Consider the following 57,671-nt stretch of genomic DNA (forward strand, 5'->3'; position numbering starts at 1 on the left):
TCCGCTACGGTTGTACCGCCATTTGCATCAAAGGCTACTGTATATTCATTTGGTGTCCATTTTGCATATAGCGTTGTATCTACTGTTATTTCTTCATTGTCAAATTTCCACTTTGTCTGGAAATCTTCTTCCTTGTACCAACCCGCAAATATATGCCCTGTTTTTGTTGGCGGTGCTGGCTCTGTTACTTTTTGTTGGTGCACTATAGTTTGATCCGCTACGGTTGTACCGCCATTTGCATCAAAGGCTACTGTATATTCATTTGGTGTCCATTTTGCATATAGCGTTGTATCTGCCGTTACTTCATCATTGTCAAAATCCCATAGGTTATTACTAGTTGTATCCGCTTCTTTATACCAGCCAACAAAGCCATGCCCCGTCTTTGTTGAAGGTTGAGGTACTGTTACCTTACCATTAGGCACAATACTTTGCTGGTCTATCACTGTTCCGCCATTCGTGTCAAATGTAACTCTATAGGAATACTTCGCATAAATCGTCATTTTGTTGGAAACTATATTATCCCAAGGCAAGATGAAATCTTGATCTGTAAACCAGCCAATATAGGGAATAGAGTTCTGTTGCTGATAATTAAATGCATTAAACGCTATAGAGGATAATGTACCTTCAAATTCTACTTTACTTAACTGATTATTAAAAAATGCATTGTTGCCAATTGATGTTACATTGCTAGGAATCGTTACATTGCTTAGCTGATTGTGCTGAAATGCTGAATTGCCAATTGACTTTACACTATTGGGAATTATCACATTTGTTAACTGATTATATTGAAATGCTAATTTTCCAATCGATGTCACACCATTAGGAATCGTTACATTGCTTAATTGATTGTATTGAAATGCTGAATCGCCAATTGATTTCACGCTATCGGGAATCGTTATATCGCTGAGTTCATTCTTCTGAAATGTCTCTTCTTTAATCGCTGTCACACTATCTGGAATTACAACACTTTCTAAGTAGTTATCACGAAATGCTCCTTCACCAATAGAATTCACGCTATTGGCAATATCCACAAGGACTAACTCATTATCAGCAAATGCATAGGGTCCAATTGATGTCACACTGTTAGGAATATCAACGTTCGTTAATTTATTAGCACCAAATGCAATTTGTTCAATTGTTTTCACAGTATTTGGGATTGTCACACTTCTTAAGTTTTTACTTCTAAATGCATTCTCTCCAATCGCAGTCACTGTTTTCCCACCTAATATTTTCGGAACGACAATATCCTCAGGAGCTGTACCAATATAACCAGTAATGGTGACACTCACATAATCGGGATTGTCAGTATAAGTAAATGGTGTCCATTCTGCGTAAATCGCTATCGGCTGAGGGACTGTTCTATCCCAAGGTTCGGTAAAATTCTGATCTGTAAACCAACCAAGGAAGCCAGTAGCACCTTCTTGGCGGTTAAAAGAGCTTGCATCAATGGATGGCACTGCCCCCTCAAATGTCACGTTTGTTAATCTATTCAAAGTAAACACACCTTCTCCAATTGAAGTCACACTATCAGGAATAGTCACACTTGTTAAATAATTGGATTGAAATGCGTACATTTTAATTGATGTTACACTGTTAGGAATATCCACACTTGTTAATTTATTATTAGAAAATGCCGTGTGCCCAATTGTCACCACTCCATATGGAATATCTACACTTGCTAACTCGTTGTCAGCAAATGCTCCTGTTCCGATTAACGTTACGCTATTAGGAATTTCCACATGCGTTAACTGGTTGTTAGAAAATGCATTATTTCCAATTTCCTTCACACCATTTGGGATTGTCACACTTGTTAACCCTTTATTTGAAAAGGCTGCCGTTTCAATAGCAAATGTTTCAACCCCAATCTTCGTCACAGACTTGCCACCTAACGTATCTGGAATATCAACATGCCCTCCTGCACCTGTATAACCTGTAATCGTCACCGTATTATCACCATTATCCTCATAACGAAAATAACCATCCGTTTGAGTCACAGCTAGGGCAGGTAGACTACTAAATGGTGATAAGAGTAAAAAAACTATCATTAGTAATAAACTACTTTTCCTCAAAAAAACACTCCTTTCTTAGAAATAGTTTTTTGGCGATTTTATGCTATTTACTTTCATTTCTCTGTGAAAGCTATTACCATAGTCAAATCATCGCTTCAAAAAAAGGCTACCATATGCCAATGAAAGAAAAATGAAAGAATCTAAAAAAGGCTAGGTACTCAACGTTATAGGAGTACCTAGCTCGAATATTTTCTATAAAGCATCTGCATGGCTGCTGTTGGTTGAAGATTAAACTCTTGCTGCATAATCTGTACATATTGTTGATAGTGATTATGAAGGGCATACAAATCCCCCATTACTCCGTATATATTGAGCAAAAGCTGATTCGCCTCTTCGTCAAATACATCACGTTTCAGTACTCTTTTAACTACTTCCAGAGCTTCTGACTGGCGTTCACAGGTCAATAACCAGTCAGCAAGACGCTTAGCAAAAGAGGCGTACATTAAGGTTATACTCTCCTGTTCTAAGGCTGCCCATGAAAAAGACTGCCCCTCAAATAACTCACCCACAACTTGTTTCTCTAGCTCTAATGCAACAGACTCATTTTCATTATTTATTTGAGTGAGCAGCCCTGCACCTTGCTCAAATTGAATAAAATCCACATCCACATTACTTAGCTCTAGGCGATATTTTTCCTGTCCTGAAATCATATTCTCCTTAAAGCCATGTGTACTTAATGCTTTTCTAAGTTGATAAACTGCCGTATTCAAATAGATTTCAGCATTTTTCAAAGGCATCTCTGGAAATATATCGTCTATTACTTTCATTTTTCCAACACTTCTACCTCTATTTACGAGTAAGTAGACAAAAAGCTCCTTACTTTTTTTGGATCTCCATTTCACTTCTCCCTGCTGAGAACTGCTAACTTCAAGACATCCGAAAGTTTGAACTTTGAGACGATTTAGTACCGGGCTATTGACGTTAGAAGAACTATGGCGTCTGTTAAATGCTCTCGTTATTGTTTGAGCCAATCTACTTTTCGAAATGGGCTTCATCATATAATCCAGCGGATAGACATCATAGGCTTGTATCGCATAATCTGCGTGTGAAGTAGTAAAGACAATATCTAAATCCGTGTTAGCTGATCGCAAGTTTCGAGCTAATTCTATGCCATTCTTATCTGCTATCTCAATATCCAAAAACGCAAGATCCACATCATGCTTACAAAGAAAGGTAAATGCCTCTTCCATTTGCTGAAAACTCCCAACAAGTTCGATACCTTCTATGCTAGATAACATGCGTTTCATTGTTAGCAACATAATAGGCTCATCATCTACAATAAGAACCTTCACCGCTCCCTCCCCCTCTCAAAGTAAAGTAAAATACACTTCCTTGACCTTTTATACTTTCTGCCCACATGCTCTCACCACTTAACTGCACAAATTGCTTACTGACTAGCAACCCAAGACCTGCCCCTTTCTCGCCCGCTGTGCCGATTGACGAATATATCTGATTTTCTTTAAATAGTCGCTCTCTCTGCTCATTATCCATTCCAACGCCGTTATCACGAATAGATACAATCACCATATCCCCAGAGTATTGAGCGTCGACTTGTATATTGCCTCCTACTTGAGTAAACTTGATCGCATTAGACAATAAATTTCGAATAACGAGTAACACCACTTCTCGATCAGCGAATACATAAGTATCCTTTACAATATTATTTGTTATATGTAAGCTCTTCACTCCGCTATGAATGGCTAATAACTGATGGCATTCTTCCACAATCTCTGATAGCTCCAATAATTGTGGGTAAAACACAACATCTTCTCGTTGACTGCGGAACCATTCTAGTAAATTGTTCGACATTCCAAGTGTATGCCGGATTTGCTCTCCAAGTTTTATGATAATTTCCTGATGTTCTGCGCCGAAACTGCCAAGGTCTTCCTCTAGCAGCTCTATTAACTGATATTGCATGGCTAACGGGCTGCGTATATCATGCGATACCACAGTAAAAAGCTGGTCTTTAAGTTTATTAAGATGAGCAATTTTCTCCAGATGTCCCTGTTGCTCCGTGATATCAATGATCAGCGAAACACTACCTTGTCCTTGTTCACCCAGTGTGCGTAATGGATAAACATTCACTCGGTATATTTTCTTTTCATTACTCAGCCAAACATTAATATCTACACTACCTTGCTGTAGTGACTGCGATAAGCTATACCATTCTGGCCATTGTTTTAATAGTTGTGAAATCGGTTTATCGTAAAAAGCGGAATAACCTAATTGTGCAAAAAACTGAACAGCCTTTTGATTTCCCTCAATAATTTTTCCAGAGGCATTCATAATGACAATGCATTCTGGGAAGCTATCAAACACAATATTTTTAGCAATAGGAACGATAGAAAAAAATTTGGTTTTTAAAATAATTAAAATAATAATCATACCTGTCATAGCACAAAAAACCGACAATGTTCCTAACCATGTCGACCATTGGGGTTGAGAAAATCGAATAATCTCAAAAATCAATGGGAGTGAGCACAACAGCAAAACCACTATTCCTGGTCTACGAAAATCATTACGAATCGACCATATATATCTAAATAGCAAATAGATACATACAGCTAGACTACTATAGCAAAAAATGTTAAAAACATTAGCATAAATAGTCCGAATCCTCATTAACCGACCATCGACTAACTCATTCGTATAGTAAACAATATGCAAATACGGATCGAACCATATTAACAATATCCAGATGATAAATATCGAAAAAAGTGGAATTTCCCATTGAATTTTTTTCACTTTCTGATGACTTATTAATCTGTAGACAAACAATATAAAGAACGGTACCATCATACAAAGTGATGTCTGTTGTATATTACGAAAAATAATCATTTCTGTTAATAAATAACTACTTTTTTCCAAAATGACACTACTGGCGAAAATTATTCGGCATACAACCAAGCCTATAAGATAGATAATCCCTCGCACTTTCCTAAATCGATATAGGGTAAACAAAATAATCCCCATCATAATGATCGAAATTATCATTAAAATAAGTTCAATGCTAAAAATCATGAAGGAACCTCTCCTAAACTACTTTACCAAGAATGAATTCTATTAAATCAATTACGCTCCAACGTAATTGGCTCACTCGAAAAGCTTCTATTCAAAATCCGTGACATTAGCCAGGGACTTAATCTTGATTCAGTAGGCATAGATAAAAAACCGCATTCACCACGTCTCTAAAGAGGTGAAAGTATTCTGTACCTTGATGAATCAAAATTAAAGCATTAATTCACGCATTATTACTTTTTTATTCCAAGTTTATCAAATCGATATTACCCTTGCCATCTTTTTCTAAGTTTCTTCCCTTGCCCCATACAGCTTATATAGAAAGAAGAATTCTAGTAACTTCTTCAATTAAACAACAATTCCACTTTACTAACTAAATATGTATCACTTTGTCTCGCTATATTCTTTTCATCTTCTAAGACAATTTCAAGTCTTAAGAACTATTTTTTTATTGGATATATGGTAAATAATTGGACGGAATTTCATTTTATTTAATCACTTGCATGGTATTGCTAATGAAAGTATGCTATGGTATGATTTCCTTAACTTTTAAGAAATGGAGGTATTTCTAACGATGGCACAACGTTCCCATAATTTGAACCGTTAATTAAATACGTTCAAAACTTTGCCTGCTGTGCAGAGTAAATGGGATTGGTCTGCCTTTTAGGAATATCTTTATTTTACGTTTATGTAAAAAAGAGGGCCTTTTTGACCCTCTTTTTTGTTGTCTATAAATAGTGACTTGAACATCTATTGGTATCTGTTCTACATGGATATTGAATGGTCTTAATGTCCTTCAAGACACATGTAGGATTTCTTGCCCCTCAAATTAAGACTGTTCATCATATATTCACACACTTCCCACTTACACTTAGCACAGGCAAAAACCTGTGTTTTTTTATCTTCACTTATTAAAAACACATACTTTGCAAGAAATTTATGAAGAAAGGAACTAATTTTTATGACACATTCAGATGTACAATCAATGGAACATTGGAAAAGGAATATTACCCTATTTTTAAGTAGTCAAACCATTTCACTTTTTGGTTCATCTCTCGTACAGTATGCCATTACTTGGTATATTACATTAACAACACAATCAGGTATGATGATGACGATTTCGATTATTTGTGGCTTCTTACCTACATTCTTCCTCTCACCTATTGCTGGTGTTTGGGCTGACCGTTACAATCGAAAATGGTTAATTATTTTAGCAGATGGCATGATCGCTCTTTCTACTCTTATTTTAGCAATTCTATTTTTAATGGGGCATGATTCACTATGGCTACTCTTTGTTATTTCTGCCATTCGTGCTATTGGTGCAGGAATTCAAACACCAGCTGTAGGCGCCATACTGCCACAAATTGTCCCAGAAGATAAATTGATGAAGATTAATGGAACAAACAGCAGTATTCAAGCTTTTGTGATGATTATCTCTCCTATGGCTAGCGGGGCATTATTAACAAAAGCTTCGATAGAGTCTATTTTCTTTATTGACGTCATCACCGCTGCAATTGCTATTAGTACATTGCTTGTATTTTTACACATCCCAGCGCATGCAAAGGCAGCTCAACAACAAACGACTGGCTATTTTGATGATATGAAAAAAGGCTTTAAATATATTAAAAACCACGACTTCCTAAAAAGCTTATTCATGTTCTTTGCATTTTTCATGATTTTAGCTGCACCTGCAGCATTTTTAACGCCTCTTCAAGTAACACGCAGCTTTGGCAATGATGTCTGGCGTTTAACAGCTATCGAAATTACCTTCGCGGTTGGTATGCTCATTGGTGGCATCTTTATGGCCTCATGGGGTGGTTTTAAAAATAAAGTACACACAATGACATTTGCAACTCTTTTGTTTGGTGTTTGTACGTTTGTTCTCGGTATTATTCCAGAGTTTTGGCTGTATCTAGTCTTTATGGGAATAACAGGAATGGCAATGCCTATCTTTAATACGCCCGCTACTGTTTTACTTCAAGAAAAAGTTGAAGGAGATTTTTTAGGAAGAGTTTTCGGCGTACTTGGAATGATTTCTACCTCCATGATGCCATTAGGAATGCTTATCTTTGGTCCTATTGCTGATATAATCGCGATTGAATGGTTACTTATCGGTACAGGAATATTATTATTTATCCAAGGATTTTTCCTTCTTGCCAGTAAAGTTTTAATAGTAGCCGGCAAACCCACTTCCAAGGATATGGATGTTTAACTATAGAATACTTCAGCCACAGCTAAACGCTATCCATAAAAGGACAGGCTATGCTTCTTGTTTGATGTTAAGGCTATCTCTTTTTAACCAAAAATGAATAAAAAGTGAAAGGCAGAAACGTTGTTAAATCAACATTTCTGCCTTTTCAATTTCATGTAATTTTACTCCAAATGGGACCTATAAGACTGCCTCTTTTTGTCTATAACCATTTCTCGATACAATAAATTTTTTGTGCAGTAGCATCTAATCTTACTTTTTTCCCAATGGCAATTGGATGCATTGGATGTGTATGACAAATATCAACCTCCGCTAGAATAGGGATATACGTTCCAACCAGTTGCTCAAGTAGTATCTCATATGGTTTGCGCATAGTTCCTAAATCATCATAACATTCATGCTTACCTAAAATAATGCCACTTATTTGAACGCGGGAATATGCATTGACAGATGCAGGTGCTGAAGGTGAAAAAATACCGATATTAATAGGGCTGGTGTTATTTACTAAATTCATATCGTCTCTCTTTTTCATTTTATGGTTTAAAGTGCGTACTATTTTCTCTTATTCCCAATTAACAATGTGATTTGTGCCATGGTAAATGGTAATGAGGATTTCTTTCTATACGCTACATACTTTGGTACCCAAAAATCTGCATACTTTAATTTGAAGTTTTTTAATCCTTTAAAATGATAGAAGTGCTGTCCATGTAAAAATATTTGTGCAGCTATTTTCTCACTTAAAAAAGAATATCTGGACTGTCCGACATTTGATAAAGGCGACATTCCCATATTAAAGACACGATAGCCCTCTGCTTTTGCCCATTCAAATAATGATAAAAAAATGAAATCCATTGTCCCAGATGGTGATCCCGGCTTAAAACGCATAAGATCTACTGAAACTCTTTCGCCATTATCATACATTGGCATAATACTAGCAAAGCCAAACGTACCTTCTGCTCCGCGTAAAACCGCAATGTTAGAGGTGCTTAAATAGTGTTCATCAAAAAAACCAAGCGAAAAACCTTTCTCCGCTCTCCCCTGCAACCATTTTGTTGATACCTTTTGCAAATCTTTCATGACTTCCTGAGAGTATGGAGGGCTTAGTATTTCCACTATATAATTTTCTCGTTCAAATTTATTTTTTATCGCTCGACTTCCCTTCATTTCTTTACCTGTGAATGTAAATTCCTCCAAGTCTACAAAGGCTTCCTCACCGAGCTTAAAAAAGCTGTAGCCATACTCATGTAAAGCAGAAAAAATCTTATTGTTAATTTCATAAAAAACTGGTGTATAACCGTGTTTATCAGCCAATTCCAAAAACTCCTGGATAGCAGATAAAAAATCAGATTCATTTCCTACTGGGTCTCCAAGGACTATAATCTTATCCGCATAGATTTGATAGGAGAATAAAACCGTACCTTTTTTATTCCAATGTACAAATTTATCATGCAAAAAAATTAAATGTGAATACTCGGTCCCTTTGTAGGTCATCAAATGATTTCTGATGGCATCCTCTTGCTCTTTAGACAAAAGCCTTATCATTTTCTTAGGTGCTCGGATAAAATAACCTATATAAAAAATAACAATGGCGATAAGAATGCCGATTATAGCACTATAAAAAAGGTCTTGATAATCGGTTATAATATAATCCTGAAGGGCACTAGGAAAATGAATTTTGGCAGAAGGTAAGTTTACATAACCAATCAACACATACATTGCTGTAATGATTGTCACTATTGCAAGATCAAGTATGGCGATTCCCCATGTCAAAACATAGCTTTCTCGATAAAATTGCTTTTTGGACACCATTAATAACGCTGCAACAATCATTAAGAAAATGGCTTCCTCATAATCCAGACCCTTAAAAATAGAAAACAACGCTGAACTACTTAGCACAACGATGGTAAGCTGGTATGCCCTCTTTACTTTATATTTTATCCCCCTACATAATCCTAAAAGTATAAAGCCTGCTGCCACCGTCATTTGATGAGAGACATTCATAATTGGTGAGGATAAAAACTCCTGGGCAATTTTTAGGCGACTTAAAACCCCCGGCATTGCAGCAGATAACAATAAAATAATGCCAGAGATAAACACCAATATTGTTAATAGCATGTGGCTAAGCTTCTGAAAAATTATATTGGGTAAGTCATCCCAAGATTGATTCCAGCGAATCCAATATTCCTTAATAAATAAAAGAGAGGAAACCAAAAATGGTAGCACGAAGTAGCCAACACGGTACAAAATTAATAGAAAGAGCACTTTTTCATCTGCGATTCCAATACTTTGTGTTCCCCATAAAAAAACGAGATCAAATGAACCGACTCCACCAGGTATCATACTGACTATTCCTGCACTAGAGGCAATTAAAAAAATAGGAATTAACGCAGATAATTCTATTGGAATCTTTAAAATAAACGTTAATATCCAAATCACCAAAAATACAGCAAGCCACTCAGCTACTGAAGTTATCATTAACTGAAGTGATATATTTGGCTTTAAAGAACTTTCCTTTTTATAGCGAATAATATGCATGACCAAAAAAGCTGGTACATAAAGGCTAACAAGAATAACTGCAATCGATAACCAACGCTCTTCCTTTAGCAAAGGGAAATCCCAAAAGAATATATACATAATCCAGGTTAGCAGAGAAATCCCTGTTAAATAAAAAAGTGTTGCCGTGGCAATATTTTTTAGCAAGCCTTCCTTATCCTCTTTATATTTGGAATAGAAGTAATTACGTAAAAATATACCGACTAGACCACCAAAGCCAATAAGATTTGAAAATGTATTTACGATAAATGAATGATTGAGCAAATTACGTTTATTGATGTTGATTCCTAATATTTTTGCTAATATAACATCATAAAAAATCATTGGTGTAATCGCAAAAAAGGTGATGAGAAAAATTAATAAAAGCTCCCATAGCTGTAGCTCATTCAGTTCTTTTCGCAGTAAATGAACATCGACACCACTCACTGATTGTTGAATTTCATAAATAGCTATCGCCAAAAGTACTATTGGAAATAAAATCTTCAAAAATTTCAATAGTCCCTCTTTTCGAACATTAAACATATGCCAAACCTACTCCCCATAAGCTTTCTTAAATCTTTAAATTACCTGCACTAGAAATTAGCTCTATTTTTAAAGGTAAATGACTATTTCCCTATTGTAACGTATTCTCTGCTATATGTATCGTCAAAGCTAGGAACTACTATTCACGCTAAATTGAACAATTTTACCATAGTGCTCAACTTATACCTTGGGGATTTCCTACCTTATAGCCAAAAGAAAAAGATCATTTTCATTCATCTATATTATAGAGAAGTAAAAATGACCATATTTAATACGGACAAAAGTTATACAATTTTCCCTAATTCATAAACAGCTTGTTCATGTCCAAATCTTTCTAATACCTGTACCTTGTGCATCCCTACTTTTTCAAGTAAACGACAGGATGCGATGTTAGCTGTTTGTGTTTCTGCTACTAAATGCGGTAAATTCAGAATATTCAATCCGTAATTTATAACATCTGTTAGTACTTCATATGCATATCCTTGCCCCCAATACTGTGGTAAAAATTGATATGAAAGCTCATATGCGTCTTTGTCATGATATTCATCTATGGAGACAAGCCCTATGAATTCATCCGTTGTCCTTAACGAAATATAAAAATATGTATTGGGAAATGGGGCTTCTAGCATTCCTCTAAATGAAGCTTCGATGTAGCTTTCTTTTGGGACTCCTCCCAGATAGACTCTGACATTTACATTTGAATAGAGTGCATTTATCGCATAGTAGTGCTCCAGCTTTAAATGCTCAATTGTACAGTTTTCTGTCAACCTTTTCATTTCATAAACTCCCTTGTTTTTACCAAAGTTTAATACAACCATTAAAGGGAAATCAATTAATATTTAACAAAATATAGGTTGATAAGGTAATTTATTTCTTTTAAATATAATATCGATGAATTGGACGTCCTACGCTTCCATATTGTATATCTACTTTTAATAGATTTTGCTTTTCTAAAAAGTCTAAATAGCGTCTAGCTGTAACACGTGCTGTACCTATATAAGTAGATACCTCCTCCGCAGATACTGCTCCGCCGCTTTCTTGAATATATGCAAGCACCTTATCTAAGGTAGCTCGATTAAACCCTTTTGGCAGTTCTTCTATAATAATTGTATCCATTCCTGTTGAAACTGCAACTTGCTCGGGAAGACGTTGTTGCATTAAATGATCGACATCATGTTGAGTTAAATCCTGCATATCGCTTATTTTCTTTCTGTAGTTTTGATAATTTTTTAAAGTCTGCTCAATTCTCTCAAAGGTAAAAGGCTTCATAATATAATCATAGACACCTAAGTGTAAAATACGCTGCACAGTGGGCATATCGTTCGCAGCGGTGACAGCGATTACATCAACAGGAAGATGCTCCTCTCGAATTTTCCCTAACGTAATAATGCCGTCTTGCTCTGGCATAAAAATATCCATAAAGATAAGCTCTGGGGTTAATTGCCTAATCTTTTGAATTCCCTCAATACCATTGCTAGCATAGCCGATTAATGAAAAACCCTTGATTTGCTCAATAAATTGCCTATTCACTTCTCGTACCATTGGATCATCTTCAATTAGTAAGACATTTATTACATCCATCTATTCTTCTCCCAACTCAAATAAGATTAAGAAACTTGTTCCTTTCATAAATTCACTCACTACTTCAATTTCTCCATTACCTTTTCTTACAATTTCATGGATTAAATGCAAGCCAATGCCTCGATTTTCACTAGCCTTTGTCGAAAATCCATTTTCAAACATACGAGCCTGTACCTCTTTGGCCATACCAATACCATTATCAGAAACTGCTATCGCTAATACACCATCATGCTCATCTACAGAGATAGCGACATATTTATCATCCTTTGAAAGGACATTTAAAGCCTCAAAGGCATTTTCTATTAAATTTCCGAGTAAAACAACAAAATCATGATGATCTAATAGAGGGGGAAAACGTTTAAAATGACTTTTTCGATCAATCTCAACTTCAATTCCTAGTTCTTTGCCATAGCTTACCTTACTCAATAATAAACCTGAAATATTTTCATTATGAAAGCGTTCATTCAAAAACTTTGTTAAAGAAGCTTCATTTTCAGTAGTGGCTGTAACATATTCAAGTGCTTGCTTTGTATGTCCCAATTGCAGAAGTCCTGCAATCGTATGAAGTTTATTTTTATGCTCATGGGTTTGCACACGTAGTGCTTGAACAAAGGCTTTTACACCTGTGACTTCTTCCGCAAGCTTTTTTACGGCTGTTAAATCCTTAAACATGGCAACTGCACCAACTAGCTCATTATTCACAATAATTGGTACACGATTGCTTAAAATACTATGATGATTAATGTAAAGCTCTTGATCATAAACAGGTGTTGCAGTTTCAACAATTTCAGGCAGACGGGTATCAGGCAAAACATCATAAATCTTTTGACCAATACAGTCCTCTATATTCCTAGTCACGCCTAATATGTCAGCCGCTTTTTCATTAAAAATGGTAATATTCATTTCCTTATCAACCGCTATTATTCCCTCATGCATTGCATTAAAGGTTTCTGTTCTTTCCACATACATCTTGGCAATTTCATGAGGTTCAAGTCCAAACATTTGTTTTTTAATATGTCGTCCAAGTGTATATGCACCCAAAATACTGAAAATCAGCGATATAACAATTGTTATAACAATTTCTCGCTCATAACTTTGCAACATTTCTAGCAATGTTGGTAGTGAATAGCCAACTACTACTATGCCTACCTGTTCTTTTTTGTCATTAATAATCGGAACAAAAGCACGTATCATGACACCTGATTCTCCACGTGCTTTCGATACATAATAATGCTCACTAAATGCTGCATTCAGATCCTGCGACTCACTTCGTCGTCCTAATTCCTTACTTACTGGATGGGATAGTTTAATACGCTCCATATTCATCACAACAATATACTCTGCCTTATTAATCACCCTAATACCATCTACAATTTTATTGATATTTTTTGCGGCTTCTTTCATATTGTCATTTTTCAAATGTACACTCAGCTCTGGTACATTTGATACAGTTCGTGCAACAAGCATTGCACGCTGACCAAAATCTTTTTCTTGCTCAGATAATAAGTTACCGAGTACAAAAATACCACCTAGTAAAAAGGAGAGTGCAATGATTAAAAATGTCACTAACAGTATCTTGCCGTTTACAGGCATTTTCATCATTAAAAATTCCTTCCCTTCAAATCTGCATTCTCATAAACAGTAGCACACCATATTGATGATATGTTTTTAAGATTATCTGCAAAAAATTCTTTTGACAACTCCTTTAGTCGACATAAGTAGGAGAAAATATTGAACTTAATGAACAAAATTACAAGTAATTGATATAAAACAAATTTTTTTATCACTTTATATTTTTGTATTATAACAATAATTAATTAACAATAGCGTACCATAACAGTGAAAGATATTGAAAACACTACATTTATATGTGAATGTAAACGAATGTACTTAATGAACGATATGTTTCTTATTTTCTAAACCTCTTTTTTTAAAAAGTATTCGCTATGATATTTCTAGTGAAAACGATATCAAAAAGAAAATTTAGAAAAGAGGTAGCATAAAATGAAATTACTGAAAAATTTGACTGTTCAGGTTATAGTGGCTATCATCCTTGGGATAATTGTTGGAGCAATTTTCCCTGAGTTTGGTGCCAGCTTAAAAATCCTAGCAGATCTATTCATTAAGTTAATTAAGATGTTAATTGCCCCTATTATCTTCTTAACAGTGGTTATTGGAATCGGTAGTATGGGAGATATGAAAAAGGTTGGGAAAATTGGGGGTAAGGCATTACTTTACTTCGAAATAGTATCCACAATTGCCCTAGCAATAGGAATTGCTGTTGCTTTAATCGTTAGTCCTGGTACAGGTTTGGATACATCAGGTGCATCTGAAGCCGATATTTCCAAATATACAACCGCTGCGGCTGAAACTGAGCAAGGCTTGGGTGCATTCATTTCTAGTATTATTCCAGAAAATGTTGTAGGTGCACTAGCAACTGGTCAATTATTACCTGTTCTATTCTCTGCAATTTTATTTGGCTTAGCGGCTGCCTCAATTGGAGCACCTGCAAAACCAGTAATCACCTTCTTTGAGCAGGTGGCAGAGATATTCTTCAAAATCGTAAGTATGGTTATGAAAATATCCCCAATCGGAGCTTTTGGTGCGATGGCCTATACGATTGGAAATTTCGGTTTAAAATCATTAGGTAATCTAGGTCTATTAATGGCCGCAGTGTATATTACAATGTTTTTATTTGTTGTCTTTATTTTAGGTGCCATTGCAAAATTCTTTGGATTTAATATCTTTAAATTTATCGCGTACATCAAAGATGAGATTTTCTTAGTTATCGGTACATCCTCCTCTGAATCAGCTTTACCGTCTATGATGCGAAAGCTTGAAAATTTCGGTTGCTCGAAGCAGGTTGTAGGTTTAGTCGTTCCTACTGGATACTCCTTTAATCTTGATGGGACTTCCATCTACCTATCAATGGCTGCATTGTTTATAGCACAAGCATATGGAATGGACCTCACTTGGATTCAAATCATTACACTACTTGGAATTTTAATGATTACTTCTAAGGGTGCAGCGGGTGTAACAGGTTCAGGTTTTATCACATTAGCAGCGACTTTAGCTGCCTTCCCAATGATTCCAGTGGAAGGAATAGCACTTTTAATCGGTGTTGATCGCTTTATGTCTGAGGCTCGTGCTGTAACAAATTTAATTGGTAATGGTGTAGCCTGTGTGGTAGTGTCAAAATCTGAAAAAGAGTTTGATACAGCTATGCAAGAACGTGCACTTCAAGGAAAGACCACTATTGTATCCTAAGAAAAAAGGGTAGTGATGACAGCCAATGCTGTTTCACTACCCTCTTAATTTCCCATATTGTTCAAGTAAAAGCTGCGTACTTGTGGATTGCTCAAGTGCTTTCTCCTCGTTTGCCCAATATATTAAATATTGCTGATTGCCCACATGAAAAACCATTTGCTGTAGCTCTTCGCTTAGTTCAGAGCTAATGGCTACCTTTAGAATATCTACCTCATATAGCGTTTTATCTTTTATTTTGTAAACAATCCGATAGGCTGGTTTCTCTTCAAAGATGGCTCTTTCTTTTTTGCTCAAATCCCTAACATGACTTAGCGGATATTTTTCACGATTGGTTGTTGCGTCCTCACCTGTTAAGCGAATGATCGATTGCTCTCCTTTAAAAAGCTCGATGCTATCAATTTGTGATGCTTGATCCAAAATCGCTGAGATGGCTGCTTCCTTATTTTTTTCTCGAAACTGCATGGTAAACGCAACAGTTAGTATAATTGCTGCTAAAATGACTAATCTCCATCTACGTTTGTTCATTGGACACTACCCATTCAATGCCTTTTTCACAAAGCGGTTAATGTCTACATCAGCCCCAATGACAAGCATAATATCCCCTAGTAAAATTTTGTCACTAGCTTGTGGTGAGACGATTATATCAGGGCCACGCTTGATGCCAACAATGTTAATACCATATTTAGCACGAATATCCAAATCCATAATGGAGTAGCCTGCAATTGCATCATTTGCCTTTAACTCCATAATTGAGTGTTCATCTGAAAGCTCCAAATAATCAAGAACTGTATTGGATAGCATATTATTGGCAATCCGTATCCCCATATCACGCTCAGGGTGAACAACAAAATCAGCACCAATTTTGCGTAGTACCTTTTCATGATAGTCATTTTGAGCCTTGACTGTAATTTGTTGAACACCAATTTCCTTTAAAATAATAGTTGTTAAAATACTGGCCTGGATATCTTCACCAATTGCAACGATTACATGCTCAAAATTACGAATACCTAATGAATTTAGGACCGACTCATCTGTCGAATCCGCGATAACAGCCTGAGTGGCAATGGAAGCAAATTCATCTACACGCTCCGAAGAATGATCAATTGCCATAACCTGTGCACCCTGACTCATTAACTCGCGAACAATACTTCCCCCAAAACGTCCAAGCCCAATAACAGCAAACTCTTTTTTCATCATAAAAAATCCCTCCGAAAACTACTATATCATTATTGTAACGTATTCTTGGTTATATGTATCGTCAAAGAAAGTTTCAATTCGTCACTAGGGGAGGGGGTTGGTTGAAAGCGTTAAAATATAATTCTTGTTTTAATTAATTTTCGCTCAAGGGTACTGCACTTATTGCTCTGTTGCATGTCTTTTTTGCTCAGGTAGGTGCTCTTTTTGATCAGTATCAGCACTTTTTTGCTCTGGTCTACACTCTTTTTGATCAGCTTCGGCTATTTTTCGCTCAGACCTACACTCTTTTTGATCAGCTCCAGCACTTTTCCGCTCTTGTCTACACTCTTTTTGATCAGCTTCGGCTATTTTTCGCTCTGCCCTACACTCTTTTTGATCAGCTTCGGCTATTTTTCGCTCTGGCCTATACTCTTTTTGATCCGCTCCAGCACTTTTCCGCTCTGGCCTACACTCTTTTTGATCGGCTTCGGCTATTTTTCGCTCTGCCCTACACTCTTTTTGATCAGCTTCCGCTATTTTTCGCTCAGACCTACACTCTTTTTGATCAGCTCCAGCACTTTTCCGCTCTGGTCAACACTCTTTTTGATCCGCTCCAGCTTTTTTCCGCTCTGATCTACACTTTTTTTGATCCGCTCCAGCACTTTTCCGTTCTGCTCAACCCTCTTTTTGATCAGCATTAGCATTTTTTCTCTCTATTCAACCCGCTTTCTGATCTGCCCATCACCTTTCCAATCAGGCCGCTCCTTTTTGCTTAGCTTCAACCCTTTTCCAATCAAATTACAAACTAATTTATGTCCAATAATCCCTTACCACTTATTTTCTTCGCAAAAAATGCAAAAAAAGACGAGAATTTAAATTATTCTCGTCTTTTCATAGTGTTGAAAAACTAAATGGTCAAGGGACTCTTTGTGAACACTCCTAAGTCAAATGAAGGTGATCTCCGTTCCAGGCTACTCGCTTTCCTGTGGGCGAGCGACGAGCCGCTTCCTGCGCTGACGCTCCGTGCAGGGTCTCGTCTGTCTCGCTATCCCACGGGAGTCGAGTAGCCTTGCACTCCAATCATCAATAGTGTAGAACTTTAAATATTTTCTTCCTTCAAAAGAAAAGTAAAAGCATGTTACTCACCATCATTAAATGGATACAATAGTGACACAATTCTATAGTTGTTGTCCTGCATTTTATGGATAAAACCACTTTGACTTTACATAAAGCTACTCATTGCTGTCACTCTGTTTTCGCATAAAAAAATATTATCAAAGCTCCACTATTGGCAAAATAGTATTGGTTAAGACTTCATTTTATCACTACACATTTATGTGAAATGCCAATAGAAAATACGATGAGCAACGGTTGATTGGAGTGTAGACTGAGTGACTCCTCGGGGATTCAGCGTCACAGATGAGACCCTGGAGCGAGCAACGCGAGTGAAGCGGCTCATCGGACGCCCCCAGGAAAGCACTCAGTCGGAACGGAGATCAACCCCTCGTTTTGAAAAAGGGCTATACTTTTTAATTTGTCACCTTGATTTCATTGACATAATAGTATTTCAACAACATGAAAAATTCCTAGTTATTTATTTTCATAAATAGCTAGGAATTTTTTCTTTTCCCCTGTAAATTTTCTTCACTCTAGCTTGTTTCATTTCAATCAAAAAGCTTTCGAGAAAATATTTCCTAATTTTTTTCACAAGATAAAACTTTTTGTAATGGAAATACGTCTAATAATTGGTAACACTAGTTGAACAAAAGGAGATATGTTGATGAGAAAACCACTTAGAAAAACTTGGATGATTGCTTCTGCACTTACATTAGGAATGGCTGTTTTCACACCACTTCAAGCTGGAGCAACATCTCAGGAAACAGCAAAAGATGTGACGATCCAAATCGAACAGCAAATTAAGGGAACTATTAAAAATATTGTAGGAGATGGGATCAATGTAAAAGGCAAAGACGGTAAAAACTACTTTATTGGTTTTCACAAATTTTCTGATGAGCAAATTGAAAAAATGAATTTAGTCGAAGGTCAGGAAATTACCGTAGAAGGAAGTGTATTAAAGGATTATACTGAGTTCTACACATTTGATATTTATAAAAAAGGCTTACCTAAAGAGGTAACAGCTGAAGATTTAAAGAAATTGGAAAACATCTTTACTGAAATCAAAAAGTTAGAAAAAGAAGAGAACTATGATGAAGTTGAAAAGATGTATGCTGCAATGGATAAAATCACAAAGCCTTATATATTAGCAAGTTGGCAGCCAGTATCCTTTGAGCAATATTTAGATGAATATGGATTTAGTGAGAAAAATATTGTTATTAAGGTTAGTGAGAAAAAACAATTAAAAGGCTTTTATGAAGAGTGGGTAAAGCTTGAAAAAGCAGGTAAAGAAGATAAAGCTCAAGAAAAAATGGATGAATTTTATAAAATCTTGCAACCATATTTAGATGAGCTATATCCACCAACTCCTTTTGATGAATATATGGCGAGTATGGAAGTAGACATCTCTGCTGAAGTTATGACAAAACTAAAAGCAATTTATGAAAAGGCTCAAAAGGCAGATAAAGACAACAATTATGAGCAATCTGATCAACTATGGGGAGAATTCTATGAAGTCATTAATCCATATTTTAAGCCAATTCCGTTTGAGGATTTTATCGCTGACTTTGATTTTGAAATCCGTACAGCAGATAAAAAGCAATTAAAACTACTATATGAAGAAGCAACTGCTCTTGATAAAGATGGAAAACAGGAGCAGTCTGAAGCAAAATGGGATGCTTTATACAAAATATTAGATCCCTACTTCCTAGAAAATAAAGAAATTTTAATCTCCGCTTCAAAGCTTACTTTTAAAGGCCAAACATATCTTCCGCAATAGATATATGAAAGGGGGAAATCTCTAATGTCAGATTTCCCCCTTTTGTTTTAAAGTGTAGACTATTACTGTATTAGCCCCATAGCCAGTAACATCGTTGTAAATTTCGCAGAGATTTCATTATATTCACTATCCTGCTCAGAGCTACTGACAATGCCTGCCCCTGCAAATAATGTTATATCCCTTTGATTGATTTCAGCACAGCGAATCGTGATGACCCATTCCCCATCTCCATTCTGATCCATATACCCAACAATTCCAGTATAATAGCCTCTATTAAAGGGCTCCATTTTCTGTATAAATTCTAATGAAGGTTTTTGTGGTGCCCCACAGATAGCTGGTGTGGGATGTAATAGCTGCGCTAAATCCAATACAGTCGTAGTATCATTTCTTATTTTTCCCTTAATAACAGTGGATAAATGCATCATTGTATCTGTATAAAGAATAGCTGGTTTTTCATTGTACTCTATTTCACCTAAATAGGGTTGCAATTTCTCACAAATATAATCCACGACAATTTTATGCTCATGTAAATCTTTTTCAGCATGTAGCAGCTCATTCTCAATAGCTTTATCTTTTACCATATCACAGGTTTTTTTGCGTGAACCAGCTAATGGATTTATCGTTACAATATTCCCTTCCTTTTTCACAAGTAGCTCTGGGCTAGCGCCAATCAGATTTTGAGTGTTGTCCAGGGCAATAGAAAAAATATAGCCTTGTTTATTTTTGTGTAGTAAATTTGTTAACCATGCTGTGATTGGTGGTTCAGCTTGTAAACGATATTTTAATGATCTTGCAAGAACAACCTTGCTAAATTGTTGCTTATGAATGGAATGTAATGCTTCTTGAACCATTCCGTTAAATTGAGATCTGCTAGGTAAATCAATGCTGTCCTCTATTGACAAGAACTGAGGTGTAGCCTGTAAATCATCAATCAAATTTGAGTGATGGTAATTCTCAATGGTATCTGGAATAATAATCGTTGCTTTACTACGTTGATCAAATGGGATAGCTCCAATAATCATCGGTGCTTTATATTGCTTTTGAAGTGCCCTAATTTCTTCTGTAAGCGCTGTAGAATCATTATTGGTTAATTGAAATTTTTTTTGTTTCCCATTGAATACCAATAATCTTTCAGGCGTCTTCAAAAAGGTATCATTGTTGTTAAAATGATAAAGGATGTCAGATAGTTTTATTTTTTCCATAGTCTTCACCTTACTTAGATAAAATGATTATGCTTTAAATTCTTGTATTATCAGATCTTCTGTGATGTGTACAACATTTAAATTCATCTCTTGACTACAAATAAGAGATAGACGATAAAGGTCATCAACTATTATGGAATGCCAAAATACATCCTTTAATGTTGGCTTTATTTGCTGATTATCTATACTTATTTCTGTTAATTTCATATGTAATCCCATACCCATCATTTTGGAATAAGCTTCTTTTAGGGTCCATATTGTATAAAAATAATCTAGCTTTTCTTCCTTTAATCGAATTTCATTAAAATGAGCAATTTCTTTTTTATTCATAAAAAAATCAATACAATCAAAATCTATAGGCTTGATCCTTTCAATATCGATGCCGATAAAACTGCAAGTTGAAACGGCACCAGCTAGATATTGTCCCGAGTGAGATATATTAAAATGGACATCTGGCACATGGACAAATGGCTTGCCATATGGACCATATTGAAATTGAACATCAGTTAATCCTGCTTCTTTTAATAGAAGAAAGCGTTTAAAAAGGTCGGAATTATGTGTGTTAACATGTTCTGTTCTATATAAATAAACTTTTAATTGATTGCAATTGGTCATTTTACTCTTTCACTGCCTTGCATAATAGTATCCTCTAAGCTTTGCAAATAAGAATCCTCTATTTCATAAAGGAAAAAGTGCCCTCCCTGAAATTTTTGAAGCATAAAGTCATGATTCGTCACCTCTTGCCATCTGCCTAGGTCTGTGGCAGAAAGATCTGGGTCCTCCTCACCAAAATGAGCAATAATAGGCGTATTCAATTTCTGTTCCTTGTAGCAAAGAGATTCATGTAAGCAGTAGTCATTTTTGATGGATGGGATGATAAAATTAAGAAACTCTTGATTCTTTAAAAGCAACGATGGTGTTCCACCAAGTCGATGTAACTCGTCTATTAAATTCTGATCAGGCATCGAAGAATGATATTTATCCTTGCCCTGACAATGAGGTGCTTGACGACTCGCAGCGACTAAAAATTGGAGCTGTGTGTTAGTTTTTGTTTCAAGATAGTGCGCCACTTCAAATGCAATTGCGGCGCCCATACTATGACCGAATAATACTACCTTTTTATTAACTGAAATATGTGTAATTGCCTGAGCTATTTTGACACTTACTTCTTCTATGTTTAAAATCGGCTCTTCACTTATTCGTGTTGCCTTCCCGGGTAGTTCGACACTATACATATTTACTTGTGTGCATTTACTTACCCACTCTTTATAGTTTGAGGCTGATCCTCCTGCATGATGAAAACAAAATACATTGACATCACTACGATTATCGCGTAAGAATGGAAACCATATTTTCGAATTCATTTCAGTTTCCTCCTTTCATTTTTTCTAAAACAAATAATCGTTGTCCTAGTGGATATAATTTATGTCCCTTATCAGGTTGTCTTGAAATACACCTGAATCCCACCTCATTAAATATTTCCAGCCATTGAGCTGTCGTTAAAAAAGTAGATGATGTTTCCACTCTTTTATCATTCGCAGGCTCCATCATAAAGACTTGTGAAATTAACATTTGTATGGATTCACCATCTGCTTCTGTTAATATAACTAAGCCATCTTTTTTTAATAGTGATTGGAGCATCAATAATATTTCTTTAGTATTTTTCACATTATTTAACACACCAGCAGCTAAAATCATATCCTGAGAATTATTCTCAACAAAGGATATATCCCCCCTATCTTCTATATCTATTTTCATAAATTCTAGCCATTGAATATGCTGCAATGATTTTTTTGCTTCATTAATAAAATAATTTGAAATATCACTAAATAAATAGCAGCTCATGTTATTTTGTAGCTGATTTTTAACAATGCTATCAATGACCTCTGTAGTAGTTGCACCAGTTCCGGCCCCAATTTCTAAGATATTTACTTTATCCTTTATTGCAATCTGTGCGGTAACTATGCTGGCGACTTCTTTATTCAGAAAATAAGCAATCATTGTATCCTTATATAAGGATCTAGCTACATCCATCTCACCCTCTTGAAAAAGTAGCTGGACAGCAGATTGCTTACCCGTTATTAAATCTCCTAGAAGTTTAGCGTGTCTATAAAAGTAATTTATGACATTGGCAGGCATCAATTGATCTGACCATACTGATTTAAGCTCTTGCCATGCTCTCTCTACCTCTTCAGAAGTCAACACTGGATAATTTAATACAAAGCCTGTATTTAGACAAATAAGATAACCATGATTAGTAAGTGCCCTTAACCATCTTGTAAGAATAAATTGAAATCTATCAGCGATTTGGAGAGCATGAGAAATTTCATCAGCATGATATATTCTGTTCTTTGAAGTGAATATATTGTTTTTCTGGAGCTCAAGTAGAATCGTTTTTAAACAAACCTCATTAAAATTTGTAACAGCCTGTTGAACACCATCCAATGTTAACTGCTTATAGCGTGCTTCCATAGATTCTTCTTTCCGAAGCTGTAGTTTTATATCCTCAATATTTAAAAATGATTGAGGTACTCGCTCACAATCATTTGGATAACCTAAGGCATTCGTTATTCCACTCCATAGCTGTGCAGCTTGAAGCATCTGTTGCCCTTCTTTTCCCATCTCGATTGAATTCATGTCATGGGTAATCCAATTTGCTAATCTCTCAAGATCGTATAAAATGGCGGAAGGCCAGGTCTTTGTCAGAATGTCTTTAAATGTAGCATTATTATTTGATGCAAAATCCTCTATCACCGAGCTAGTGAGTGAGAGGGAGGCTTCCTGTTCCAATTTTCTAGGAACTAGCGAAATATTAGGGATTTGCATTCTAGGTGTCCATATTACGGGACCATTCGTATCAAAAAGAGTCAATTTACCACTATCGAACCCTAATGTAATATGATGCATTAAATGCATATAACTATCTGAGACCACAACATCTACTTGATTTTGTGCTCGTATCGTTGTAGGAATATCTTTTAGCATGGCGGAAAGCAATTGAAACGGCATATTGCCAGTAATCACATCCTTTACTTCCCAGGGCTGAACATTACCAAGTAATTTTGTTAAGATATGAGCTAGTGGAAATGAAACCTGGGTTGCCATATCGATATTCAAATATAAAGGCTTTTCCTTCTGCATTATAGTTTGAGCAGCTTCTATAAATTTATTGACAAAGGGTAAATTGCCATATAAATCTCCTACCATAAACTTTACACGCTGTTGTTTTGCCATGCGGTAACAGTCGATTAAATTTTGATAATGTACTGGCTGTTCTAATAATACATGAATGCCCCTTTTCATGAACGTTATTGCAAGTTCTGTACCCGGACCTCCCATCACGCTTGTAGAAACAACAATGCAAGCAATATCAATGTCATGAGGTATGTCCTCAATATCCGTATATAAATTTGTCTCGTATACACTGGCACATTGTTTTGACCTTTGACTGCCCTGCGCAAGAATCCCTGCTAGTTCAAAAAGTGGTGAAAGCTGGATAGCCTCTAAATAAAATTGGCCAAATCTTGTGCCGCATACAAGTACACGTAACTTTTGAGTCACTACTGTATCACTCTTTCATTTATCTAGTTTTTATTGATCGAATAGTTGACACGGTGGTGCCACTGCAAAAATGACACCACTGTGCATTTTGTTTAGAGTTAATAAATATTCAAATAAGAAATGCCTTCTTCTCTATGCAACATCTTATCTTACAATGTACCTATTACATGTTCTTCTTCCTTATCCTGATCATTCTTCTGTGCAACGAGATTTGCAGCCATTCCCTCAATGGTAGGATGTAAAAATAATTTTTCCAACGTTAAGGAATACTCCAGTTCACTAAGTCGATTAATAAATCTAATTGCTTTAAGCGAGTCACCACCATGTTCAAAGAAGTTATCGACCACACTGCTATACGTTGTTTTCAAAATTTCTTTCCAGACCTGAACAATAGTTTGCTCTTCTGGTGTTACTGCTTGTCTCCCCTGTTTCACAAGCTCAGGCTGATAAGAAATTTTATAGTGTGCCAGCTGCTTGCGGTTAATTTTACCGTTTGCTGTTATTGGGAAGGATTCATGAACGAAATAATCTTCTGGACACATATATTTAGGAAGATTATGCTCTACCTCTTCTTTAAAGCGTTCAAGGGCTAACCTTTGAATTGTTGAGGGTCCCTCAACCATCATGATATGTTCACCACACCATTTAACGTCATCCCGAGGCCACTCTAATAAATAATTAAAGCCTTCATCTTTCCATAATTGTTGCCATGTCTCGCAATCAAGTAAAGGTAATTTCTCTGCTCCCCTAGCATCAGCAAGTTGGTGATAGCCTTCCTCATAAAATGCCACTGTAATTAGCAATAGTGCATTATTCTTTACATTCTCAGTTAATATAATAAGACCATCTGGCTTTAAGAGTCGCTTTAAATAGGTCAGTGTATGATTCAAATGACGGCTTCGATGCAGTGTATTTTCAGCAATGATTAAATCATAGGTATGAAGATCAATATCCTGATTATCAGGTGGGAAATTAACATCATATTGCATAAATTTAACATGGTCGTTAGTTGTCGCTGCCTTTTTACGATGTAAAAAATCAGATGATTCATCAGCATAGGTATATTGACCAGAGCTTCTAAAATGCTGTGCAAATTGATGACTGCCCTGACCTGTTCTTGTGCCAAGCTCCAAGACATTTAGCCCTTGCTTTTCATTGGATTTTGATAATATGCTTATCATATTGTCCACTAAATCTTGTGTATATTGACTCCATAAATTATAGTGACCTAATTGTTCTGGAGTTAAGAATCCCTGTGAATCTACTAAATAAATCTTGGCTTGCTGCTCGCCTTTTAGAATGGCTAGACGTGCCTTTTGAGAAGTGAATAGCTGCTCCTTTAATTGCTGGAATATCGGCATTGTTTCACCAAGATGAAAATCATTTAACTTATTATTCATATACTGTAAAGCGTCATCTTTACTGAAATTGACGATATAGCTAGCATCGTTCCTCTCTATAAAACCATATTCAACCAGATAATCTAGCCAATGCCCTATTAAAGATTCATACGTATTCGCAACAACTCCTATTATTTCCTCCTTCCTCAATATTTGACCCCGCTTTTTAAAGACGTTCAGTGCAGATAAATCTAAAAACATCATGCCGACACTAAGCCATTCAATTGCTACTGTATAATCGGAAAGCTCAGTCATCTGAAGGGTCGGCTTCATATGCTCTAATTCATTTTTTATTGTCTCAAGACTGACAGAAAGCTTTGTATCTGTTGTCAATGTTTCTACTAAATCATGCTGAATGTCTTTATGAAGCTTTAAATGGCCTATTAGCTTATTATCCTGCATGATAACAGCAGCCTGCTGTACAATCGGAAGCTTGCATAAATTGGCTTCAATATCCCCTAATTCTACTCTATGACCATTCATTTTAATTTGCTGATCTTCACGACCTAAAAATTCAATATTACCATCAGGAAGATATCTGGCTAGATCTCCCGTTTTGTAAATCCTAGCTCCTGTTATTGGATGATATATATAGTGGGCATTCGTTCTCTCCTGATCATTACAATACCCTGTCGATAAACCAATACCACCAATATATAAATCACCTTTTACCCAAATAGGGCTATCCTCATAATTGGCATTCAAGACATACAATTGCTGATGTGAAAGTGATTTCCCATAAGGAATGCTTTTCCATGAATCTTCTATCGTTTCTACCATAAAATAGTTGGACCAAATGGAGCATTCTGTGGCTCCTCCTAGACTGATAACTTGTGAATCTTTGAAAATACTTTTTATTTTTTCTGGAAGGGTTAATGCTATCCAATCACCACTTAATAGCACCCATCTTAAAGAATGACCCCGCTCTGCAATTGTAGTAGCTGTTTTATGGTAATTCACAAACATTTCCATAAAGGTTGGTACTGTGTTCCAGATTGTAATATGATGTTTATGCAATACCTCTAGCCAATGCTCAGGGTCCTTCAGCTTCTGCACCTCAGGTATAACTACTGCTCCGCCTACTGCGAGTAAGCCAAATACATCGTATACGGATAAGTCAAAGGTAAAATTCGATAAAGCTATACTACGATCAAAGGATGTTACTTCGAAACGTTTGTTTATATCTAAAATGGTATTTATCACACTACGATGGGTAATTTCAACGCCCTTAGGCTTGCCTGTAGAGCCTGATGTGAAAATAATATAAGCTAAATCATCAGGTGATACTGTGCGAAGTGTTGTCATTTTCTCTGGCTGAGTTTCAATTAGTGACTCAACTGTATAAATGTTTAAGCCTAAATGACTGAATCGACTATATAGAGACTGGGTAGTAATAATTGTGTCGATATGTGCTTGCAGTATAATCTGCTGTAGTCGTTCCAAAGGTGTATCCACATCTACTGGCAAATATGCTGCCCCCGCTCTCATAATTCCTAGCGCTGCAACAATTTGCTGCCATCCTTTTTCCATTAATATAATGATAGTTTGAGATGTCTCTGTTCCAATGGAAGTAGCAATATTTTTTGACATACCGGCTAATTCCTTATAGCTAACTGTCTTCGTTGCATCAATAATCGCTGGGTTTTCAGCAAATGTAAGGCATTGTTTTTCTATTAAACTGATAAGTGTTTCTTCAGATGTTGGGATAATAGCTGCTTGATGAATGACCTCCCGCTGCTTTGCATCTGGTAGAGTAATCAGAGTGGCGGTCTGTTGCCACGACCTCATTCCCTGACTTAGTTGATCTAAAAGCTGAAGATAAGCATCAAACATCTCAGCCAATAAACCTGAAGGGAATAATTCTTCTACACCATCCCAGGATAGGATGAGCTCACCATCTTGCTCGAATACTTGATGATCCAACCAAACTTGAGGTGTTTGCGATGCTCCATAAATGATTTTCCCTAAATAAGAAATATCCTCTAAATGATCCTTATTCACGCCAATTCCACTAGTAAAGACTATTGGCATAACAATTTCGTTAAAATGGCTTCTGTCTTTTCGAAGCATTCGCTCAACTTCCACACCACTCACAAGCGTATGTTCAAGATCCTGCAATAACTGTTTTTGCATATCCCGACAGCGCATAATGAAATTGCTTGTGTGACGATGATCTATTTCAATCAATACTAAAGAAGTAAAATCTCCAATTAATTTATTGACATCCTCATGTAAAGGTAAACGGTTAAAATGCGTTAAATTTAATGTAAAATGCTGATGACGGCTATATCTGCCTAAAACTTCTGCATAGGCTGTCATAATAATCGTTGAAGGCGTTAAATGAAGTTGATGAGCCATTTGTTTCATAGCTTCCCATTTATCCTTCTTTAAAACTGCCTGATAGCGTGTAAATTTTTGTTCTTTGATTTCATTTGGCTGCTTGGCTAGTGGCAGCTCTGGAGCAGAAGGTAGCTTTTGGGCACGTTCTTCCCAATAATTCTTATCATTTTTATACTGAGTAGAATTTTTTAATTCCGCTAATGCAATAGCATAATCTCTAAAGCTTATATTGATGGTAGGTAAATTTATAGTCGGTATATAAGATAATTTATACCACTCATCAAATAGCAGAAAAATGCTATAGCCATCAAATACGGTATTGTCAAAGCTAACATGTAATCGCGTTGTCTGATTTGGACTTAAGCTTGCCTCAATATCAAACAATGGCCATTTGCTAACATCAAACCTACGCTGGGACATTTGATTTCTAGTTGCTTGCACCCCATTAGTAAAAGCTACGTAATCCTGATTCCTGTAATCATTAATGTTAATTTGATAAGCTGGTACATCCTTCATAATTTGCTGGGACAATCCATTATTCAGTACAACCACTCTCATAACATCATGACGCTGAATTAATAGATTCCAAGCTGCATTTACTGCCTCGATATCCAGTTCGTCACATTCAAGCTCAAAATAACAATGAGCTGACACATCGCTTAAGTCATATACACTATTTCTTCCAAGCCAATAGGATTGCTGAATATCTGTTAATGGGAATGGCTCATAAAGATGACTTGTATCACTTTCAATATTCTCAAAAGGTGTAGGCATTATTTCCTCTGTCTCAGCCATTGCTTGCTCTGCTATATAGTGAGTAAAATCACTAAACTTCGGATATTTGAAAATTGCCTCTAAGGAAGTGGGCAAATTTAATTTTTTCTGTAATTGACTATTAAGTTGCGTGGCAATTAATGAATCTCCACCAAGTTGATAAAAATTATCGTCTAGTGAAATATGCGATTTCTCTAATACCTCTTTCCAAACATTTGCGATTTTTTGCTCCAGAATAGTCATTGAACGTGAAGGTTCTGCCTGCTCCTGAGTCCCAATATCAACGCTGGCATGTAATAGCTTACGATTTAGTTTCCCATTATTCGTTAAAGGCATTTTGCGAAGTAACGTAATATGTCTAGGAATCATATAATCTGGCAATTGCTCTCGAGCATAGCCCTCTAGCTTTCTTTGATTAATTTGCTTTTTCACAGGAGATGACTGAGCAATAAAAATATGGTGCGCAAATAGTTGCGGATGATTCACCACATTCACATTTGAAAAACCAGCTTTCTTAAAAACTTCTAGCCATTGAGTATCCGCTAATAATGGCTGGCAAACCTCTTTTCTTCCATCTTCATATTGCGTAAATCCATTTTCTTCAAAGCCTGTTGTAATGAGCTGCAGGCTGCTATTCATCGTGTTTTCAGTAGTAATCATCAAGCCATCGACACTTAAAAGCTGCTCAATAAGGGGCATCATTTCTGGTAAATTCCTCATTCTGTGTAGCGCATTATTTGCAATTATCAGGTCATATTTATGGCATGTATAGCCTTGTAAAACAGGGTCAATTTCCATATCTAATGTAGCAAATTCTATATGGTCTGAAAGAATGTGATCAAATTCACCTTTAAAATATATAGAAGCATCCGTGATTGTATAATGATAATCCACACCTGCCAATTGCTGAATGATGGCTTCAGTAAACGAGCTACTTCTTGCTCCAAGCTCTAAAATGTGTATTGGATTTTTCTTAGCTGTGCTAATTCTATTAATAACGGTAGCTAATAGACGATGACTTTCTATAGCTCCTGGCTCTTCACATATCACCTTCATCGGGGATAATGCATTTTCAGAGAATAATAACGAAGCTGGTGAAATTTTTCCTGTTAGTATTGCTTGCCCATTCTCTATAAAGGACGTACCGAATTTTAAAATATTTGGGTAATGAACTAAATGAGGTAGCTGATAATCCGATAAATTCATCCTATTTGTATAGGTGATATGATCTATAGTCGCTACTACATGTAGCTGATGTAGCAAACTAAACCATTGGAAAATAAGCTCATAATACCTCGCCTCTATCTGCTTTTCTTCTATTAATTGTTTAACATCATAGCTATGTCCTTTGTACATAGGAAAGTCCATTTGCTGTAGAATCGATATTATCCCATAGCAAGTTAATTGATTGATTTCCTGCATAAATTCCTGCATTGCATCTAAATCATCCAAGTTTCCAGCGCTTGCATTTTGAGAAACCGATTCTATCACGCTTCGAACAAGTTTAGGTATGTCAGAGGATGTCGTCTGAATATCAAAAAGCTTACCAAAACCTTCGGCAGTGATAAAAGCATGAAGTTGATTTCCACTTTTTTGTTTAGTGGCAAGAACTACCGCATCTTTAATACATGAATTATTTTTTAGGCTTCTTTCAATATCACCTAACTCAATACGATGTCCATTAACCTTGACCTGTTCATCTTTTCGACCTAAAAATAATAAAACGCCGTCATCTAAATACTTGCCATAATCCCCTGTTCGATACCATTTTTGCCCATCAATAGAGATAAACTGGTTATTTGTTTGCTGGACATTTCCCTTATACCCCTCAGCAATACTATTACCGCCAATCCATAGTTCACCTGCAACTTGGTTTGGACAATCCTCACCTCTTTTATTAACGACACGATACTGCTGATTTGGTAATGGGAATCCATATGGAATACTTGGATATTTATGAACAATATCATTGGTTACTTTAAAATAATTAGACCATATCCCACCTTCAGTAGCTCCACCCATGGCTATTAAAGTACCATGAGGCGTTTTTAGTTGCATCTGCTGTACTAAATCTGGTTTAATCCAATCTCCAGATAAATAAATATGTCTAATTGTTGGAAGGCTTTTCTCCTCGTGCTCTAGCTCTGCACATAACATCTCAAATAATATAGGTACAGAATTCCATAATGTAACACCAAATTCTTCAATATAGTGTACCCATTTATCTGCACGTCGCACTTCCTCTTCACTCAGTAATAGCAGTTTGCCACCAACAGCCAACAAGCCAAACATATCATAAACTGATAAATCAAATTCTGTGGCAGATACAGCTAATACACAATCTTCAATATTGATTTGATTAAGCTGATTGACGGCATAAATGGTATTCCATGCGGCTTCATGTGTCATCTCTACACCTTTAGGCACACCCGTTGAGCCTGAGGTAAAAATAATGTAAGCAGGAGAGGCTGCATCATAGATGATTTCAAAGCATCTCTCACACTGTTCTGCATCTGCAACAGATAAATAAGAAACGCCACTGTCATCATCTAGCTGAGGTTGATCTGTTACAACAAATCGTATATCCGCTGCTTCATAAATTTTATTTCTTCGAGACAACGGCTGCTTGAGACCAATTGGTACATACACCGCTCCTGCGGCTAAAATCCCTAAAATTGTAGCAATCTGAGAAATGCCTCGTTCCATTAATAGTCCAACTGCCTCATCCTTTCGGATACCGTTAAGGTGCAAATATTGAGCGATGCGTTGTGCCTTTTCCTGTAAAGCACCATAAGTGATTGATGTCTGTTGTGCAGGGAAAATCAATGCTTGCTCATTCGGTATTTGTTGAGCTTGAGTGAAAAATGGTGCATGTAGGCAAGTCGGCTCTACGGTCATTTCTGACTGAACATTTTTTCTAATCGCTAATTGCTCTGTTATTGGAATATGAAGTGGCATCGACCAATCATTCCTATTAGCGACACTATCCACTGTTTGCTTGAAGCTTGTAAACATCTCATCAAGGACCTGTGGCTTAAATACATCATCAATACTATCCCAAATTAAAAGCAAGCCGCCATCCTGCTCAAACACTTGGAGATCCAGCCAAACCTGTGGCGTCTGGGAAATCATATAATGGATATCGCCAAATACTGATTTAAACTCTTCATTCAATAAAGGTGAACCGATATTACATGAGAAAACAACAGGGGCAATTTGTTGTTCACTGCTATGCAATCGAACATAGTCTCTTTGTACATCCACACCAGAGTAGGCTGTATATTTCATATCTGTATGAAATTGGTTTTGAATGGTTTGCACATCCTGTAAAAATGTTCTTTGCTCCTGTAAATCAACCTCTACTAAAAGGATTGTTGTAAAATCTGCAACCACTTCTTCAATCGTATGCTTAGTTGTTGATTGTCGATTAAATAATGGGAGATTGATAAGAAAACGATTATTTTCGCTCCATTTATTAAGAATTAGACTATAAATTGTTAGCAGCGTCATAGCAGGGGTGACGCCTGATCTTGCTGAAGTATATTTTAATTTTTCCCATAACTCCGCTCGTAAAAAATAAGAGCGTCGATAAAATGTTGCATTTATTTCGGACTTATTCGAGACTGGTAATTGGGGCTTTGTTGGTAATGTCTCTAGCCTTTTTGTCCAATAGGCTATTGCCTCCTGTCTCTCTTGTTCATTTTCTTTATTCTTTTCCGCCAAATATGTAGCAAAATTCCATTCAAGGGGTGCTTGAGGCTCCACATTGCGATTGTACAATGCAGCTAAATCTCTTAATAGTATTTGATAGCTTTGGACATCAGCTACTAATAGATCTATATCGAAAAACATACGGCCTTTATTATTTGGTAATAAAGTAATTTGTAATTCTGCTACTTGACCTTCATCTATTTTTAGTAGCCTATGAGATGTTTGCGTTCGAATCTCCTCTAAATGATGTTTGATTTGCTGCTCATCCGCCATTCGATAATCATGAACGATTAAGGGCTTCACCTGTGATTGTTTTAAAATAAATTGTTGTCCATCTACTGTAAAACAGGATCTCAGCATTGGATGATGCTCCTGTAGCCTTTTCCAAGAAGCAGCCAATCTTTCTGTATCAATCTGTTCAACATTAATTTCTAAATAGCCATGACAGCCTACATTTCCTAGGTACTGTCCGTTATATCTTCCCACCCAATAGGCATACTGAACTTCTGTTAAAGGAAAAGGCTCATACATATCCACATAATAATTGTCATGCTTATGAGATATTTGTTCCTCAGAAATAGCCTCCTCTAACATTAATTGTTCCCAGTCCTTTAAATAAGGGTTTTTTACCAATTGTTCAAAAGTTAATCGATAGCCTAGCTTTTTACTTACATTTATGAGCTTCATCATTTCAATAGAGGAAAGGCCCATGTGTAGTAGGTTTGCATCGTCCGCTATTTCCCCACCAGGATTCAACATATTGCATACTTCATCTCTAAATGTTTGCCATTTTAATAAAACCTCTGTCTTAGCCATTGAAGTTCCTCCTAAACTAGATATTGTGCAACTAATTTTTTCTTGTCGGATTTCCCTACATTAATATAGGGAATAGACTCTACATACACTAATTGATCAGGAAGTTTAGTATTTGCTACACCGTTCACTATCATAAATTGACAAAGCTCTGTTAAAGAAAGCTCTCTATCTTTTTTTACAACAAATGCACAGATTCGTTCCCCTAATTCCTGATCAGCAATCCCTACAACGGAAGCATCCACAATTTCAGCATGCTCAAGAAGATAGCTTTCAATTTCACTTGGAGTTACGTTTTCTCCAGCTCGATTAATCTGCTCCTTTACTCTTCCAAGTATTTGAATATTACCTTTCTCCGTTATGCGTGCCTTATCTCCTGTTTTAAAAAAGCCATCCGTCGTAAAGCTTAGCTGATTCATTCCTGGTGATTTATAGTAACCTAGGAAGGTGTATGGACCTTTTTGAATCAGCTCCCCTGCTTCTCCCTGCGCAACCTCATCGCCATTCTCATCAACAATTTTAAATTCATCACCTTTAGAAATCGGTGTACCTTGGCATGAAATAATCGTGTCAATATCATCATTAGGTGAAGTGAAGCAAGTAATACCCTCTCCAAGACCATAGCCCTGAATTAGCTGACACTGAAATTGTGTCATCAATTGAAGAGCCAATTGCTTCTCTAGCTTGGCTGCTCCTAATAAAATATAGTCAATGGAAGATATATCTGCATGCTCTTCTAAGGCGAGAGACTCTACCCATAAATTTGCTATAACAGGGACGATAGATGTATAGGTAACACGCTCTTTTTCAATCCATTCTAGTGCTTCATCAAATGTACTCGTTGAACTTAATACAACCTTACCTCCCTTACTTAAAGTACCTAGAACACCTGGTGAACAAAGAGGATAGTCATGTGCGATGGATAGCACAGCAAGATAAGTACTATCTTCTGTCACCTGACATCGCTCTGCTGCTGCTTTTGCATTACATAAGTAAGCAGTATGCAGTTTGGGAATAACCTTTGGCGTCCCTGTAGTCCCACCTGATAGTAAAAATAATGCAATATCTTGATAAGAGGATTGATGCTCCATTAAGTCATCTTTCTGTGTTTGGAACTGGTATTCTAAATCTCGCAGTGAAGTAAATGTATTGTTTGGTTCATCTGTAATGATGCAGGAAATACTTTGCTGATTCCTCGCTACCTTTTCAGCCATAGATTGATAGTCATAGCCATGGAATGTCGATGGTATAATTATTGCTACAGGCTCTGTTAGGTTAGCAACACTTGTTATATCTTTTTCTCGATGTGTGGGCAATAATAATATAGGCCTTGCACCTATTATAAATAACGCAAAACAAGCCTTTACAAAGTAGATATTATTTGGTAGTTGAAGAAGTACATTGTCACCTCTCTTAATGCCCTGTGCTAATAATCCCTGTCCTAAAAAATTGGCTGATCGATACAGCTCCTCATATGTTAATGATCCTATTTGATCAACAAGTGCAACCTTATTCTTGTAAATAGTTGCCCAGTTTTTTAAGGCATCTGCAAGCGACAATGGCTCCAAATAACCTTGTCTCTCATAATGCTCCAAAAATTTCGTAATCTTTTCCTCTGTTTGTAGGCTGCTCATCCTTTTTAACCTCCAGTATAACAATATCTGAATCCGTAAAATGTTTCCTAGCAATATATAAGTTGACCTGTCGGAGCAGTCGCTCAAACTCACTTTCAGTTCTTTCCTGGCCATTACACAATGTCCAAATATGCATATCCCCTAAAAAAGCTGGAAGGGCTTGTCTTGACACCTTTTCAGGAAGTAATTTTTCAATAATCAACAATACATTATCTTCAGCCATTATCGCTGCTATATTGCTGAGTATTACTGTAGCTTGGCGATCATCCCAATCATGGAGAATTCTTGATAAGATATACATATCCGCCTTATGCTCTAGAGGTAAAAAGAAATCCCCTTCGATGAATTGACATCTCTTCTGTAAGCAGGATGTACGAATTGTTTCCTCTGCTTCTACTTTTATATAGTCTTTATCAAGGATGATTCCCTCAGCTAATGGAAATCCTTGTAAAAGCTGTGTCATTACATCACCAGCACCACCTCCTATATCAACAATTCTCTTAATATCAGCCACTTTTCTTGTCTGAAATAATAGCTCTAAATTTAACTGTGAACTTGATTGACGCATCATTGCATTAAATGTACCTAAGCGATTTTGACTTATTTCATTGGTCTCAAAAAATGCCTCTCCCTCCATCAATTCAATGGGCGAAATATTATTCTTTAATCCTTCATAAAAATAACCCCACGCTTTCATGCAAATTCGTCCATTAAATAAAACCATTGCAGCCATTGACTCTTCACTATCATTTGATAATTTTTCACCTAGTGATGTTAGTGAGTATTGACCATTTTCTTGGTAGACGAAATCCATTGCTACAAGAACCTTCATAAATCGCTCTAATAATAAAGGTGAAAGATGAAGCTCTGTGGCCAATTGCTGATTTGTCATGCTTTTTGAAAACAATGCATTAAAAATGCCTAGCTCAACGGCACTGTATACAATATACGAATGGGAATAGCCCTGTATCGTATTAATGATTTTCATTTTTTCTATATCCACACTACTTCTCCTCTATAATTGAAATAAACTTCGTTTTTACGAGTTGATGCATTAACTCTTCCACATCAACTATGGATTGCGCAAAGTAACACCCTTTTTGATTTGTACCATTCATTTCTTGCATTTGCATCGCTACACAAGCAGCTACGACACCAGAGCCATAGTTCCAATTCGTATTACTTTGTAGGTAGCTTGTTTGTGTTTTACCATTTGCTTCTGTTTCAACATAAATAATAAAGCCCTCTTGTTTATCTTGAATATGGTAGGTTGCCATTAAATGTTTAGCTGAAGCGCGCTTTTCCTCCTCAGTTTTATATGGCTGCATAGCCTTTATCATAATAAAATCACTCAGTATTTTAGATGAAGCAAAGGTATTGTAAAAATAGGCATTGGTAGCCCTATATTCTTTTACACAGGCTATAAATTCCTCGCTCATTAGGGGGAGCGTGTATACTTGATGAAATGGAGCAGGTAAAAGCATTTGGCTTCCTATTCCTGAAGTTAATTTCTTTATGTCACCATTACTGTAATAAGACATTCCATAGCCCTCATCTTTTTCCAGGCTGGAGATAATATCATAGGCACCTGTTTCAGAAAAGCTACCTTTACCAGCAAAATAACAGCTAATACGCTCCACCCTTTTTTGGCCTAATAAAAATGCTATAAACATTTCCGTCAAGCCAGGATAGACACCAGCAGATATGGCACATGTTATAGGATTATTGTGTTTTGCGAGAGCATCCTCTATTGCCAATTTCATTGCTTTATCACCAGAAACATCAATATAGTTTGTATTTGTTACTAGACAAGCTTCAGCAACTCGTGCAAGTGTAATGGAAGAGGGACCAGCCGTATTTATAACCAAGTAGCAATGCTCACAAAAGGCTCGAATGCTAGCTTCATCAAAGACATCGACTGTTTGGTATTTCATGGTCTCGGACTCTGCTCCAAATTGTTCAATAAGCTTTGCTTTCTTCCGACCTCCTAGTAATAATGGAGCCGAAAAATTGTTTAATAGAGTTTCAACAGCCCCCACGCCTACCTGACCTGTTGCACCAATAATACCTACGTATTTTTTATTCATATTGACTAATACTCCCCACTTGAATTGATGCTAGCAGAATGTCAGCCACTCGATGTGCATTGTTGTCATCTTCAATACATGTAATGTGATTCCCAGCAATCGTTATTTCCTCAAAATGACCAATGCACAGATCTTTCCAAAACTTCAGCGTATCCTGCCTATTGGTAAAAATAAAATCCATATCTTCCTCCGCCACTAAATAGCGAATATCGCCAAAGTAAGCCATTGGTCGCACATTGGACCCTTTAAAGCTGTGTAAATAAATGTTATAGTACCCCTCTAGCATCTCATCTGGAATGATTTCACCAGTTTTTTGCTCAATGGCAGCTCGATAATCCTGAAAGCGTTGTTTTCTGCTTCGTTGTGATAAATTCTTGATAAAGCAGTACATCTCTTTAAATTCTTCTACATGCTTTAGCTCCTCAAGACTCAATGCGCTTAAACTCTTATTATGTTGATAGAAAATATGCATGATGGCTTCCATTAGTTGTTGATTGGATGCTCCTTTGTAAACATCCTCGACAGTAATATAAAAATTGGTAATAAAGATTAATTCTAGAGCAATGGAGTCCTCGATATCATATAAAACCGGCGCACTATCAATTAACGTAAAATCAATTATTTCCACACCTCTTTCCATCAGCCTTCTAGCCATTTCAAGAGCAATCAATCCACCCATGCAATAGCCGATTAATTGGATTTGATTCACTTGTTTCGCCATAATTTGTTGTACATAGTCATCTGCTAAATAATCAATTAACCTGGCACTATCTAAGGCTAAATATCGATCTATATCTTGAATAGAAATACTAATAACTGTCCCTAGATTTTGTTGTATTAAATGCTTGTTTAAATATTTAAAGGCATTCATTGTGCCTAATCCTGCATGTACAACAATGCGGTATGGTTCACCATAAGAAGAGGATTCCTCCTTTAATAAACCTATTGCTTGGGGATGATTTCGTTCATTTAGTTGTTGATTTTCCTGCGTCTCTGTCACTGTATGTTGCATTATTTTTTGTGCAAGTAATTTAATAACTGGCTCATTTAACAATTGACGAAGAATAAAGTCGAAAGTAATTTTATGATATTGATTTTCATTCTCAATTGACTTTTTTATCTTCCCTGCTAATTGTGATAAGGATAAGGAATCTGCTCCATAGTCATATAAATTTTTATCTACCTGAATATGTTCTATCTGAAGAACGTCTTGTGCAAAATGCTGTAGTGCTCCCTCTAATTGAGTCATTCCTACTTCCTGTTGTAGGTTCTCTTCAGCCTGACCTTCCTGTACTAACTGCTGCACCTGTTCCTTAACCATTTGGCGATCCAATTTATCATTTGCATTGAGTGTAAGCTTCGATAAAATAAATAATTTGGCTGGAACCATATAGGACGGTAATAGATTTTCAAGATAATTAATGAAATCATTACAATGCACATCACTCTTAGCATATTCTTTCAATTGAACAGCGGCATATAAATACTTATTTTCTATTACGACTACACAAGAAGTGTCTACTTGCTCATGTCTATTTAATAATGATTCAATTTCTCCTAGGTTAATAAGATTTCCACGTAGCTTCACTTGATTATCAAGACGTCCAATAAATTCGATTTCTCCATTGTCCATATATCTTCCATAGTCACCTGTTCTATAAAGCCGCTGCTGTTTAATATTTGTAATAAATCGTTCATTTGTCATTTCAGCATTCTGATAGTAGCCCTCCGCAAGACTATCTCCAGCAATATACAGCTCTCCACGAACCCAATTCGGGCAATCCTCATTATGTTCATCTAAAATATAAAAGCGTTGGTTTGCTAACGGGTAGCCGTAAGGTATAGACTCTCGTTCAAAGTCTTCTTCACTGCAAATATGATAATTAGACCAAATACCCGCTTCTGTAGCACCACCTAGCGCAAGAATGCTGCTTTCTGGAAACATAGTTGCACATTGTTTAACCATTTTTGGTGGTACCCAATCTCCTGATAATAGGATCTTTTTCATGGAATCTATTGTGAATTGCTCCGTTTCATCAGCAGCTAGTAGCATTTTCATTAGTGCTGGCACCGTATTCCATAATGTTATCTTTTTAGTTTGCAGACACGATAACCAATAGTTTGCATCATACAAATGACCTTGTTCTGGATAGACAATCGTACCACCAGCAGTGAGCAAACCAAAGATGTCATACACGGATAGATCAAAGTTAAGCTTAGATAGGGCAAGAACACGATCATTACTAGTAATACCAAATCGTCTGTTAATATCTATAATCGTATTCATGGCTGCAGCATGGGACATGGCGACACCCTTGGGTTCCCCGGTTGAGCCAGATGTAAAAATAATATAGGCTAATTCATCGGGATTTTCTTTATAAATGTCATAGGAAATAGTGTCGTTTTGTTCCAGCAAATTAGCTGCAATGCATTGTACCTCTAAGCTTTCATAGATTGGCTGAGGTTTATCCACAAGAATAGCCTTTACTTGACTTTGATCGATTATTTTCTTGATTCGACTAATCGGCTGAGCCTTATCAATTGGCACATAGACTGCTCCTATTGATAGAATAGCCAGCACACTTGTCACTTGATAGATGGGTTTGTCAGAAATGATAGCCACCTTATCCCCTGGTTTTAGCCGATGTTTTTGAAGTAGGTTTCCTAATTTAAACACCATATCTCTTAGTTCAGCGTAAGAATATTCCTGCTCACCTTCGATGACCGCGATTTTTGTAGGCTGCTGAAATGCTTGCTCGAAAAATCCTTGGTGTAATAGACGTTTTGCTTGGTTTAAATAGGTATTATTGACACTGGCTCTTTGTCTTGTTTGTTCATTTGGCAAGTTTACCAAAGCCGCTGATTCCCAGGCTTGATCGTTATGCACTAATTTTAATAAGGCTGTTTCGAAGGTAGAAAACATATCAGCTATTACATTGGCTGGAAATACGCCTTTCCTTACATCCCAATTTACACGCAAGCCATTGTCATCATCCATGACCTGACAATCAATAAATACTTGTGGTGTTTGACTAATACCATACTCATTCATTTTTCCGATTAATCCATTGGAATCGATAAGATTAATGGCACTCGTAAAGACAAAGGGCATAAAAGCATACGCTTGTCCTTTTTGTCTTGTCATCTCTCTCAATACCTCTACTCCTGAGAAGCTGCTATGGTCTAAATCACGAAACATTTGCTGTTGAATCTGACTGACATGATCTATAAATGGCTTCTCAGCTCTTCTACAATCAACCTCTGTTAAATTAATAGATGTGAAATCACCAACAATACGGTGAACATTTGGATGGACAGGTAATCTATTTAAAAGAATTAAATTAATGGTAAAATGCTTGTTTATGCTCCATTTCGCCAGACATTGGCTATATAAGGCGAGCAAAACACTAGTAGCCGTTTTACCTTTATTAGAAATGGAAGATTTAAATTTATCCCAAACGGCTTTATCTAATTGAATGAAATAGCGTTCAAAGGATTTTTCATCCTGTACTAATGACAATTTAGGTAATGTCGGTGAAGGTGGAAGAGATTGAATTCGGTTATGCCAGTAGTCTTTATCCTCTTGATAGTTCTTTTGATACCTCATCTCTTCCTCTATCTTTACATACTCTTTAAAGGTGAAATTATTAGCTGGTAATGTAACATCCTCATGATAATAAAGCTCTTCAAATTCTTTTAATAGAATCCAAATACTAGCCCAATCCACGATTAAAAAATCAAAGGAAATATGCATAGTCGTGCCATGCAATCGTTGACTCAATGCAATATCAAAAAGCGGCCAGCTTTCAGGTGTGTAGGTTTTATGTCCTAATTGTTCCCTAATTGCTTGTAGTCGCTCCTTATCCTCGACACCATTCCTCATTAAATCTTCAACGGCAATTTCAATGTTAGGTATGTCATCCATCACACTTTGATAACCATTTGGATGAATGGTTGTTCGTAGCATTTCATGCCGCTCTATTAACGTCGTCCATACTTGTTTAACCTTCTCACAATCTAGATGGTCATATTCAAGCTCCATGTAAATATGGCTGGAAACACCACCATATTCAAAGCTGTCCATACTACCTAGAAGATAGGCAGATTGGATAGGGGTTAATGGAAATGTATTAGCTTGCGCTTCTTGCTCCAAAACAGTAATTAACGCTTCTTTATTCGTTTTCAGAAATGCCATTACTTCTTCGGTCATTTGAGCCTTACCTGCTTTAAAATGAAGCTTTCCCTGATTCGTCCATAACTCAATTCCCTGTGCCTTTAATTGTTTTATTTCTTTTTGTACATGCATCCGATTTTCACTCCTCACCTTTTTCACTTAATATGTATTCTCTATGCATTAGATTTGCTCCATGTAGTAATTTACTATCTAGTTTGTCTGTTAGTCCTTCAATAGTGATACCATCTATGTTGAATTTTTTAGATTCCATAGTTGTTAGCATTGCCTTATCAACAAGCAAGGTATTTAATTTTTCTACCGTTTCAGATGGACAGCTAATCGTCATAGAATGAATATATTGAGAGCCATTTGTATGCTTAATCTGCTTTGGCCTCTGGGGTGTATTATAGGCTGAAACGACAAAAGGTAAATCACAGGGGGACAGCGAAAAGAAGCCATAGGTAACAATTTCTCCTGTCGGTTTCTTTCGTCGTCCATTTAACACTTTTGATGTGCTAATACCTAAATTATTGATTTCATTTCTCACTAAATTTAAATTCTCTTGCTTTGCAATATTCTCTTCATAGCCTTCTATAGCAAAATCTATAAGCCCTTCACGCTGAATCATCCATTTCACCCAACGCTCTCTCATTGATCTACCATAGAGAATCCCTAATGGAAATTGTATTGGAGACATAAACCGCTTCATTTCAAACAGTTCAATAAATGGTCCCTGATCAAACCAGATAAATGCATTTAGCGAGTTTTTAGGGTTTCTTCCCCATTCAACCTGAAATCCGGCTTTTTCATAATCATGAACTGCCTTTTTAATATCATGCACCCTGCACAGAATATGACTAATTTTTAACAAATAAATTCAACACCTTTTAAGTAATTTTAAATTCATGAAACGAAAGCTGTGAGCTAACCTCATTTAATTGATAATGATTATCATTATCGCTCACTAACATAGATTCTAAAATATTGTAAAAATAAATACAATAGTCTTTAATGGTTATTTTTGAAAAATATTTTACATAAAATAATAATTGACAATGATTCTCATTTTCAAATATACTCGACATGAGTATAACCCTAAATATTCCAAAAAAAAAGGAAATAACCTGCTAAAGATTATTTCTTCATTTCGAAAGGAGCTATTTACATGATAAAAAATCTCGCATTACGCACAGAAGACTTTATGACAGTAGGCATTTATACAAGCATCTATTTTGCCTTATTATTTACCATCTCGTTATTAGGATATATTCCTATTTTCAATGCTATCTTACCTGTTCTAATTGGTATTTTTGGAGGTGTTCCTTTTATTTTATTTTTAGCAAAAACTGAGAAATTTGGCATGATTACGATGAGTGGCATTATTTGTGGATTAATCATGATGTTAATGGGCGGTAACGGCTTTTATCCCCTTCTAACAGGCCTAATTTGTGGATTCATTGCTGACATACTTTTTATAAAGCTAAAATCAAGTACATTTTCCATGTCATTATCCTTTGCTGTATTTAGTTTATGGACAATTGGTCTGTATCTCCCTATTTACCTTCATCGAAATGCTTATTTTTCTAATATTACCGTTCAATATGGTGCTGAATACGCCAATAAATTAAACAGCTATATTCCTGATTGGACACTATTTCTATTTATTGTCATGACATTTGTTGCAAGTCTAATAGGAGGCTTGATTGGTATTAAATTATTAACAAAGCACTTCAAGAAATCGGGGATTGTTTAATGAAACAACGGATACAAATAGATCCACGTACTAAGCTGCTGTTGACAGTAACCATTAATATCATTACTGTAAGTGCTCCACAAAGTGGCTGGTTTCTGTACATATTACCAATTCTATGGGGGATTCCAGCTATTTTGCTATTGCTGTATCAAAAATACAAAATAGCCTCCTATTATTTGATTTTGCTATTGTCCGTGACAACTTTTCAGTATACGATAGCCCCTTATCTACATGGTTTATTGTTCTTTCTGTCATTAGGGATTATCTCCATTTCTCTAAGATTACTTCCTGGTATAGTGATGGGCTATTTTCTTATATCAACAACATCTATCAGTGAACTTGTGGCAGCTTTGGAAAGACTACATATGCCAAGGGGATTCATTATTTCATCTTCAGTTATGTTCCGTTTTTTTCCAACACTAAGCTATGAGTATATTTATATACAGCAGGCTATGGCATTCCGAGGCTTAACAGGATTTTCAATGCTGCTGCATCCTATGAAAGCAATGGAATATCGCCTTATTCCACTTATGGTATCTGCCTCAAAAATTGGCAATGAACTAACAATGGCATCCTTAACTCGCGGTTTATCTGCTCCTAATACTAGAACAAATGTCTGTCAGCTTCAGTTTTTCACCCAGGATTTTCTATTAATCATCACTTGTATTGTCGTTTGGCTTATTTTTATTTGGGAGGTGTTTTTATGATTCAGCTTCAAAATGTTTCATTTCAATATCAATATCAATCAAAAAAAGCGCTAAATGCTATTGATTTAGAGATTTCAGCTGGCGAGGTCATTGTGCTCTGTGGAAAATCGGGCTGTGGAAAAACAACGATTACTCGATTATTAAATGGTCTTATCCCCTATTATATTAGCGGCGAATTACAAGGGACTATTCGACTAGACAATCAGGATATTGAAGCAATGGAAATTCACGAAATATCAAAGCTTACAGGCTCAGTTTTTCAAAATCCTAAGACCCAATTTTACAATATTGATACAGATAGCGAGCTAGTTTTTACTGTAGAAAACTTCGGCTTGCCCTCTGAGGAAATATTAAATAGAAAAGCTCTGATGGTAGAACAGCTCGAACTACAGACACTTTTACAAAGAAATTTATTCCATCTTTCAGGTGGAGAAAAACAACGAATAGCCTGTGCATCTGTTGCCATACACGATCCTCCCATCATTATTCTAGATGAGCCATCCGCAAATTTAGATCAAGATGCAACAGCCCAGCTTGGGGAAATGATTGCTTTTTGGAAAAGTCAGGGGAAGACAATTATTATATCTGAACATCGACTTCATTACTTACAAAATCTCGCAGATCGATTTGTTTTTTTAGAGGACGGGCGAATCCAGCATATTTTTGCCCAAAAAGAGATGCTCACCATGTCAAATGAAGCACTTTATCAATTAGGGCTTCGAGCGATTCATCTTGAGGAATTGATGCCTCAGCATGATCGTTTGTTGGATCAAGGTGCACGTTTTAAATTGGAAAAAATCTCTTATCTCAATCATGATTTTCAGCTAAAAATTGAAGGATTTGACCTTCCATTCCCTGCAATCATGGCTATTACTGGGCACAATGGTGCTGGCAAATCCACATTCGCTAAATCTCTGACTGGACTCAACCGAAAAGCCTCCCCTACCTTTCACATCAATAATGTGAAATTTAGAAAAAAGCAATGCCTTCAAGCTAGTAGTATCGTTATGCAGGATGTACATCACCAGCTTTTTACGGAAAGTGTGCTGGCAGAAATCCTACTTTCTATGCCTGAGCCAAATGAAGAGCTAGCATTAGATTTACTGGCTTTACTGGATGTCTCCGAACTAAAAGACGCTCATCCATTGGCATTATCAGGTGGGGAAAAACAGCGTGTAGCCATTCTTTCTGCAATTGCCGCAGATAAACAACTGATTATTATGGATGAACCAACAAGTGGACTTGATTATCATCATATGAAGCAATTTGCAAATTGCATGAATATTTTGCGTAACCAGAATAAGCTTGTGTTCATTATCACACATGATCCTGAGATGATTGCTCTTTGCTGCGACGGAACGATTGAATTATCTCAGGGCATGATTAAGGACATCACATTATTTAACAAGCAAAGGGTGTGAAATGGTGGAACAGGTTGAAAAAAAAGAACATTGGATAAAGTCTATCCTCCAATTTACAGGGAGCTCTAAAGTATCACTTTCTTTATCCATCCTCTTAGCCATTATGAGTGTTATAGGTGGACTAGTTCCATATGTGGCTGTTTATCAAATACTAATACTTTTAATTGAAGGAACACAAACAATGCAGCGCCTTCTTTTTTGGATTGCTATAGCGGCTGCTGGGTACATTGCTTTAACAGTGTTTCATGCAATTTCTAGTTATTTCTCTCACCGCGCTGCTTATCATATTTTGGAGGAAATTCGCCTGCAAATTGCTGAACGATTAATAAGGGCACCTCTTGGTCATATTTTAAATCAACCAGTTGGTAGGATTAAAAATGTTATCATTGATCGCGTGGAAACTTTAGAATTACCATTAGCACACATTATTCCCGAAGGCATCTCGAACCTCTTACTGCCTATAGGTGTTTTTATCTATATGCTGACAATTGACTATCGGCTTGCCCTTGCCTCTCTTATTACAGTTCCAGTTGCACTTATTGTCTATGCCTTTATGATGAGAAATTTCAACACCCAGTATCAGCACTATATGGATGCAAGCAATCATGTAAATAGTGTCATTGTAGAATATGTGGAGGGCATCGAGGTCATAAAAACCTTTAATCAAACAAATGCTTCCTATGAAAAATTTACGAATGCTATTACAGATTTTAAAAATTATACAATGCAATGGTTTCGTAGCACATGGCCATGGATGACATTAGGCAATGCTATTTTACCATCTACCCTTGTCGGTACTCTTCCCATCGGTTTATGGTTATATTACCAAGGTGCTATTAATCCTGCACAATTAATTATTTGCCTTATTTTATCCATGGGGCTTATTTATCCACTTATGAAATTTACTGTTTTTATCAATGATTTCAAGGCTATTGAATATGCCATTGATGATACAAAAGCATACTTACATTTAGAATCACTTCCTATAAAAGAAGAAGCAACAGTGTTGGAGCATTATGATATTACCTTGAATGATATTTCGTTTAGCTACAATGATGAGCAAAATGTGCTTCACCATCTTTCTTTAACCATCCCTGAAAAAAGCTATACAGCTCTTGTGGGCCCGTCAGGAAGTGGAAAATCAACAATTGCCAAGCTATTAGCACGTTTTTGGGATGTTACTGAAGGTTCCATTGCAATTGGACATACTAAGATTCAAGATATTCATCCTAATGAGTTGGCAAAAAAGATTAGCTATGTAGCACAAGATAACTTTTTATTTAAAACTAGTCTTTTTGAAAACATTCGAATGGGAAATCCACAGGCAAGTGATGAAGAAGTCTATCGTGCTGCACGTTTAGCAAGATGTGATACGTTTATTGCTCGACTAGAGAACGGCTATGACACTGATTCTGGTGAAGCAGGCAACAAGCTATCTGGTGGTGAGAAGCAACGAATCGCCATAGCACGTGCTATCTTAAAAGATGCTCCAATCATAATACTGGATGAAGCAACAGCTTTTACTGATCCAGAAAATGAAGCAGAAATTCAAAAAGCTTTTAACGAGCTAGCGAAGGATAAAACGCTCATTGTCATTGCTCATAGATTGTCCACAATTAAACATGCCAATCAAATTGTAGTGTTAAAGGATGGCAGTATCCATAAAATCGGAACTCATAATGAATTGCTAGCAGCGAATGAGCTTTATCAAACATTATGGATGGCTCATATCGGTTCAAAGGAACATGGACTCCTCTCTGATAAGAAAATCTCAGGAGGTATCATTAAATGATTAAAATAATGACGAGAATTATCCAGTGGATTGGCCCATATAAAAAACGTTTATACCTTGGATTTATGCTGTCGTTTTTGCAATCTATTTGTATTGCCCTGCCGATTGTCATCACAGCTCATGGCTTGCAAATAATGCTTGATGACTATTATGGAAAAAATGCTTTAGAAATAGATGCAATCTGGTTGCTGTTACTGTTTTTAGTACTAGCCATTGGCGGTCGTTTTATCTTTGCCTATTTAAAGGCACGTTATCAAGAGAGCATCGGCTATGAAATAACAGCAGATCATCGGATTAAAATGGGACATACCTTGAAAAGAGTCTCACTTGGATTTTTTCAGCAACATCGGATAGGTGATATTAATAGTACCGTTACAACAGATTTGTCCTTCTTTGAAATGATGGGAATAAAAATGATTGATGTCGTTGTAAATGGTTATATTCTAACATTTACAATAATTCTATTTTTGTCATTCTATCAGCCAATTATGGCTCTCGCAGCAATTGGCGGTATTATTGTGTCATCTATCTTCCTGCGACTACTACAAAGACATAGTCGAAAAAATGCTAACTTCCATCAGCAAAGTCAGCTTCAGCTTGTTAGTGCGACTTTAGAATACTTACGTGGTATGTCTGTTATCAAGAATTTTAATCAGGAAGGTATTGCTTCACGAAATATTCAGGATGCCTTTCGTAATAGTAAGCAAATTAATATAACTATTCAGAAAGGATTCGGTGTTTTCAATGTTGGACATCGACTAGCCTTAAAGTTTGCCTCTATATTACTTGTATTTGTTGCCTGTTATTTAGTGATGAATGGCGAAATGACACTTGCTGATATGTTCCTTATTACGTTATTCTCATTTGTTATGTTTGATAGTATTGAGCCCATTAGCGATGCAACACATGTGTTGGAAACGATTAATCATACGCTCGATAAACTTGAAGCCATTGAAAATACAACATTTATTGACGAAGAGGGTCAAGATACCATGCTTACGCAATATGCGATCCAATTCAATCAGGTTTCCTTTGCGTACGATGAAAGACCTATCATTCAGGATGTATCCTTCACAGTCGAGGAAGGCACAACCACAGCAATTGTTGGACCGTCTGGCTCTGGAAAAACTACTCTTTGTAATTTGATTGCCCGATTCTATGATGTTGACACTGGAGCTATCTGTATTGGCGGTACTAATATTCGCTCAATGCAGTTAAACAATTTATTATCATCGATTAGTATGGTATTTCAAAAAGTTTATTTATTTAACGAAACCATTTATAATAACATTCATTTTGGGAATCCAAATGCTTCAAAGGATGAGGTTATAGAAGCAGCTAAAAAGGCACAATGCCATGACTTTATTATGTCACTGGAAAATGGTTATGATACGGTTCTAAGTGATGGTGGCTCCTCTTTATCTGGCGGGGAAAAGCAGCGTATCTCGATTGCCCGTGCTATTTTGAAAAATGCACCCATTATTATATTAGATGAAGCGACAGCAAGTCTTGATCCAGAGAATGAAACACATATTCAAGCTGCATTAGAAGAATTAATTCAAGGAAAAACAACCATTATTATTGCCCATCGATTAGCAACGATACAGAATGCCAATCAAATAATCGTTTTAGAAGATGGTCAAATAATTCAACAGGGAACACACCACTCATTAATGAAAGAAAAAGGTGTATATCGTCGTTTTATTGATATTCGACAGACCGCAGAAAACTGGAATCTTACCACATAAAATGCCCACAAACATTAGTAGTACAGACCTTGATGAAGTGTTTGTACTACTACTCTCTTATTTCCTAGCAATTTTTATGATTTTATCCATTTATGAGTTTGTAAATATTGTTAACTTTTAACATTTATGTTTTAATTACCAATAAAGTATGCTACTCTATTAATAGGGTAAAACCTACAAAAATTCCTATAAAAGGTTTTTTACAACGAAAGCCTTGAAGGATAATTTCAAAGGAGTGGTTTTCATGTTAGGTTGTAGTAGTTTAGCAATTCACACAACAGATAACAAAAATCTATTTGCTCGAACAATGGATTTCACAATGGAACCAGATAGTAAAGTTATCATTGTGCCACGTAATTATGGAATTCGATTGCTTGAAAAGGAAGATGTAGTTATAAATAATCAATATGCATTCATTGGAATGGGCAGCACGGATATTACATCCCCTGTTCTATACGATGGTGTCAATGAAAAAGGCTTAATGGGAGCTATGCTATACTATGCAACGTTTGCGACTTATGCAGAGGAGCTGGAGGAAGGTAAAAGAGGCATAAATCCAGTTTATGTGGTATCGCAAATTTTAGGTAATTGTGTAACCATTGATGATGTGCTGGCGAGATTAGAGGCATTTACCCTTCTTAATGAAGCCAATGCCATTCTTGGATTCGCTCCTCCTCTGCACTTCACTTTCACTGATGCTTCTGGTGAAACAATTGTGATTGAGCCAGATAAAACAGGAATTACCGTTCACCGTAAGACAATTGGTGTAATGACGAATAGCCCTGGCTATGAATGGCATCAGACGAATCTGAGAGCCTATATTGGTGTTACCCCTTACCCACCAAATGATATTACGATGGGTGATTTAGAGCTTACACCATTTGGACAAGGTGCTGGAGCATTGGGACTTCCAGGTGATTTCACACCATCAGCTCGTTTCCTTCGTGTTGCCTACTGGAAGAAGTATACGGAAGAAGCTAAAAATGAAACCGAGGGCGTAACAAACCTATTCCATATCCTTTCTTCTGTTAACATTCCAAAGGGTGTTGTGCTTACAAAGGATGGAAATACGGATTATACAATTTATACGTCAGCAATGTGCTCACAAAGTAAAAACTATTATTTTAAGCTCTATGATAATAGTAGAATTTCTTCTGTTTCCTTAATGGATGAGGATTTAGATAGTCAAACATTAATTACCTTTGAATGGGATCGTGCACAGGATATAAAGAAACTCAACAAAGTTAACGTTAAAAGCTAACACTTGAAGCACTTGCTTGTATAAATTATTTAAAGGACCAGGCCTCTAACTAAGTAGAGTGCCTGGTCCTTTTGATAGGATTAGTTGCTTTTCTTCTTATTTATAGAATCTGCGTAAACTAGAATTCCAACTATTATAAAGCTTAGGCTCACAAGACGGAAGATCATCTCTAAGCTAATCCATTCTGCTAAAATCCCTAATACAAATGCGCTAATGCCAACACCAACATCAAAACTAGAAAGAAAAGTTGCATTGGCTGCCCCACTTTTTGCTTCATCTACTTTTTGAACAGTCCATGTTTGTAAGCATGGCATAATTGTTCCATAACCTGCCCCGAATAAAATTGCTGCAATTATTAGAGAAAAATTATTTGTAGTATAGGATAACACGACAAGTGAGAAAAATCCTAATGTTGCTGACACAATGATAATAGACCATGGTCCATTTCTATCAAACCATTTTCCTGTAAATGGTCGTATTAAAGTGGAAACAATCGCATTGATAAGAAAGAATAAGAAAATATGTTTTATTCCCTTTTGTTCCCCAAAAAGAACTAAGAAGGTTATAATCGCTCCAAAGCCAAGTGTCGTAATAACGGTCAATAATGCTTGGAACCTTACTTCTTTTTCAAAAATCGCTTCTACAAATCGAAACGGTTGCTTCTCATATTTAGCAGGTGTAGATGAGTAGACAAATTGAAGCGCTACTATTGCTAATAGGCTGAGTATTACAGATGAATAAATTAAGATTTGAAAGGAAAAGGCATTATAGATAAGGATACCTATACTTGGTGCAATAATTGCGCCAACTGTTGTTGAAATAGAGAAATACCCCATTCCTTCTCCTAATCTAGCTTTAGGAATTAAATCGACAACCATTGTACTATTGGCTGTCGTCGATACTCCCCATGCTGCTCCATGGAAAAATCGTAACAATAGGAAAAGCCAAATAATGTTAAGAAAAGGATACAGCATAGTAATGATCAATAAAGTCAAACATGCACCAATCGCAAGATGTTTTCCCTTATTATTAATCAGATAGTAACCCACGAAAGGTCTTATTAAAATTGCACCAATCGTAAATATGGTTGTTACCAAGCCTACTTGAATAGAAGAGGCATTTATGCTTAATAAATAAGCTGGTAAAATTGGTAATAACATTTCAAAGCCTATAAAGATTAAAAAATTACTTATAAATAAAAAAAGAAATGATGTAGTAAAAATTTTTTGCTTTTTCATAGTTTATGTCCTCGCTTCTAATTATTTTTTAAATTAGAAGCGAATAGCACACTGAAACATTCCTAAATTGTCTAAGTTTTTTAAACAACAAGTCTCACCCTTTCTAACACTGTTATATGGAGGGATTACAATAATCTTTGTGACAAACATCTCATCATTGTGTCCATCCCAATCCTTCTTCTGTAGAACACAAAAAGACGCCATCAAATCCGGCGTCTAATCATGGCTTTGTATAATGCGCAAACATTAAAAGTTCTAATTTTTATAATACAAAGGCAAAAAGCTTCCGGCTATTTTCTATATGAAGTTTACTAAAAAAAATACAGACTGGTCCCTTTAACAGTAAATCACCTAGTTGTAAATATGTTTTTACTTCAGTTGCAATTCTTCTGAAAACAGTTTCCATGGCTTTTTGCCTCCTCTCTCATTATCAATTAATAGCTTAATATAATTTAATACAAGTTGATGAAAAAAGCAAATTCTTCTTTCAATATTTATTGCTTCTACATGTCATTTTTAGAGGTTTTAAAGTCCTCCAAGTTTGTTGACTCATTGGAATGAATTAATACTAAAAAATACCTTCACATTGTTTCAAGTTAAATCTAGAAGAAGTGCCATTATTACGATTTATTTAACTAGGGTACTCTAATAAGCATTTATCCTATCTGTATGTCAACCAAACATAAAAATAGCCCCCTTATCAAATAAATAAGAGAGCTATATATAATTCATAATCTATCACTTATCTACAACTGGCTTTAATAGATTTGCTGGAACAAAATCAAAATTCTTATCTCCCACCATCAAATAACCATTGATCTCAATTCCTGGTGAATAAAAGACAGTTCCCTTCAACTCTTTTCTAGAGTATCTTGTTATCACCGGACCATTGTATATCTCTGTATCTTCTGTTAATATATAGGATCCTTCATTTCTTGTTATCTTTTCAAAAATTCGAATTTCGGTGCTATCAAGAATACCGGTATTAATTACTGGTCCTCCTTCAATATCTCCTGCACAATAATGGCGATATAATTTGCCCTTCTCAATAGAAACTAGTAATAATGCTGGAGTACAAACCTCTTCACGTTTTCCAACTTTTAAATACTCACCATATTTGATGTAGGAATATGGATATCCAGGATTTTCAACACCAAGATGATTAATCATGACCAATGCCGGATTGTTATAGAAAGATGTACGGATATCGATTGGTACTTCTTTGAAAACTACCAAATCCGTTGCTTGTACCCGATATTGCCCCATTTGATAAAATGTTTTGCCATCATATTTCTCAATATCATACGTTTTAAAGAAATTATTGCGCTTAACCATCAACGAATCAAACGTACCATCTGAATTTTTCTTGTATACCTTGATATCTTTTTTAAAGGTCATTTTTCCGGTTTGCCCTTTTACAACTTCTGCTCCATCATACATCACTTTTGCTTCTGATTTTATTGGATTTACTACTGCAAATACAAATGCTGCTAGTAACACAATAAATAATTTTTTCATGATTCTCCTCCTACTCAGTTAAATTTAAGAAAAATTAATATCTGAATATACTAGTGATTTTAATGGAAATATAGCGATGTAAAAAATCAATAATTTCAGAGTATTTCACCTTTAATATAAATTCTCCTTAATTCTTGTACCTCACCAAGCTAAAGCAAACACAAATAACCACTCGTTCTTTATAGTATCTATTAGTTTTGAATCAATTAATAAATCAAGTATTCATTAATTATTTGTATTCCAAAACCCAATACTTTTCTCCAGGTTTCCCTTCTTCAACAACTTTCTTCCAACCCTTATTTTCATAGAATTTGAGTGCCTTATAATTTTCAGATACACACTTCAAACTTAATGGTGTATTCATTTTATCTATGGAGGCATTCAATAATAAACCACCAACACCCTTACCAGAGCAAGTAGGGTCAACAAAAAGACAATGTATAAAATTATCTGCTAAGTATAGTGCCGTAAACCCCAGAATTTCACCGTCTTCCTCAACTAAAATTACATAATCTTCTTCTGTATCATTATCAAAATCTTCTAATGTCAATTCCTCTGCATTTTCCCAATGGAAGTTTTTGCGGCGTGATTCCAGATAAATGCGTCTTAAATCAGGATAATCTACTTCACTTGCTTCTCTAATATTCATAATATCACTCTCCAATTCTATTAAAATATAACATAAATCCCATCTACATTTAATATGAAATCAAAATCTTATTTCTTTCACTAAACTAACCATAATAGTTCAATCCAATGAACAGTTGGTCAGAATCGGTTTATTTATGGTATTCACTACAGATTAATTGACTAAACAAAAAAACCACTTATTGTTAAGCGGTCTTATAAGCTATTCATTTTGCATTCTAAAATTAAAATACAGTTAAATAATCCTCTGAAAAACCATCTTTAAAGAATTCTAGTATTTCTTCACCAAAAAACGAAAAAAACAATAAAATAAACACAATTAAAAGGGTTAAACTACCGAATATAAAGGTGAATAGTATTCCAACTTTCTTATCATTCAATAAAATCCCTCCTAACCTTCATCTTTGTTTCTATGCTTTAATTTAAAAACCTGTACAGCAATATAACGGGTTCCGTTTTGGGAGAGAAAAATGCTATTTACATTGTAAATAACATAAAAAATAGCTAAGAGTTGTCCACGAACAACACTCCCAGCTAAAATAGCTCCCTGACAATTAGGAAAATGTATTTCAATAAACTAAAAGGCTGCTTCTATTGGTTCAGGTTTATTTTTCATTTTATCTGCTCCTTTTGAAGAAACTCGCCTTTCAAAATACTCATACGAAGTCGGTCAATAAATTCTCCATTTCTTAATCTGTCTTGTCTTAAAATACCTTCTTCTGCATATCCCATACGTTTATAAGATTTGATAGCTTTTTCATTATCCACTTCAACTCTGAGCCAAATTTTATTTAGCCCTAATTCGTTAAATCCCCATAAAAGCATTTCTTCCATCGCAGCAAGACCAAAACCTTTGCCCCAATAGTTTTTATCCCCTATTGCAATCCCTAATTCAGCGTGTTTGTTTAACTTGTCGATATTTTTTATATCAATCCAGCCAATATGTTTTCCCTCTCCTGTGACGATGGCTTTTTGTTCATATCCATTTGTCTTGTTTATGCACATTTCAATCCATTTTTCAGTTTCTTCTCTACTAAAAGGCGGATACCTCTCTGGCAAATTTAAATGCTTTGTTACTTCCTTGTCTAAACACCATTGATAACGGTCTTCAACGTCATAAAGAGTTAATTCTCTTAATTGGATTTTCGGTAATTCCCTTGTTTTCATTTCTCTGTCTCCCCAATTTATATTTCTAATTACTCGCAAATTTATAACAATATTATCACAATTTTTCCATTTACCTGCAAAAAAAGTTCGCTAACATATAGCGAACTATCTCAGATAAATTATATCTTTTAAATCAAAAGTTCTATTAGTTATACCTAATCTTTGAGTAAACGATTTATATAGATAGCAAGACCTTCCAAATGAATTTCTGTGCACGAATACTCTTCAATATACTTTACTTCAAGAAGAATCATTGTAAAGTACAGCTACCAAAGTTGAATTTTCATACTTTACGACATTCTTACGCCTCATTTATGGTCAGTCGGAATGTAAATTTTAAGATCATACAGGAGCAACTAGGTCACTTTGATATAAAAATGACAATCAACACATTTAGTCATTTAACAAAGAAGGATAAAAATGATGCAAGCGACCATTTTGATGATTTAAATTGATTGGTCACTTTTTGATCACTTGCTCAATTCTTAACTTATTTTTCATCACATAATTCCCGAAAATTACACCCGCGGCAATGCCATTTTTCAAGCGTTTGTTCAAAGTCCTCGAGATTTAGCGGCTCATTCGAAAAAATATCGGCTTGGTACTTCTTCATTTCTAAGACACTGCGCTGAAATGTATACAAAATATTATCCATATCGATGTCAGTAAATACATATTTCTTACGTTTTCCTGTTAATAAATATTCGTTATATACCTCGATTTGCTCAAGTGATACACGGTATTTTTGTTGTACATAATAGGCATAGAGCGCTAATTGCTGACGATCATCGTCAGACTCTCCACCCGTCTTCCAATCGACAATCACCCACTTATCCGTAAGTTCATCAAAGTAATGGAAGTCCATCACGACAAATACTTGGATATTGTCCATTTTCATGGAGCGGAATTGTTCAGGCTCACCAATGCGTAGAGAGCCCTTTTGTGTTGTGATTTGCTGGAATGTTTCACTCATCAAAAAATGGTTAAAGATAAGCTGTAAACGTTCTTTATAGTCCTGAACAAGCTCAGGATTCAGCTTACCAGTATAGTAGATTTCCTGCATCATATAATATTTTGTAGGCTTTTGTCTCCATAATTCAGAATGGCGTGTGGAGTCAATAAAAGCTGCATTAAGCTGACCTCGTGCCCAATGTATCAGCTCCTCTACAGTTGGCGCCTTTCCTGTTTGTAAATAATCATTAATTGCCTGCTCGATATATCGGTGGACAATTTGCCCAAATAAAATCGGCATGGATTGTAGCTTTTTTAGGCGATAGACATGTTGATGAAAGGGTTCTACATTGTAGCTTAGCCAGCCATTATGTGAAAAATAATAGTCATAGCCATATTTTCGTGCACAGCTGGTTAACGTTTTATGCCGGGAGAGTGACCACGAAAAAGTTGGATATGGTGTGATGTCAAACATATTAAGCACCTCCTTAGAGCTGTTTCATAAAATCATAGACGAGCTGTATTATTAAAACAATAGTTACAACACGTAGCAAAAGCTTTACTTGTTTGGCATTGACCTTTCGAGCAAGGACAATACCAATCTGTGCGCCAATAGTTGATCCAATCATTAAAATAAGTGTTAGTGGCCATTCGATTTTTCCTGTCGCTATATACGTAATCGCTGCGCCAGAGCACATCGCAAAAACACCGACACGTGACAGCCCTACCGCTTTTATATAAGATAGTTTCTCATGTGCATATGTATAAAGTGCCAGTGTACTACTTCCTGGACCAAACATTCCATCATAAAAACCAACAGCCAGCAGAATTGGACCATTTTTACGATTCATAATAAAGTATTCTCTTTCGCCAAAATCAGCCCCACCGATAAATGACATAATCAATGCAAACCCTAATAAAATAATGGCGATAAGCGTCAAGGACTGACTGCTCATTAATGATGCAAATAAGCCTCCAAGTGTCCCACCAATCAGCGACACAAGTAAAACGGATCGCATTTCTGCCCAGGCCAATTCTTTTCTTCTATAAATCGTATAAAAACTGGAAAAAGCACTTACCATATTAGACACCTTATTAGCGCCAATCGCTGAATGGACAGGTACTCCCATTAACATCATGGTTGGCAGAGTAATCAATCCCCCACCCCCGACCAATGTCCCAATGACGTTACCAGCAATTCCAATGCTTAAAAACAATAAGTATTCCATGTAATCCTTCTTTCTGTACCACACATGATGTCATTCTATGATACAGTATAACAGAATGCTATTTTGAATGACGAAAAACGAGGTGAATCAATGAACGAGCAGCAAAAAACACCTACGCCACGTTTTTGTATGCAGCTAACATGGATTGTCGGCACTATATTTCTTGCGGGTGTGACTGCAACGCTTATCCAATATCATAAGCTCCCAGGTTCTATACCCGTTTTACAAAGCTTTACAAGTGAACATGCCCAGTTTGGTCCAAAAATTGCTATTTTTTACTTACCTTTTATTGCACTTATGCTATTTTTGCTACTACATTACTTAGAGGTCAGGGCTGCTTATCCAGTTTTACGTAAAAATAAACCAACTCTTTCCCATGGTCAGAGACAAAATGGAATTTTGACGTTTTGTCTCATTAAAAATAGTATCTTACTGTACTTTACGTATTCACTTTTCAACGACTTAACAGTTGCATTAGGCCATGATCGTATTTTACAGCAATGGCATGCCTACCTTTTTCTAGTTTTATTAAGCCTGATATTTATCGTAGGCATCATACGTGGTGTTTTACTAGGAAAAAAAATTTAACAGTTTACCATTGAAAAAACACCTTCATTGTTGATGTACTTCAACAAAAGGTGTTTTTGATATTACTAGGATTAATAGTTCATAATCATAAAAACAAGTGCAACAGTAATAATACTGATTTTTATGGTTTCTACTTTATAGATAGCATAATGCTGGATGTCTCGTTTAAGGTTATACCAAATGATGACACCATATAAAACGGCGAGCACAAGCATCAAGGGCTTATATAAAGGGCCCACCCAAGTTGCCCAAGCAAAAATACCGAAAGTTACTGAGAGGAATAATAGTAGCAGCCACCATTTTGGTTTAGGTGGTTTATCATTATCTAATTTATGCCGTTTATAGTAGTAGGCTGAAAATAAATTGACTATGATGACGACAAGGGGAAGAATAAATATCCACGGTTTTGTATTTACACTATATAATAATTGAAATACTTCCTCATACATATCTGATGTTCCCACAAAAAACTGCCCACTATCAATATTTAGCATACCTGTATCAGAAATCTGGTAGTGCTCCTCCTGATGATCCCTTACAACGACTACATCTGTAATATAATCACCTAGCCTACCATCTCCCTCTTCAACATAATGTGTAAGATCTTGAAAAAAGTTATAGATTTTTCTATCGTTAACCCTTTCAACAGATGTATACAAGTCAGAA

The 57,671-nt window shown here is 36.1% G+C and carries 40 protein-coding genes and 1 pseudogene (1 of these 41 cut by a window edge); 12 read left to right on the top strand and 29 right to left on the bottom strand.

The features are described from left to right. From AC3WOM_RS11870 to AC3WOM_RS11880, 3 genes are all read right to left on the bottom strand, one after another. The coding region (locus AC3WOM_RS11870; RefSeq protein ID WP_492446923.1) for a leucine-rich repeat protein at positions 1-2,069 on the bottom strand (2,069 nt) is incomplete at its 3' end. Positions 2,070-2,245: 176 nt separating this feature from the next. Then, complete coding sequence (locus AC3WOM_RS11875) at positions 2,246-3,361, bottom strand: response regulator (protein WP_492446925.1); 1,116 nt, start codon at positions 3,359-3,361, stop codon at positions 2,246-2,248. Further along, complete coding sequence (locus AC3WOM_RS11880) at positions 3,339-5,090, bottom strand: ATP-binding protein (RefSeq protein ID WP_492446927.1); 1,752 nt, start codon at positions 5,088-5,090, stop codon at positions 3,339-3,341. Before AC3WOM_RS11880 ends, AC3WOM_RS11875 begins: the two co-directional genes overlap by 23 nt. Before the next feature lie 982 nt (positions 5,091-6,072). On the opposite strand from AC3WOM_RS11880, the gene AC3WOM_RS11885 reads away from it, so the two are divergent. After that, positions 6,073-7,299 (top strand): MFS transporter, encoded by a 1,227-nt coding sequence (locus tag AC3WOM_RS11885; protein ID WP_492447001.1) that lies wholly within the window; start codon positions 6,073-6,075, stop codon positions 7,297-7,299. Positions 7,300-7,498: 199 nt separating this feature from the next. On the opposite strand, the pseudogene AC3WOM_RS11890 reads toward AC3WOM_RS11885, so the two are convergent. The 5 genes and pseudogenes from AC3WOM_RS11890 to AC3WOM_RS11910 form a co-directional block, all read right to left on the bottom strand. Next, positions 7,499-7,723, bottom strand: a pseudogene (locus AC3WOM_RS11890) (LD-carboxypeptidase); the annotation flags it as partial. Positions 7,724-7,848: 125 nt separating this feature from the next. Beyond that, positions 7,849-10,371 carry a bifunctional lysylphosphatidylglycerol flippase/synthetase MprF gene (gene mprF / locus AC3WOM_RS11895; protein WP_492446929.1) on the bottom strand — a complete coding sequence of 841 codons (2,523 nt, stop codon included), beginning with the start codon at positions 10,369-10,371 and terminating at the stop codon, positions 7,849-7,851. A 284-nt stretch (positions 10,372-10,655) separates the two neighbouring features. Then, positions 10,656-11,147, bottom strand: coding sequence for a GNAT family N-acetyltransferase (locus AC3WOM_RS11900; RefSeq protein ID WP_492446931.1), 492 nt, complete (start codon positions 11,145-11,147; stop codon positions 10,656-10,658). A 100-nt stretch (positions 11,148-11,247) separates the two neighbouring features. Then, entirely contained in the window at positions 11,248-11,952 is a 705-nt protein-coding gene (locus AC3WOM_RS11905; protein WP_492446933.1) for a response regulator, read from the bottom strand. After that, positions 11,953-13,554 carry an ATP-binding protein gene (locus tag AC3WOM_RS11910; protein WP_492446935.1) on the bottom strand — a complete coding sequence of 534 codons (1,602 nt, stop codon included), beginning with the start codon at positions 13,552-13,554 and terminating at the stop codon, positions 11,953-11,955. A gap of 402 nt (positions 13,555-13,956) precedes the next feature. On the opposite strand from AC3WOM_RS11910, the gene AC3WOM_RS11915 reads away from it, so the two are divergent. After that, a complete protein-coding gene (locus AC3WOM_RS11915; RefSeq protein ID WP_492446937.1) occupies positions 13,957-15,219 on the top strand; it encodes a dicarboxylate/amino acid:cation symporter in 1,263 nt (420 codons plus the stop codon). Positions 15,220-15,255: 36 nt separating this feature from the next. On the opposite strand, the gene AC3WOM_RS11920 is transcribed toward AC3WOM_RS11915, so the two are convergent. Beyond that, positions 15,256-15,744 (bottom strand): hypothetical protein, encoded by a 489-nt coding sequence (locus tag AC3WOM_RS11920; RefSeq protein ID WP_492446939.1) that lies wholly within the window; start codon positions 15,742-15,744, stop codon positions 15,256-15,258. A gap of 6 nt (positions 15,745-15,750) precedes the next feature. Further along, the gene (locus AC3WOM_RS11925) at positions 15,751-16,413 is read right to left on the bottom strand and encodes a potassium channel family protein (protein ID WP_054770830.1); all 663 of its coding nucleotides are present in this window, start codon (positions 16,411-16,413) and stop codon (positions 15,751-15,753) included. A gap of 173 nt (positions 16,414-16,586) precedes the next feature. Here AC3WOM_RS11925 and AC3WOM_RS11930 point away from each other — a divergent pair, with 173 nt between their 5' ends. Both AC3WOM_RS11930 and AC3WOM_RS11935 read left to right on the top strand, forming a co-directional pair. Next, complete coding sequence (locus AC3WOM_RS11930; RefSeq protein ID WP_492446941.1) at positions 16,587-17,096, top strand: hypothetical protein; 510 nt, start codon at positions 16,587-16,589, stop codon at positions 17,094-17,096. A gap of 1,079 nt (positions 17,097-18,175) precedes the next feature. After that, positions 18,176-19,288, top strand: coding sequence for a hypothetical protein (locus AC3WOM_RS11935; RefSeq protein WP_492446943.1), 1,113 nt, complete (start codon positions 18,176-18,178; stop codon positions 19,286-19,288). Positions 19,289-19,350: 62 nt separating this feature from the next. Here AC3WOM_RS11935 and AC3WOM_RS11940 read toward each other — a convergent pair whose 3' ends face one another. The 10 genes from AC3WOM_RS11940 to AC3WOM_RS11985 all read right to left on the bottom strand — a co-directional run bounded on the left by AC3WOM_RS11940 (position 19,351) and on the right by AC3WOM_RS11985 (position 41,855). After that, positions 19,351-20,490, bottom strand: a complete 1,140-nt coding sequence (locus AC3WOM_RS11940; protein WP_492446944.1) for an isochorismate synthase — start codon at positions 20,488-20,490, stop codon at positions 19,351-19,353. A 27-nt stretch (positions 20,491-20,517) separates the two neighbouring features. After that, the gene (locus AC3WOM_RS11945; protein ID WP_427538107.1) at positions 20,518-21,105 is read right to left on the bottom strand and encodes a 4'-phosphopantetheinyl transferase family protein; all 588 of its coding nucleotides are present in this window, start codon (positions 21,103-21,105) and stop codon (positions 20,518-20,520) included. Then, the gene (locus AC3WOM_RS11950; protein ID WP_492446946.1) at positions 21,102-21,854 is read right to left on the bottom strand and encodes a thioesterase II family protein; all 753 of its coding nucleotides are present in this window, start codon (positions 21,852-21,854) and stop codon (positions 21,102-21,104) included. The genes AC3WOM_RS11945 and AC3WOM_RS11950 overlap by 4 nt, the downstream gene beginning before the upstream one ends. A gap of 1 nt (position 21,855) precedes the next feature. Continuing rightward, entirely contained in the window at positions 21,856-24,051 is a 2,196-nt protein-coding gene (locus tag AC3WOM_RS11955) for a Gfo/Idh/MocA family oxidoreductase (RefSeq protein ID WP_492446948.1), read from the bottom strand. 149 nt (positions 24,052-24,200) lie between these two features. Beyond that, positions 24,201-33,092, bottom strand: coding sequence for an amino acid adenylation domain-containing protein (locus tag AC3WOM_RS11960; RefSeq protein ID WP_492446950.1), 8,892 nt, complete (start codon positions 33,090-33,092; stop codon positions 24,201-24,203). 11 nt (positions 33,093-33,103) lie between these two features. Continuing rightward, entirely contained in the window at positions 33,104-34,723 is a 1,620-nt protein-coding gene (locus tag AC3WOM_RS11965) for a (2,3-dihydroxybenzoyl)adenylate synthase (RefSeq protein ID WP_492446952.1), read from the bottom strand. Next, positions 34,671-35,726 (bottom strand): methyltransferase, encoded by a 1,056-nt coding sequence (locus tag AC3WOM_RS11970; RefSeq protein WP_492446954.1) that lies wholly within the window; start codon positions 35,724-35,726, stop codon positions 34,671-34,673. Before AC3WOM_RS11970 ends, AC3WOM_RS11965 begins: the two co-directional genes overlap by 53 nt. A 1-nt stretch (position 35,727) precedes the next feature. Beyond that, entirely contained in the window at positions 35,728-36,810 is a 1,083-nt protein-coding gene (locus AC3WOM_RS11975) for a saccharopine dehydrogenase NADP-binding domain-containing protein (protein ID WP_492446956.1), read from the bottom strand. Beyond that, positions 36,803-41,116 carry an amino acid adenylation domain-containing protein gene (locus AC3WOM_RS11980; protein WP_492446958.1) on the bottom strand — a complete coding sequence of 1,438 codons (4,314 nt, stop codon included), beginning with the start codon at positions 41,114-41,116 and terminating at the stop codon, positions 36,803-36,805. Before AC3WOM_RS11980 ends, AC3WOM_RS11975 begins: the two co-directional genes overlap by 8 nt. A 7-nt stretch (positions 41,117-41,123) precedes the next feature. Then, entirely contained in the window at positions 41,124-41,855 is a 732-nt protein-coding gene (locus AC3WOM_RS11985) for a VOC family protein (protein WP_427538083.1), read from the bottom strand. Positions 41,856-42,149: 294 nt separating this feature from the next. On the opposite strand from AC3WOM_RS11985, the gene AC3WOM_RS11990 reads away from it, so the two are divergent. From AC3WOM_RS11990 to AC3WOM_RS12015, 6 genes are all read left to right on the top strand, one after another. Further along, a complete protein-coding gene (locus AC3WOM_RS11990; protein WP_492446961.1) occupies positions 42,150-42,737 on the top strand; it encodes an MptD family putative ECF transporter S component in 588 nt (195 codons plus the stop codon). Continuing rightward, on the top strand, positions 42,737-43,444 hold the full coding sequence (locus AC3WOM_RS11995) for an energy-coupling factor transporter transmembrane component T (protein WP_492446963.1): 708 nt from the start codon (positions 42,737-42,739) through the stop codon (positions 43,442-43,444). Before AC3WOM_RS11990 ends, AC3WOM_RS11995 begins: the two co-directional genes overlap by 1 nt. Continuing rightward, positions 43,441-44,865, top strand: coding sequence for an ABC transporter ATP-binding protein (locus AC3WOM_RS12000; RefSeq protein WP_492446965.1), 1,425 nt, complete (start codon positions 43,441-43,443; stop codon positions 44,863-44,865). The genes AC3WOM_RS11995 and AC3WOM_RS12000 overlap by 4 nt, the downstream gene beginning before the upstream one ends. A 4-nt stretch (positions 44,866-44,869) precedes the next feature. Then, positions 44,870-46,657: an ABC transporter ATP-binding protein gene (locus tag AC3WOM_RS12005; RefSeq protein WP_492446967.1), complete on the top strand. Its 1,788-nt coding sequence runs from the start codon at positions 44,870-44,872 to the stop codon at positions 46,655-46,657. Further along, the gene (locus AC3WOM_RS12010) at positions 46,654-48,405 is read left to right on the top strand and encodes an ABC transporter ATP-binding protein (RefSeq protein ID WP_492446969.1); all 1,752 of its coding nucleotides are present in this window, start codon (positions 46,654-46,656) and stop codon (positions 48,403-48,405) included. The genes AC3WOM_RS12005 and AC3WOM_RS12010 overlap by 4 nt, the downstream gene beginning before the upstream one ends. Positions 48,406-48,649: 244 nt before the next feature. After that, positions 48,650-49,666 carry a linear amide C-N hydrolase gene (locus AC3WOM_RS12015; RefSeq protein WP_492446971.1) on the top strand — a complete coding sequence of 339 codons (1,017 nt, stop codon included), beginning with the start codon at positions 48,650-48,652 and terminating at the stop codon, positions 49,664-49,666. A gap of 80 nt (positions 49,667-49,746) precedes the next feature. Here the strand turns inward: AC3WOM_RS12015 and AC3WOM_RS12020 are convergent, their stop codons facing one another. From AC3WOM_RS12020 to AC3WOM_RS12045, 6 genes are all read right to left on the bottom strand, one after another. Further along, entirely contained in the window at positions 49,747-50,904 is a 1,158-nt protein-coding gene (locus AC3WOM_RS12020; protein WP_492446973.1) for an MFS transporter, read from the bottom strand. A gap of 262 nt (positions 50,905-51,166) precedes the next feature. Then, positions 51,167-51,310 carry a hypothetical protein gene (locus AC3WOM_RS12025; RefSeq protein ID WP_492446974.1) on the bottom strand — a complete coding sequence of 48 codons (144 nt, stop codon included), beginning with the start codon at positions 51,308-51,310 and terminating at the stop codon, positions 51,167-51,169. Positions 51,311-51,642: 332 nt separating this feature from the next. Further along, a complete protein-coding gene (locus AC3WOM_RS12030) occupies positions 51,643-52,422 on the bottom strand; it encodes a hypothetical protein (RefSeq protein WP_492446976.1) in 780 nt (259 codons plus the stop codon). Between the two features lie 229 nt (positions 52,423-52,651). Beyond that, positions 52,652-53,071, bottom strand: a complete 420-nt coding sequence (locus AC3WOM_RS12035) for a GNAT family N-acetyltransferase (RefSeq protein ID WP_492446978.1) — start codon at positions 53,069-53,071, stop codon at positions 52,652-52,654. A 223-nt stretch (positions 53,072-53,294) separates the two neighbouring features. Further along, positions 53,295-53,450 (bottom strand): hypothetical protein, encoded by a 156-nt coding sequence (locus tag AC3WOM_RS12040; RefSeq protein WP_492446980.1) that lies wholly within the window; start codon positions 53,448-53,450, stop codon positions 53,295-53,297. A 232-nt stretch (positions 53,451-53,682) separates the two neighbouring features. After that, a complete protein-coding gene (locus tag AC3WOM_RS12045; protein WP_427538048.1) occupies positions 53,683-54,237 on the bottom strand; it encodes a GNAT family N-acetyltransferase in 555 nt (184 codons plus the stop codon). 200 nt (positions 54,238-54,437) lie between these two features. Between AC3WOM_RS12045 and AC3WOM_RS12050 the strand changes: the two genes are divergently transcribed. Further along, the gene (locus AC3WOM_RS12050; protein ID WP_492446982.1) at positions 54,438-54,692 is read left to right on the top strand and encodes a tyrosine-type recombinase/integrase; all 255 of its coding nucleotides are present in this window, start codon (positions 54,438-54,440) and stop codon (positions 54,690-54,692) included. 35 nt (positions 54,693-54,727) lie between these two features. Here AC3WOM_RS12050 and AC3WOM_RS12055 read toward each other — a convergent pair whose 3' ends face one another. Both AC3WOM_RS12055 and AC3WOM_RS12060 read right to left on the bottom strand, forming a co-directional pair. Then, positions 54,728-55,663 carry a PD-(D/E)XK nuclease family protein gene (locus tag AC3WOM_RS12055; RefSeq protein ID WP_492446984.1) on the bottom strand — a complete coding sequence of 312 codons (936 nt, stop codon included), beginning with the start codon at positions 55,661-55,663 and terminating at the stop codon, positions 54,728-54,730. A gap of 13 nt (positions 55,664-55,676) precedes the next feature. Further along, on the bottom strand, positions 55,677-56,417 hold the full coding sequence (locus AC3WOM_RS12060; protein WP_492446986.1) for a sulfite exporter TauE/SafE family protein: 741 nt from the start codon (positions 56,415-56,417) through the stop codon (positions 55,677-55,679). A 90-nt stretch (positions 56,418-56,507) separates the two neighbouring features. On the opposite strand from AC3WOM_RS12060, the gene AC3WOM_RS12065 reads away from it, so the two are divergent. Further along, complete coding sequence (locus AC3WOM_RS12065) at positions 56,508-57,005, top strand: DUF1648 domain-containing protein (protein WP_492446988.1); 498 nt, start codon at positions 56,508-56,510, stop codon at positions 57,003-57,005. A 71-nt stretch (positions 57,006-57,076) separates the two neighbouring features. On the opposite strand, the gene AC3WOM_RS12070 is transcribed toward AC3WOM_RS12065, so the two are convergent. Then, positions 57,077-57,671: the 3' portion of a hypothetical protein gene (locus AC3WOM_RS12070; RefSeq protein ID WP_492446990.1), read on the bottom strand. The gene runs 266 nt beyond the window's last position; the window shows 595 of its 861 coding nt (coding positions 267-861); its start codon lies off the right edge, out of view — the gene reads right to left on this strand; the stop codon is at positions 57,077-57,079.

The sequence above is a fragment of the Lysinibacillus sp. FW301-JW8 genome (assembly GCF_058788755.1).

Coding starts and splice junctions, on each gene's coding strand:
- AC3WOM_RS12055 (WP_492446984.1), bottom strand. CDS start 55,663: ATGTTTGACATCACACCATATCCAACTTTTTCGTGGTCACTCTCCCGG.
- mprF (WP_492446929.1), bottom strand. CDS start 10,371: ATGTTTAATGTTCGAAAAGAGGGACTATTGAAATTTTTGAAGATTTTA.
- AC3WOM_RS12045 (WP_427538048.1), bottom strand. CDS start 54,237: ATGAAAACAAGGGAATTACCGAAAATCCAATTAAGAGAATTAACTCTT.
- AC3WOM_RS11960 (WP_492446950.1), bottom strand. CDS start 33,092: ATGGCTAAGACAGAGGTTTTATTAAAATGGCAAACATTTAGAGATGAA.
- AC3WOM_RS11905 (WP_492446933.1), bottom strand. CDS start 11,952: ATGGATGTAATAAATGTCTTACTAATTGAAGATGATCCAATGGTACGA.
- AC3WOM_RS12030 (WP_492446976.1), bottom strand. CDS start 52,422: ATGAAAAAATTATTTATTGTGTTACTAGCAGCATTTGTATTTGCAGTA.
- AC3WOM_RS11910 (WP_492446935.1), bottom strand. CDS start 13,554: ATGATGAAAATGCCTGTAAACGGCAAGATACTGTTAGTGACATTTTTA.
- AC3WOM_RS11880 (WP_492446927.1), bottom strand. CDS start 5,090: ATGATTTTTAGCATTGAACTTATTTTAATGATAATTTCGATCATTATG.
- AC3WOM_RS11900 (WP_492446931.1), bottom strand. CDS start 11,147: ATGAAAAGGTTGACAGAAAACTGTACAATTGAGCATTTAAAGCTGGAG.
- AC3WOM_RS12035 (WP_492446978.1), bottom strand. CDS start 53,071: ATGAATATTAGAGAAGCAAGTGAAGTAGATTATCCTGATTTAAGACGC.
- AC3WOM_RS11915 (WP_492446937.1), top strand. CDS start 13,957: ATGAAATTACTGAAAAATTTGACTGTTCAGGTTATAGTGGCTATCATC.
- AC3WOM_RS11965 (WP_492446952.1), bottom strand. CDS start 34,723: ATGAGCAGCCTACAAACAGAGGAAAAGATTACGAAATTTTTGGAGCAT.
- AC3WOM_RS12065 (WP_492446988.1), top strand. CDS start 56,508: ATGAACGAGCAGCAAAAAACACCTACGCCACGTTTTTGTATGCAGCTA.
- AC3WOM_RS12020 (WP_492446973.1), bottom strand. CDS start 50,904: ATGAAAAAGCAAAAAATTTTTACTACATCATTTCTTTTTTTATTTATA.
- AC3WOM_RS11945 (WP_427538107.1), bottom strand. CDS start 21,105: ATGACCAATTGCAATCAATTAAAAGTTTATTTATATAGAACAGAACAT.
- AC3WOM_RS12010 (WP_492446969.1), top strand. CDS start 46,654: ATGATTAAAATAATGACGAGAATTATCCAGTGGATTGGCCCATATAAA.
- AC3WOM_RS11935 (WP_492446943.1), top strand. CDS start 18,176: ATGAGAAAACCACTTAGAAAAACTTGGATGATTGCTTCTGCACTTACA.
- AC3WOM_RS11975 (WP_492446956.1), bottom strand. CDS start 36,810: ATGAATAAAAAATACGTAGGTATTATTGGTGCAACAGGTCAGGTAGGC.
- AC3WOM_RS12050 (WP_492446982.1), top strand. CDS start 54,438: ATGAATTTCTGTGCACGAATACTCTTCAATATACTTTACTTCAAGAAG.
- AC3WOM_RS12060 (WP_492446986.1), bottom strand. CDS start 56,417: ATGGAATACTTATTGTTTTTAAGCATTGGAATTGCTGGTAACGTCATT.
- AC3WOM_RS11885 (WP_492447001.1), top strand. CDS start 6,073: ATGGAACATTGGAAAAGGAATATTACCCTATTTTTAAGTAGTCAAACC.
- AC3WOM_RS11980 (WP_492446958.1), bottom strand. CDS start 41,116: ATGCATGTACAAAAAGAAATAAAACAATTAAAGGCACAGGGAATTGAG.
- AC3WOM_RS12025 (WP_492446974.1), bottom strand. CDS start 51,310: ATGGAAACTGTTTTCAGAAGAATTGCAACTGAAGTAAAAACATATTTA.
- AC3WOM_RS12000 (WP_492446965.1), top strand. CDS start 43,441: ATGATTCAGCTTCAAAATGTTTCATTTCAATATCAATATCAATCAAAA.
- AC3WOM_RS11925 (WP_054770830.1), bottom strand. CDS start 16,413: ATGAAAAAAGAGTTTGCTGTTATTGGGCTTGGACGTTTTGGGGGAAGT.
- AC3WOM_RS11940 (WP_492446944.1), bottom strand. CDS start 20,490: ATGGAAAAAATAAAACTATCTGACATCCTTTATCATTTTAACAACAAT.
- AC3WOM_RS12015 (WP_492446971.1), top strand. CDS start 48,650: ATGTTAGGTTGTAGTAGTTTAGCAATTCACACAACAGATAACAAAAAT.
- AC3WOM_RS11920 (WP_492446939.1), bottom strand. CDS start 15,744: ATGAACAAACGTAGATGGAGATTAGTCATTTTAGCAGCAATTATACTA.
- AC3WOM_RS11990 (WP_492446961.1), top strand. CDS start 42,150: ATGATAAAAAATCTCGCATTACGCACAGAAGACTTTATGACAGTAGGC.
- AC3WOM_RS11950 (WP_492446946.1), bottom strand. CDS start 21,854: ATGAATTCGAAAATATGGTTTCCATTCTTACGCGATAATCGTAGTGAT.
- AC3WOM_RS11995 (WP_492446963.1), top strand. CDS start 42,737: ATGAAACAACGGATACAAATAGATCCACGTACTAAGCTGCTGTTGACA.